The 57175-nt window shown below is 45.4% G+C and carries 57 protein-coding genes and 2 tRNA genes (1 of these 59 cut by a window edge); 26 read left to right on the top strand and 33 right to left on the bottom strand.

Annotated features, from left to right (window positions below):
* The 4 genes in view from ICN45_RS00290 to nadC are tightly spaced (at most 45 nt apart) and all read left to right on the top strand, a layout consistent with a single transcriptional unit that may run on beyond the window.
* Positions 1–202, top strand: partial view of a type II toxin-antitoxin system PemK/MazF family toxin gene (locus tag ICN45_RS00290; RefSeq protein ID WP_216171923.1) — the 3' portion only. The gene continues 167 nt to the left of window position 1, outside the view; only the last 202 of its 369 coding nucleotides appear in the window; the start codon falls outside the window, past its left edge; its stop codon occupies positions 200–202.
* Between the two features lie 17 nt (positions 203–219).
* A complete protein-coding gene (locus ICN45_RS00285; protein ID WP_216171921.1) occupies positions 220–1617 on the top strand; it encodes a phosphomannomutase/phosphoglucomutase in 1398 nt (465 codons plus the stop codon).
* Between the two features lie 45 nt (positions 1618–1662).
* Positions 1663–2790 carry a quinolinate synthase NadA gene (nadA, locus tag ICN45_RS00280; protein WP_216171919.1) on the top strand — a complete coding sequence of 376 codons (1128 nt, stop codon included), beginning with the start codon at positions 1663–1665 and terminating at the stop codon, positions 2788–2790.
* Between the two features lie 18 nt (positions 2791–2808).
* On the top strand, positions 2809–3666 hold the full coding sequence (nadC, locus tag ICN45_RS00275) for a carboxylating nicotinate-nucleotide diphosphorylase (protein WP_216171917.1): 858 nt from the start codon (positions 2809–2811) through the stop codon (positions 3664–3666).
* Here nadC and ICN45_RS00270 read toward each other — a convergent pair.
* From ICN45_RS00270 to acs, 12 genes are all read right to left on the bottom strand, one after another.
* A complete protein-coding gene (locus ICN45_RS00270; protein ID WP_216171915.1) occupies positions 3663–5057 on the bottom strand; it encodes a TAXI family TRAP transporter solute-binding subunit in 1395 nt (464 codons plus the stop codon). The genes nadC and ICN45_RS00270 overlap by 4 nt on opposite strands.
* Before the next feature lie 60 nt (positions 5058–5117).
* Complete coding sequence (gene nadB / locus ICN45_RS00265; protein WP_216171913.1) at positions 5118–6773, bottom strand: L-aspartate oxidase; 1656 nt, start codon at positions 6771–6773, stop codon at positions 5118–5120.
* A gap of 40 nt (positions 6774–6813) precedes the next feature.
* Positions 6814–7092, bottom strand: coding sequence for a type II toxin-antitoxin system RelE/ParE family toxin (locus ICN45_RS00260; protein WP_216171912.1), 279 nt, complete (start codon positions 7090–7092; stop codon positions 6814–6816).
* Entirely contained in the window at positions 7092–7319 is a 228-nt protein-coding gene (locus ICN45_RS00255; protein WP_216171910.1) for a ParD-like family protein, read from the bottom strand. The genes ICN45_RS00260 and ICN45_RS00255 overlap by 1 nt, the downstream gene beginning before the upstream one ends.
* Before the next feature lie 107 nt (positions 7320–7426).
* On the bottom strand, positions 7427–10321 hold the full coding sequence (gene fdhF, locus ICN45_RS00250) for a formate dehydrogenase subunit alpha (RefSeq protein WP_216171908.1): 2895 nt from the start codon (positions 10319–10321) through the stop codon (positions 7427–7429).
* Positions 10322–10360: 39 nt separating this feature from the next.
* Positions 10361–12163, bottom strand: a complete 1803-nt coding sequence (locus ICN45_RS00245; RefSeq protein WP_216171906.1) for an NAD(P)H-dependent oxidoreductase subunit E — start codon at positions 12161–12163, stop codon at positions 10361–10363.
* Between the two features lie 213 nt (positions 12164–12376).
* Positions 12377–12601, bottom strand: coding sequence for a hypothetical protein (locus ICN45_RS00240; protein WP_216171904.1), 225 nt, complete (start codon positions 12599–12601; stop codon positions 12377–12379).
* A 158-nt stretch (positions 12602–12759) separates the two neighbouring features.
* Entirely contained in the window at positions 12760–13110 is a 351-nt protein-coding gene (locus ICN45_RS00235) for an HVO_A0114 family putative DNA-binding protein (protein ID WP_216171902.1), read from the bottom strand.
* Positions 13107–13391 (bottom strand): toxin-antitoxin system TumE family protein, encoded by a 285-nt coding sequence (locus ICN45_RS10360; RefSeq protein WP_369411450.1) that lies wholly within the window; start codon positions 13389–13391, stop codon positions 13107–13109. The genes ICN45_RS00235 and ICN45_RS10360 overlap by 4 nt, the downstream gene beginning before the upstream one ends.
* Positions 13392–13523: 132 nt before the next feature.
* Positions 13524–13829: a YciI family protein gene (locus ICN45_RS00230; protein WP_216171900.1), complete on the bottom strand. Its 306-nt coding sequence runs from the start codon at positions 13827–13829 to the stop codon at positions 13524–13526.
* A gap of 95 nt (positions 13830–13924) precedes the next feature.
* Positions 13925–14015, bottom strand: a tRNA-Ser gene (locus tag ICN45_RS00225).
* 47 nt (positions 14016–14062) lie between these two features.
* Positions 14063–16036 (bottom strand): acetate--CoA ligase, encoded by a 1974-nt coding sequence (acs, locus tag ICN45_RS00220; protein ID WP_439650757.1) that lies wholly within the window; start codon positions 16034–16036, stop codon positions 14063–14065.
* A gap of 207 nt (positions 16037–16243) precedes the next feature.
* Between acs and ICN45_RS00215 the strand changes: the two genes are divergently transcribed.
* The 5 genes from ICN45_RS00215 to ICN45_RS00195 are packed head-to-tail and all read left to right on the top strand — an operon-like array spanning position 16244 to position 20396.
* On the top strand, positions 16244–17767 hold the full coding sequence (locus tag ICN45_RS00215; protein ID WP_216171898.1) for a fumarate hydratase: 1524 nt from the start codon (positions 16244–16246) through the stop codon (positions 17765–17767).
* 22 nt (positions 17768–17789) lie between these two features.
* Positions 17790–18596: a glutamate racemase gene (murI, locus tag ICN45_RS00210; RefSeq protein WP_216171896.1), complete on the top strand. Its 807-nt coding sequence runs from the start codon at positions 17790–17792 to the stop codon at positions 18594–18596.
* Positions 18593–19282, top strand: coding sequence for an energy transducer TonB (locus tag ICN45_RS00205; protein ID WP_216171894.1), 690 nt, complete (start codon positions 18593–18595; stop codon positions 19280–19282). Before murI ends, ICN45_RS00205 begins: the two co-directional genes overlap by 4 nt.
* A 5-nt stretch (positions 19283–19287) precedes the next feature.
* A complete protein-coding gene (locus tag ICN45_RS00200; RefSeq protein ID WP_216171892.1) occupies positions 19288–19980 on the top strand; it encodes a MotA/TolQ/ExbB proton channel family protein in 693 nt (230 codons plus the stop codon).
* Positions 19981–19982: 2 nt separating this feature from the next.
* Positions 19983–20396 (top strand): ExbD/TolR family protein, encoded by a 414-nt coding sequence (locus ICN45_RS00195; RefSeq protein WP_216171890.1) that lies wholly within the window; start codon positions 19983–19985, stop codon positions 20394–20396.
* A 3-nt stretch (positions 20397–20399) separates the two neighbouring features.
* Here ICN45_RS00195 and ICN45_RS00190 read toward each other — a convergent pair whose 3' ends face one another.
* Both ICN45_RS00190 and ICN45_RS00185 read right to left on the bottom strand, forming a co-directional pair.
* Positions 20400–20744 carry a hypothetical protein gene (locus ICN45_RS00190; protein WP_255531025.1) on the bottom strand — a complete coding sequence of 115 codons (345 nt, stop codon included), beginning with the start codon at positions 20742–20744 and terminating at the stop codon, positions 20400–20402.
* Between the two features lie 145 nt (positions 20745–20889).
* A tRNA-Leu gene (locus tag ICN45_RS00185) sits at positions 20890–20976 on the bottom strand.
* Positions 20977–21171: 195 nt separating this feature from the next.
* Between ICN45_RS00185 and ICN45_RS00180 the strand changes: the two genes are divergently transcribed.
* From ICN45_RS00180 to purU, 4 genes are all read left to right on the top strand, one after another.
* Complete coding sequence (locus tag ICN45_RS00180; RefSeq protein WP_216171888.1) at positions 21172–23631, top strand: penicillin acylase family protein; 2460 nt, start codon at positions 21172–21174, stop codon at positions 23629–23631.
* Positions 23632–23716: 85 nt separating this feature from the next.
* Positions 23717–24130, top strand: a complete 414-nt coding sequence (locus ICN45_RS00175; RefSeq protein WP_216171886.1) for a surface-adhesin E family protein — start codon at positions 23717–23719, stop codon at positions 24128–24130.
* 55 nt (positions 24131–24185) lie between these two features.
* Positions 24186–24506 carry a hypothetical protein gene (locus ICN45_RS00170; protein ID WP_216171884.1) on the top strand — a complete coding sequence of 107 codons (321 nt, stop codon included), beginning with the start codon at positions 24186–24188 and terminating at the stop codon, positions 24504–24506.
* A 71-nt stretch (positions 24507–24577) separates the two neighbouring features.
* Positions 24578–25432, top strand: a complete 855-nt coding sequence (gene purU / locus ICN45_RS00165) for a formyltetrahydrofolate deformylase (RefSeq protein WP_216171882.1) — start codon at positions 24578–24580, stop codon at positions 25430–25432.
* 10 nt (positions 25433–25442) lie between these two features.
* On the opposite strand, the gene soxA is transcribed toward purU, so the two are convergent.
* Genes soxA through ICN45_RS00135 form a run of 6 tightly spaced genes read right to left on the bottom strand, consistent with a single transcriptional unit; the run spans position 25443 to position 30195 of the window.
* Complete coding sequence (gene soxA / locus ICN45_RS00160) at positions 25443–26183, bottom strand: sulfur oxidation c-type cytochrome SoxA (RefSeq protein WP_255531024.1); 741 nt, start codon at positions 26181–26183, stop codon at positions 25443–25445.
* Positions 26184–26224: 41 nt separating this feature from the next.
* Positions 26225–26554, bottom strand: a complete 330-nt coding sequence (locus tag ICN45_RS00155) for a thiosulfate oxidation carrier complex protein SoxZ (RefSeq protein WP_216171880.1) — start codon at positions 26552–26554, stop codon at positions 26225–26227.
* Positions 26551–27039, bottom strand: a complete 489-nt coding sequence (locus ICN45_RS00150) for a SoxY-related AACIE arm protein (protein WP_255531023.1) — start codon at positions 27037–27039, stop codon at positions 26551–26553. Before ICN45_RS00150 ends, ICN45_RS00155 begins: the two co-directional genes overlap by 4 nt.
* Entirely contained in the window at positions 27036–27476 is a 441-nt protein-coding gene (gene soxX / locus ICN45_RS00145) for a sulfur oxidation c-type cytochrome SoxX (RefSeq protein ID WP_255531022.1), read from the bottom strand. Before soxX ends, ICN45_RS00150 begins: the two co-directional genes overlap by 4 nt.
* A 30-nt stretch (positions 27477–27506) precedes the next feature.
* Positions 27507–29735: a xanthine dehydrogenase family protein molybdopterin-binding subunit gene (locus ICN45_RS00140; RefSeq protein ID WP_216171878.1), complete on the bottom strand. Its 2229-nt coding sequence runs from the start codon at positions 29733–29735 to the stop codon at positions 27507–27509.
* A 10-nt stretch (positions 29736–29745) separates the two neighbouring features.
* Positions 29746–30195 (bottom strand): (2Fe-2S)-binding protein, encoded by a 450-nt coding sequence (locus ICN45_RS00135; protein WP_216171876.1) that lies wholly within the window; start codon positions 30193–30195, stop codon positions 29746–29748.
* Positions 30196–30340: 145 nt separating this feature from the next.
* Here ICN45_RS00135 and ICN45_RS00130 point away from each other — a divergent pair, with 145 nt between their 5' ends.
* Together ICN45_RS00130 and ICN45_RS00125 are read left to right on the top strand one after the other, a co-directional pair.
* A complete protein-coding gene (locus ICN45_RS00130; RefSeq protein ID WP_216171875.1) occupies positions 30341–30691 on the top strand; it encodes a CidA/LrgA family protein in 351 nt (116 codons plus the stop codon).
* Positions 30684–31412: an LrgB family protein gene (locus ICN45_RS00125; RefSeq protein WP_216171873.1), complete on the top strand. Its 729-nt coding sequence runs from the start codon at positions 30684–30686 to the stop codon at positions 31410–31412. Before ICN45_RS00130 ends, ICN45_RS00125 begins: the two co-directional genes overlap by 8 nt.
* Positions 31413–31427: 15 nt before the next feature.
* Here the strand turns inward: ICN45_RS00125 and ICN45_RS00120 are convergent, their stop codons facing one another.
* From ICN45_RS00120 to aptA, 3 genes are read right to left on the bottom strand one after another with little or no spacing between them, the layout of a single operon-like run.
* Positions 31428–32405: a Bug family tripartite tricarboxylate transporter substrate binding protein gene (locus tag ICN45_RS00120; protein ID WP_216171872.1), complete on the bottom strand. Its 978-nt coding sequence runs from the start codon at positions 32403–32405 to the stop codon at positions 31428–31430.
* A gap of 9 nt (positions 32406–32414) precedes the next feature.
* Complete coding sequence (locus tag ICN45_RS00115) at positions 32415–33290, bottom strand: isocitrate lyase/PEP mutase family protein (protein ID WP_216171870.1); 876 nt, start codon at positions 33288–33290, stop codon at positions 32415–32417.
* Positions 33291–33332: 42 nt separating this feature from the next.
* A complete protein-coding gene (aptA, locus tag ICN45_RS00110; protein ID WP_255531021.1) occupies positions 33333–34649 on the bottom strand; it encodes an omega-aminotransferase AptA in 1317 nt (438 codons plus the stop codon).
* 116 nt (positions 34650–34765) lie between these two features.
* Here aptA and ICN45_RS00105 point away from each other — a divergent pair, with 116 nt between their 5' ends.
* Entirely contained in the window at positions 34766–35746 is a 981-nt protein-coding gene (locus tag ICN45_RS00105; protein WP_216171867.1) for a Bug family tripartite tricarboxylate transporter substrate binding protein, read from the top strand.
* 9 nt (positions 35747–35755) lie between these two features.
* Positions 35756–37345, top strand: coding sequence for a gamma-glutamyltransferase family protein (locus tag ICN45_RS00100; RefSeq protein ID WP_216171866.1), 1590 nt, complete (start codon positions 35756–35758; stop codon positions 37343–37345).
* Between the two features lie 56 nt (positions 37346–37401).
* Here ICN45_RS00100 and ICN45_RS10485 read toward each other — a convergent pair whose 3' ends face one another.
* From ICN45_RS10485 to ICN45_RS00075, 5 genes are all read right to left on the bottom strand, one after another.
* Positions 37402–37590 (bottom strand): type II toxin-antitoxin system HicA family toxin, encoded by a 189-nt coding sequence (locus ICN45_RS10485; protein WP_369411474.1) that lies wholly within the window; start codon positions 37588–37590, stop codon positions 37402–37404.
* Positions 37587–37871, bottom strand: a complete 285-nt coding sequence (locus tag ICN45_RS00090; RefSeq protein ID WP_216171862.1) for a DUF1902 domain-containing protein — start codon at positions 37869–37871, stop codon at positions 37587–37589. Before ICN45_RS00090 ends, ICN45_RS10485 begins: the two co-directional genes overlap by 4 nt.
* A gap of 135 nt (positions 37872–38006) precedes the next feature.
* The gene (locus ICN45_RS10465) at positions 38007–39338 is read right to left on the bottom strand and encodes an ATP-dependent DNA helicase (RefSeq protein ID WP_216171860.1); all 1332 of its coding nucleotides are present in this window, start codon (positions 39336–39338) and stop codon (positions 38007–38009) included.
* An 85-nt stretch (positions 39339–39423) separates the two neighbouring features.
* A complete protein-coding gene (locus ICN45_RS00080) occupies positions 39424–41169 on the bottom strand; it encodes an HD domain-containing phosphohydrolase (protein WP_216171858.1) in 1746 nt (581 codons plus the stop codon).
* Positions 41170–41178: 9 nt separating this feature from the next.
* Entirely contained in the window at positions 41179–42765 is a 1587-nt protein-coding gene (locus ICN45_RS00075) for a GGDEF domain-containing protein (protein WP_216171857.1), read from the bottom strand.
* Positions 42766–43003: 238 nt separating this feature from the next.
* On the opposite strand from ICN45_RS00075, the gene ICN45_RS00070 reads away from it, so the two are divergent.
* Entirely contained in the window at positions 43004–43720 is a 717-nt protein-coding gene (locus ICN45_RS00070) for a response regulator transcription factor (RefSeq protein WP_216171855.1), read from the top strand.
* Positions 43721–43742: 22 nt separating this feature from the next.
* Here the strand turns inward: ICN45_RS00070 and ICN45_RS00065 are convergent, their stop codons facing one another.
* Positions 43743–44000, bottom strand: coding sequence for a hypothetical protein (locus ICN45_RS00065; protein WP_216171853.1), 258 nt, complete (start codon positions 43998–44000; stop codon positions 43743–43745).
* Positions 44001–44167: 167 nt separating this feature from the next.
* On the opposite strand from ICN45_RS00065, the gene ICN45_RS00060 reads away from it, so the two are divergent.
* Both ICN45_RS00060 and ICN45_RS00055 read left to right on the top strand, forming a co-directional pair.
* Positions 44168–45199, top strand: a complete 1032-nt coding sequence (locus tag ICN45_RS00060; RefSeq protein WP_216171851.1) for a hypothetical protein — start codon at positions 44168–44170, stop codon at positions 45197–45199.
* 20 nt (positions 45200–45219) lie between these two features.
* Positions 45220–46263 carry a COG3904 family protein gene (locus tag ICN45_RS00055; protein WP_216171849.1) on the top strand — a complete coding sequence of 348 codons (1044 nt, stop codon included), beginning with the start codon at positions 45220–45222 and terminating at the stop codon, positions 46261–46263.
* Between the two features lie 20 nt (positions 46264–46283).
* Here the strand turns inward: ICN45_RS00055 and ICN45_RS00050 are convergent, their stop codons facing one another.
* Genes ICN45_RS00050 through ICN45_RS00040 form a run of 3 tightly spaced genes read right to left on the bottom strand, consistent with a single transcriptional unit; the run spans position 46284 to position 49708 of the window.
* The gene (locus ICN45_RS00050; RefSeq protein WP_216171847.1) at positions 46284–46922 is read right to left on the bottom strand and encodes a hypothetical protein; all 639 of its coding nucleotides are present in this window, start codon (positions 46920–46922) and stop codon (positions 46284–46286) included.
* 33 nt (positions 46923–46955) lie between these two features.
* Complete coding sequence (locus ICN45_RS00045; RefSeq protein ID WP_216171845.1) at positions 46956–48392, bottom strand: tetratricopeptide repeat protein; 1437 nt, start codon at positions 48390–48392, stop codon at positions 46956–46958.
* A 35-nt stretch (positions 48393–48427) separates the two neighbouring features.
* Positions 48428–49708 carry a hypothetical protein gene (locus ICN45_RS00040; protein WP_216171844.1) on the bottom strand — a complete coding sequence of 427 codons (1281 nt, stop codon included), beginning with the start codon at positions 49706–49708 and terminating at the stop codon, positions 48428–48430.
* Between the two features lie 178 nt (positions 49709–49886).
* Between ICN45_RS00040 and ICN45_RS00035 the strand changes: the two genes are divergently transcribed.
* Genes ICN45_RS00035 through ICN45_RS00025 form a run of 3 tightly spaced genes read left to right on the top strand, consistent with a single transcriptional unit; the run spans position 49887 to position 52761 of the window.
* Positions 49887–51095 (top strand): hypothetical protein, encoded by a 1209-nt coding sequence (locus ICN45_RS00035; RefSeq protein ID WP_216171842.1) that lies wholly within the window; start codon positions 49887–49889, stop codon positions 51093–51095.
* Position 51096: 1 nt separating this feature from the next.
* Positions 51097–51342, top strand: a complete 246-nt coding sequence (locus ICN45_RS00030; protein WP_216171840.1) for an acyl carrier protein — start codon at positions 51097–51099, stop codon at positions 51340–51342.
* A 15-nt stretch (positions 51343–51357) separates the two neighbouring features.
* The gene (locus tag ICN45_RS00025) at positions 51358–52761 is read left to right on the top strand and encodes an AMP-binding protein (protein WP_216171839.1); all 1404 of its coding nucleotides are present in this window, start codon (positions 51358–51360) and stop codon (positions 52759–52761) included.
* Here the strand turns inward: ICN45_RS00025 and ICN45_RS00020 are convergent.
* Complete coding sequence (locus ICN45_RS00020; protein ID WP_216171837.1) at positions 52739–52969, bottom strand: DUF2283 domain-containing protein; 231 nt, start codon at positions 52967–52969, stop codon at positions 52739–52741. The two genes, ICN45_RS00025 and ICN45_RS00020, sit on opposite strands and share 23 nt — an antisense overlap.
* 114 nt (positions 52970–53083) lie before the next feature.
* Here ICN45_RS00020 and ICN45_RS00015 point away from each other — a divergent pair, with 114 nt between their 5' ends.
* The 3 genes from ICN45_RS00015 (at position 53084) to ICN45_RS00005 (ending at position 56951) form a co-directional block, all read left to right on the top strand.
* Positions 53084–54598: a DUF1800 family protein gene (locus tag ICN45_RS00015; RefSeq protein WP_216171835.1), complete on the top strand. Its 1515-nt coding sequence runs from the start codon at positions 53084–53086 to the stop codon at positions 54596–54598.
* Entirely contained in the window at positions 54595–55929 is a 1335-nt protein-coding gene (locus ICN45_RS00010; RefSeq protein ID WP_216171832.1) for a DUF1501 domain-containing protein, read from the top strand. Before ICN45_RS00015 ends, ICN45_RS00010 begins: the two co-directional genes overlap by 4 nt.
* Before the next feature lie 95 nt (positions 55930–56024).
* Positions 56025–56951: a 2OG-Fe(II) oxygenase gene (locus ICN45_RS00005; protein WP_216171831.1), complete on the top strand. Its 927-nt coding sequence runs from the start codon at positions 56025–56027 to the stop codon at positions 56949–56951.
* Positions 56952–57175: the final 224 nt, after the last annotated feature.

Genomic DNA, 57175 nt, shown 5'->3' with positions numbered 1-57175 from the left:
TGCAAAGTCGAATGAAACCAATCCATTTGCAATCAAAGTTTCCATAGGTCGAAGTGAGCCCGTATTTATCCTGACACACCAACCAAAGTCTTTTGATTGGCGCTTGCGCTCTGCAAGACCTCATCCATGGAAGAGTCTGCCGCCTGCTGTTTTTCAGGAGGCTTGTGAAGGCCTAAATTCAATCATCGAAATTGCTCATTAATACCACCAGGAATTAACGTGAAACTATCCCCTTCAATTTTCAAAGCCTATGACATCCGCGGCATTATTGATGAAACATTAGACCCATCGATTGCCAAGTTGATTGGTCAGGCTTTTGGTACTGAGATGCGTGAGCTTGGTGAAATCGAAATTGTTATTGGACGTGATGGCCGCTTATCTGGTCCTGTATTGATTGAAGCACTCACTGAAGGTCTTCTCTCTACTGGTATCAATGTCATTGATTTAGGAATGGTGGCAACGCCAATGGTGTACTTTGCTGCTAACCAAATACTAGATGGCAAAAAACCGAAGTCCGGAATAATGATTACGGGTAGCCATAATCCACCGAACTACAACGGCTTCAAGATGGTATTAGGTGGTGCAGCAATTTATGGTGAGCAGATTCAGGCTTTGCGTAAACGTATTGAAGCCAAGCAATTTGTTACTGGCGAATCTAATCAAATCGGTACTCGCTCTACCTTTGATATCTTCCCGATGTATCTCCAGTACATCGTCGGCGATATAAAACTCGCTCGCCCCATGAAGATTGCCGTGGATTGCGGTAATGGTGTTGGGGGTGCCTTTGCTGGCAAGCTCTTTAGGGCACTCGGCTGTGAAGTACAAGAACTCTTTTGTGAAGTAGATGGCCATTTTCCGAATCACCATCCTGATCCAGCCCATATTGAGAACTTACAAGATCTCATCAAGAACTTACAAACCACTGACAATGAGCTCGGACTCGCTTTTGATGGCGATGCTGATCGTTTAGGTGTGGTCACTAAAGATGGTCAAGTGATTTTTCCAGACCGACAAATGATGCTATTTGCCAAAGATGTCCTGTCTCGCAACCCGGGCGGTCAAATCATCTATGACGTCAAATGCACCCGTAACCTAGCCACTTGGATTAAACAGCATGGCGGCGAACCTTTGATGTGGAAAACGGGTCATTCGCTAGTGAAAGCCAAGCTCAAAGAAACCGGTGCACCGCTTGCAGGTGAAATGTCTGGTCATATCTTCTTTAAAGACCGTTGGTTTGGTTTTGATGATGGTCTGTACACAGGTGCACGTCTTTTGGAGATTCTTTCTAAAGAGCAGGATCCGAATCAAACCCTCAATGATTTACCAAATGCAATTTGCACCCCAGAATTACAACTTGCTTGCGCTGAAGGCGAACCATTTGCTCTATTGGAAACAATTAAAGCAAATGCCAAGTTCCCTACCTCACAATCCATCAACACAATTGATGGTGTGCGCGTCGAGTACGCAGATGGTTTTGGCCTTGCCCGGCCCTCCAACACCACTCCGGTGGTAGTAATGCGCTTTGAAGCCGATAGCGAAGAAGCTATCCAGCGGATTCAGGCAGAGTTTAAGGCTGTCTTACTGGCTGCTAAGCCAGATGCAAAGTTATCGTTTTAATCAGCAGACCTTAGCAGACCTTCTAAGACTCGACTAAAATTTCTGATGAATTCAACTGTCAGTAGCCCAATCGTCTTTGATTACCCTCAGCAAGATTCAGCTGGCGTAACCTGTACTGCCCAGGCCTGGGCAAAAGTTCCGCCCCACCTTGCTGGCTCTCAAAAGGCTACGGTAACTGCGCGTATTAAGCAACTATTAGTTGAAAAAGATGCTGCTCTTGTCGCTCACTACTATGTCGATGGCGATATTCAAGATTTGGCATTGGAGACTGGTGGTTATGTTGCCGACTCCTTAGAGATGGCGCGCTTTGGCAAAAATCACCCTGCCAAGAATCTGATTGTTGCTGGCGTGCGCTTCATGGGTGAGTCAGCCAAAATTCTGAGTCCAGAAAAACGGGTTTTTATGCCAGATCTAGAGGCAACCTGCTCTTTAGATTTGGGTTGCGATGCGACTGATTTTGCTGCTTTCCGTGCCATGCATCTAGACCGTGTGGTCGTGGTCTACGCCAATACCAGTGCTGCAGTAAAAGCCCAAGCGGATTGGATGGTAACGAGCTCATGTGCTCTTGCGATCGTGCATCAACTGAAATTGGCGGGCAAAAAAATTCTGTGGGCCCCCGATCGCCATTTGGGGAGATATATTCAAGAGCAAACCGGTGCTGATATGTTGTTATGGAATGGTGCCTGCATCGTGCATGACGAATTCAAAGCAGTTGAATTAGAAATACTCAAGGCAGCTCATCCGCATGCCATGGTGTTGGTACACCCTGAATCCCCTCAAGCCGTAGTCGATCTCGCTGATGTGGTCGGCTCTACGTCTGCCATGATTAAGGCGGTCGTTGAAGGCTCTGCTACTGAATATATTGTTGCTACTGACAATGGCATCTTGCATCGCATGCGACAACTAGCCCCTAATAAGAAACTGATTGAGGCACCTACTGCCGGCAATAGCGCCACCTGTAAGAGCTGTGCCCACTGTCCTTGGATGGCCATGAATGGTTTACAGGGGATCTTGGATTGTCTTGAAAATGCCTCTGGTGAAATCTTCATTGATGAACCGATTCGGGTTGAGGCGCTCGGTTGTATTGAACGTATGCTTGACTTCACTAAAAATCATCCAGACCTCTTAGCTAAAGCACAACACGGCTTTGTTAAAAATATTGGCGCAGCCTAATTTGTTACTCTTATTGATATGTTTGAATACAACGAATCCCTAGAGCAAGCACGTCAACGCAATATTCATGATGCCCTGATGGAGGATATTGGCACTGGTGATTGGACGGCAAAACTCGTACCGAGTAAGCTAGTTCAGGCCCAACTCACTGTCCGTCAGCAAGCAGTACTTTGTGGCGTTGATTGGTTCGAAGGTACGCTGAAGAAATTAGATCCCAATGCGAAAGTAACCTGGTACTACATTGAAGGTGATCGCATGAAGGCTGATAGCAAAGTGTGCGATATCCAGGCTGACTCACAAGCCTTACTCTCTGCAGAACGCACTTGCATTAATTTTTTGCAAACGCTTTCCTGGACTGCCAGTATTACCCGTCAACACGTAGACGCGATTGCTGGATCCAGCCCCAATCCCAATGGCTGTGCTGTATTGGATACACGCAAAACTATTCCTGGATTGCGTCAAGCGCAGAAGTATGCTGTTCGAGTTGGTCAAGGCCAAAACCAACGCCTGGCTTTATGGCACGGCATTTTGATCAAAGAAAATCATATCGCTGCAGCGGGAGGTGTGACTGCCGCCCTGAAAGCTGCGCAAGCTTTGAACTCTGGAGTGGATATACAAATCGAAGTAGAAACCTTTGCTGAATTGGAAGAAGCTTTGGCAGCTGGAGCAAAAAGTATTTTGATTGATAACTTCAATACCGATCAAATGAAACAAGCGGTAGATTTTACAGCGGGTCGTGCATTATTAGAAGCTTCTGGTGGTATTAACTTAGATCAGATGCGCGCCATTGCAGCGACAGGCGTTGATCGCATCTCGCTTGGCAAGCTAACTAAGGATGTTAGTGCGGTCGATTTTTCAATGAGAATATTAGGTTAACTCGAACTCATTTCACCTTCTCTACCTTTATATATCATCTGTCTCTGTAGAGCATTGCGAATAAATTCAATATTATTTCTTAAGCTATAACAGTCAGCAGTAGCCAGCATTGCGGCTTTCGAACTTAATACTTGACGCTCCATCCCATTAAGCACCTCGATGTATTCATCACGACGGCGTGGATCAAACGTAGCGATCGTATTTTTCTCAAATTCAGCCAACTGCTTATAGACACTGTTAATCTGCTTCCGAGCAAGATTCAGTCGATAGTTAGGAATAGACCTAATAATGGGAAATGCGAGTGCTACAAATGGCAATATTAAGAAGAACATCCGCTCTAAAAATTCCGCCGCCCAAAAAGGGAGATACTTCATTAGGGGTGGTGTACCGTTTTGATAAAAATATCTGGCCTCGGCACTTAATGGCGCCTCTGAATTGATGTAAGCCGGAAACTCTCCTGCCTTGGCAAAATAGGATTTCACCCCATTGATTTCCTTGGCAGCTTCTAAAAACAATAGTTGAATGGCAGGATGCAGTCGATTGTCTATCAATAAATTGGTTGTCGTTGATATCAGCTGTATAGCGTGATCTGGTATATTTTTCTCTAAATCAAATCCACCCATGGGAACTGTTACCTCTTCAAAATAGGGGAACAGACGAGTATACGCATCAGCCCTACGGAAGCTGGCTAAGTGAAGATCTGGATTATGAATCAGCCTTTGCACATTTTTGGAATTAAATCCATCCACTAATATTACTGCATCAATTTCACCCTTCTCGAGTGCGTTTACACCTTCATCATTAGAGAGTGCTAAAAGATTTGGTGAGTTAGCGGGTAAATTATTCACCTCCATCATCTTCAAGGCATGAATATGGGTTCCGCTACCGATTGGTCCTATTGCAATTTTGAGTTTGATGATATCCCGGTCCAGAATTTTTTGTTTTTCGTCAAACAACTTTTTTCGATAGAAAATCCAAACCGGCTCATAATCAATACTGCCTAAGGATTCAACGCCAGAGAGATGATCTGATGCAATCATGCCGCCTTGCACTAAAGCGGCTTGTATAGGATCTTTACGATCAATTAAATGCTCTAAGTTCTCTATTGATCCTTGGGTTTGAATTAACTCTATTTTGATGCCCTTCTTTGCGAAGTAAGCTTGATACTCTTCACCGAGGGCTTTATAGGATCCCCCAGTACCTGTAGCCATTAAGACTTTTGTGGGAGGGGCTGGCTTTGCAAGCCAGACCAATAGGGAGAAGGCCAAAATTAATAATAATACGAGTGGCCAAATCTCTTTTAATAGACCAAACCAGCTCTTTAATTCATCAGCAACCGTTTCGTAAATAGCTGATGCATGTTCATAGATATCTTCTTTAAGACCGGACATGGATTTTCCCCATCTTGATGGGCTTAGCTTATCACCAAACTACCCAAAATAGCGCTGCAATTAGGTTTCCTTGGTGTTTTCACTACCTTCGGCTTGGGGGGTCAAAATGGTTGGGTAAGAGACTGCCCAAGTGCCTGGATAATCTCGACTGTAGTGGAGGCCACGACTCTCTCTGCGCATTAAGGCAGAGCGCACAATCAGTTCAGCGCACTCGAGTAAGTTGCGCAATTCAATTAAATCTCGCGTAACTTTGAAGTTAGCGTAATACTCCTGTACTTCATATCTGAGAAGCTTAATTCTGTGTAGTGCACGCTCTAAGCGGCGGTTGGTTCTCACAATCCCCACATAGTTCCACATTAAAGAACGTAATTCATCCCAATTATGTGCAATCACGACCTGTTCATCAGCATCTTCAACTTGGCTTTCATCCCAGAGGGGTAAAGTTGGCATTACTGGCGTCTTGAGTTCAGAGATATCTTCAGCAGCAGCTTTGCCAATCACCACGCACTCTAATAATGAATTACTTGCTAAGCGATTGGCACCATGCAAGCCAGTATAGGTTGCCTCACCGACTGCATAGAGACCCAGTAAGTCAGTGCGACCCTTCAAATCAGTGACTACTCCTCCACAAGTGTAGTGTGCTGCCGGCACTACTGGGATAGGTTCTTTAGTGATGTCCAAACCGAGACTGAGGCAACGCGCATAAATCATGGGGAAGTGCTCTTTGATAAAAGCTTCACCTAAATGGGTTGCATCAAGGTGAACATAATCCAAACCATGCTTTTTCATTTCAAAGTCAATTGCCCGAGCAACGATATCGCGGGGAGCTAGCTCTTTACGATCATCATGATCTGGCATAAAGCGTGTGCCGTCTGGAAGTTTTAAGATTCCACCCTCTCCACGCATGGCTTCGGTAATTAAGAAAGTGCGATCGCTGGGGTGATACAAGCAAGTGGGATGAAACTGGATGAACTCCATATTACCAACGCGGCATCCTGCACGCCATGCCATAGCAATGCCATCACCAGTAGCTGTATCCGGGTTGCTGGTATAGCGATAAACCTTTCCGACTCCACCCGTTGCCAGTACTACCGATTTTGCTTGAATTGTTTCTACGCGGTTATTTTTAATATCGAGAGCATAGACTCCATAACAACGATTCGGTTTACTTCGTTTCGTTTTAGCGTCAAGCTGACGATTTGTAATGAGATCGAGTGCAATCCAGTGCTCTAGGATCTGAATATTTTTATGTGCTTTGGCTTTATCTAGCAACACTTCATGAATTGCTTTACCTGTTGCATCAGCGGCGTGAGCAATGCGACGATGGCTATGGCCGCCCTCACGCGTTAAATGCAAACCCATTGGACCAGTCTCATCTGCAGTAAATGGTACGCCCTGCTCTACCAACCATTTAACCGCATCGGCACTTTCTTCCGCAATATAGCGAGCGGTAGATTCCACTACTAGACCGGCACCCGCATCAATCGTGTCAGCCACATGAGAATCGATGCTGTCATGCTCTTTATCAACCACACCGACGATGCCGCCTTGAGCCCAAGCAGTAGCTGCCTCTCCTAATCCCCGCTTTGCCATCAATATCACCGGCTGAGACTCGGCCATATGGAGAGCAACGGTTAAGCCAGCAAGACCTGCCCCAATAATCAGAACAGGTAAGTCAGCTTGAGTTTGAGCGGGGGAGGATTTTGAACTAGCCATGAATTGTTTATTCTAAAGGTTAGTAGAACTCTCCACTAACTTATCTTTTGATGTCTCTGTAGAAGTTTTCGTGAGAACCTATAGATTCTAAATAAATTAATTTGAGCCCATCTCTAATCGAATATCCAAGTAAATAGACTTGACCGCCACTTCTAAACTTGAATACCCATAATTCAGACAAATCACCCTTCTTTTTCTCCCCAATTTTGGGTTTGGTGGCTACCTGGACTACAGCTTTATCTGTATCTTTGGCAGCAATGTCATTTAATTTTTTATATTGTCTAAGGAATCGGCGCGTTTGCTTAACGTCATACGCCATTAAAGTTTCCTAGAGCGTGGAACAAATGGGGTTGAATGCTCGCGAGGTTCGGCCAGTGATGCTAGCGACTCCATGATGAAAGAAACCGGTAAATCAGGATTATCAATAGCAGCCCGCCCTACCTTTGCCCAAAACTCGATTTGTCCCGATATAGTCCGATGCTCCACTTTGGCCTCCAACTTAGCCAATTCATAAAGATCATCATCAATTCGTACTGGCATGCCCATAGAATTCTCCCGTTGCTACCATTTTACTACAAATGTAGTAATTACTCAGGAAGGGTTTCTCCAAAGAAAAAACCGCCCTAAGGCGGCCTTTTCCTTGGCAGAAAAAATTAAGATACAGCGGCAATTACCTTTCTGCCTGGATCATTAGTACCATATCCCATCACCTTAGCCACCTCTCCACCCTTGGCAAGCTTGACTGCGCAATACTTAAATTCCGGAATTTTGCCAAACGGATCTAAGGCAGGATTAGTGATGAGGTTGGCTGCTGCTTCATAGTAAGCAAACGGAATAAAGATCACACCTCGGGGAGTGCCATCATCCCTACGGACATGAATACCCACCTCACCGCGACGAGATTGCACCGTAATCACATCGCCAGCAGTGACGCCAAGCTCAGTCATGTCTTCACCATTCATGGAAACTGTCGCCATGGGTTCAATCGCATCCAGTACGGTTGCGCGACGCGTCATACTGCCAGTATGCCAATGCTCTAATTGACGACCAGTAATCAGAACAAATGGGTACTCAGCATCCGGTCTTTCATTCGCAGGAATGATATCGGCTGGTACCAACTTCACTTTTCCATCAATCGTTGGAAAGTGATCATCGAACACAATTGGACGGCCGGGATCTTCTGCAGATAGGCATGGATACGTTACGCTAGATTCTTTTTCTAGGCGCTCCCAAGTGATACCGTTAATTGCACCGTGCATCGCTTGACGCATTTCATCGTAGACTTCCGCTACTCCATCATCCGGACCCTGGTAGTTCCAATTGAGACCCATTCGCTTAGCAATCTCCTGGATGATCCACAAGTCCGGTTTTGCATCTCCTGGAGGGTCAATCGCTTTCTTACCCATTTGCACCATACGATCCGTATTGCTAGCAGTACCAACTTTTTCTGGCCAAGCGCTTGCTGGTAAAACCACATCTGCTAAGAGCGCAGTTTCAGTCATAAAGATATCTTGAACAACTAAATGCTCCAATGAAGCTAGCGCATGACGGGCATGATTTAAATCGGGATCACTCATCGCTGGGTTCTCACCCTCAATGTACATACCACGAATCTTATCGGGATCACTATCAGGCGCAGTGATCTTGTGCATGATTTCTACTACGGTATAGCCAGGCTTTTTATCTAGCTTACTATCCCAAAAGTTTTCAAACCATTCATGTGCAGCATCTTGATCTACGCGCTGATAATTTGGGAACATCATGGGAATCAAGCCAGCATCACTGGCACCCTGCACATTGTTTTGACCACGCAGCGGATGCAGGCCTGAACCAGGTTTACCAATTTGACCTGTGATGCTTACTAAGGCAATTAAGCAGCGCGCATTATCAGTACCATGAACGTGTTGGCTAATACCCATGCCCCATAAAACCATGGCTGATTTAGTAGTCGCAAACTCTCTAGCCACTTCACGCAAAGTCTCAGGAGGAATACCGCAGATTGGTGCCATGGCTTCAGGGCTATAGCCTTTGATATTTTCTTTTAATGCCTCAAAGTTATTAGCCCGGCTCTTGATGAAATCTTGATCTACTAAACCCTCTTCAATGATCGTATAGATCAAGGCATTAAGCATAGCCACATCAGTATCTGGTTTGAACTGCAGCGTGCGCCAAGCATGTTTGCTAATCTCCGTCATGCGAGGATCACACAACACAATTTTGGCGCCACGCTTAGCAGCGTTCTTGAACCAAGTAGCAGCCACCGGATGATTGGCAGTGGGATTTGATCCAATTAAGAAAATCATACTGGAGTGTTCTACGTCATTTACCTGATTACTAACCGCACCAGAGCCCACACCCTCAAGCAATGCTGCAACCGAAGATGCATGACAAAGGCGGGTGCAATGGTCAACGTTGTTATTACCAAAACCTACACGTACTAATTTCTGAAATAAATACGCTTCTTCATTACTTCCTTTGGCAGAACCAAAGCCAGCCAAAACTTTTAAACCATGCTGGTCTTTGAGTTTCTTCAAGCCACCGCCAGCAACTTCCAAAGCCTCTTCCCAAGTTGCTTCACGGAAGATATTTGACCAGTCTTGGGGATTCTGGATTGCGGTCTCATCTTTCGGGATGCCAGACTTACGAATCAATGGCTTGGTCAAGCGCTGCGGGTTATGGATGTAATCCATACCAAAACGACCTTTAACGCAGAGGCGATTATGGTTAGCAGGCCCATCACGACCCTCAACACTCACAATCTTTTCATCTTTGACGTTGTAGGTAATTTGGCAACCTACTCCGCAGAATGGGCAAACAGAATCCACTTTACGATCAACCGTTTGCGAACCAATTAAACCTTTAGGCATCAAGGCACCAGTTGGGCAGGCTTGCACACACTCACCGCAAGCAACGCAGGTGCTATCACCCATTGGATCATTCAAATCAAACACAATTTCACTATGAGAGCCGCGCATGGCATAGCCAATCACATCATTCACTTGCTCTTCACGACAAGCGCGCACACACCGGTTGCACTGAATACAGGCATCTAGATTTACTGCCATCGCAGGATGGGAGACATCGTTTGCCACTTTTTCGCGACGGAGTGCTTTGAGTTCTGGACGAACACTGACATTCATTCGAGTAGCCCAGATACTCAGTTCACCATGCTGCTGTTTGAGTTCTTCTTCTTTGCTATCACCCACCCACTTAAAGCCTTCATCGGGCATATCGGAAAGGAGCATCTCCAGCACTAATTTCTGGCTCTTTACAGCGCGCTCGCTATTGGCTTTGACCTCCATACCAGGGGTGGCACTTCTGCAGCAGCTCGGGGCCAAGGTCCGTTCGCCATTAATTTCTACAACGCAAGCTCGGCAATTACCATCTGCTCGGTAACCATCTTTAAAACATAAATGGGGAATATCAATACCGTGGCGCTTAGCAGCCTTCAGAATAGTTTCGCCTTCATAGGAAACAATCGTCTTGCCGTCTAACTTGAATTCGACTGTTTGTAATTCGAGTTCTTGAGGATTGGTTGGTGCGTTCATGTTTGTCTCGTTCTTCCCTAATCTCTTTAAGCGACTTCCTTATGCAACTTCATTCGGGAAATATTTATGAATACAACGAATTGGATTGGGTGCCGCCTGACCTAGACCACAAATAGAGGCATCCACCATGACGGTTGCCAAGTCTTCTAAGGTATCTTGATCCCAAGATTGGGCTTGCATTAATTTTGCAGCTTTACCAGTGCCAACACGACAGGGAGTACATTGACCACAGCTTTCATGCTCAAAGAAATGCATCACATTAAGCGCCATATCACGGGCTTTATCTTTATCACTAAATACCATCACCGCTGCAGATCCAATAAAGCAACCGTAGGGTTGCAGGGTATCGAAATCCAATGGAATGTCATTCATGGTGGCTGGCAAGATACCGCCCGAAGCGCCGCCAGGTAAATAGCCGTAGAACTGGTAACCCTCTTGCATACCACCACAATATTCATCAATCAATTCTTGAATCGTAATGCCTGCTGGGGCCAATTTCACACCCGGCTCCTTGACGCGCCCACTCACGCTAAAGCTCCGCAAACCTTTACGCTCGTGTCTGCCAAAAGAACTAAACCACTCTGGACCACGCTGAACAATATCGCGTACCCAATAAAGGGTCTCAAAGTTATGCTCAAGCGTTGGCCTTCCAAACAAGCCCACTTGTGCAATGTAAGGCGGACGCATACGCGGCTCACCACGCTTACCTTCAATACTTTCAATCATGGCAGATTCTTCACCGCAGATATAGGCACCGGCGCCACGACGTAGTTCAATAGTAGGTAATTTGAAAGGGGGATTAGCCTTCAGCTTGGCCAACTCAAGCTCTAAGAGCTCACGACAACCGTGATATTCATCGCGCAGGTAGATATAACATGCATCAATCCCTACTACGTGGGCAGCAATTAATAAACCTTCCAGAAAGCGATGTGGATCGCGCTCTAAATAAGTACGATCTTTAAATGTGCCAGGCTCACCTTCATCAATATTGACCGCCATGAGTTTTGGCGCCACCTGATCTTTGACGATACGCCACTTGCGACCCGCTGGAAAACCGGCACCACCTAGTCCACGTAAGCCAGAACTTTCCATCACTTTGATGATGCTTTCAGCGTCATGCTTGCCATCGATAATTTCTTTTGCAAGAGCGTATCCGCCTTGAGTACGATATGCAGCGTAACCAACATAGTCAGGAGAAACTGCTTGGTGCAAGCCTTGAGGTGAAATACTCTGCTCTACTAATGCGGCAGGATCAAACAGCCCATCATCTTTAGCCAGAGGCTGAATCGTCAAATCATTTTTCACTGCTGCTGCTACCTTATCAGTGGTAGCAAAAAGAACTGGGTACTGGTGAACCACGGCTACTGGAGCTTGTTCACAGCGACCGACGCATGGCGCTGCAATCACTTTGACTTTCGGATTACCCAGAATAGCTGGCAGCTTTGCCAATAGATTTTGTGCGCCGGCCAACTCACAAGCGATGCCATCACACACACGAATAGTTATATCTGCAACGGGGTCATTGCCACGTACTACTTCGAAATGGTGATAGAAAGTAGCTACCTCATACACTTCAGCCATCGGTAAATTCATTTCTTTTGCCAAGGCTACTAAATGGCGGTCATGCAAAGCACGATACTCATCATTTAGTTTGTGAAGATTTTCAATTAATAAGTCACGACGGTGTGGCGCATCACCAATTAGCTGTCGTACTTCTACCAAAGAAGCATCGTCAGCTTGACGACCTTTCAGCTTGCTCTTACGGCGAATAGTCTCCCTTAAATCATCTGCAGTAGCAACGGCAACTGCGGTGATTTCTCCTGAGGGCTTGGGGTGATTCATAGTAGATGGTCTCGAATTTCTAATCGCAATATCAATGCGTGTTTTTATGTGCTGAAAATGAAGTTCAATGCTTTAGATTGGGAACACTAATATAAGCGCTAATGCACTACTGTGCTGTATACAAGAAACCCCAAAATCAAGGCTAATTTTGGGTTATTTTTACCTTGAAGTCCTTGACGGCGCTCAAGGGAATAGGGACTAGGGTTTACCCTATTAAATCATTGAAGGTCTAGGTCTATCGCCGGGTGGATTGGAATAATCTAGCTTACGCTCATACAACCTAGCTCTATAGCAGTCTTCATACCCTTTACTCCCAATCTGCCAACCGATTGAGGTGCAATCTTCTTGGGCAGCGGACTCAATGGAGCCACAGCCAGCCAGGGAAAGGACCGAAAAGGTCGCTAGAGATAAAGTGAGTCGTAATTTTGGTGAATTCATACCCGAAGTCTACTGGATTATTGATTTCAGGTTAAGGGAAGTCTCGATTTGTACAATTTGGTAAATATCAGCAAAGTCAATGCTTCCCATTTCCTTTAATACGCTTTTCTGTGGGTATGGGGGCTTTACCCAAGATGCAGATGGATTTAAAGGCTTAATTAATGAAGTGTTATTTCATAACGATCACCACAGGCTACAGGCCTTAAAGCCCTCGCTTCCTGTAGCATTTTGACCAAACCATAATTTGACATTGTTTTTAATGTGCGGGATAAGTTCCCCTGCTTTCTTCCAGTAAGTTCTGCTAACTCAGAAATCGATACTGGCTTCGACGCTCTAATGACATGCAACAAGGCCCTGTTTTCATCACTCAAGACCTGTGCCAAGGAGCGCATTGAAGTAAACCAAATCTTTGGATCACTTGCCTTCGGCTTCAGATCGCCCTTAGCAATAGCCAAAACGCGCGCCCGAATATCTTTTTGTGACGCAATCCCTATTTTGATAACCTTCATATTTCTTTGTCCGTTTTTAAGGCCTTATCGACATCCGCAAAAAAATCATCTAATGGTTGGTACGCATCTTTAAACTCATATCGTACCCCTGGATCATTAGCACTTCGATGCTTGTGAGCGTACGTCAATTTTCTACCGGAGTAACCCGATTTCATCTGCACTGCATGAGCATTGTCGTAACCCAGAATTCTTAAACCCCTTGGGATATGTAAAGTTAATGAATAGCGCACCCCGTGAGGTATGGCATCACTAGCTGGCACTTCCCAAGCCTCAATCTTCACCCATTAACCATCATCCTGATCTATGACCTCTTGATGAAGATCCAAAAGAGTCACAATCCCACGTTTTCGCATTCCTCATAATATATCATCAGATGATATACCAAAAGTAACAACCCTGCTTAACTGACGGTTTTATTCCACTGGTGGAAATCCAGCCTTTTGCGCCCACTTATTATTAAAAACATGAATGATGGGTTTCTCATAGACACCGGCTTTAGTGAATGGCTCATCCTGTAGCCAAGCATCTAAATCTGCCCTACTGGGAAAATCCATTGCCAATAAGCTGCCAACCGTTGTTTGGCCATCTTCAGAAGTCAGCGGTCCAGCAAAAGCCATACGATCAGATAATTTCGCAAGATAAGCACGATGCTCAGGTCGAACCTGAATCCGCAAATCTGCTGTACCAGGACGATCCATTAATAAAATTGCAAAAATCATATTCTCTCCATCTGTTTATTGTTGTAGGTATTCATCGCTAACATCTTACGAGAAAGTCTCAATAAAAAACCACCCGAAGGTGGTTTTAGACTACTTGGCGGAAGAGGCGGGATTCGAACCCGCGGTAGGCTATTAACCTACGCACGCTTTCCAGGCGTGTGACTTAAACCGCTCATCCACCCTTCCGGAACCGCTGATTATACGTTTTCCGCAAGGGATTTCCTTAGAAGTGCTTAAAGAGCCTCTTTAAGTTGGTCCAAAATTGCTGGATTCTCAAGGGTAGAGGTGTCTTGAGTAATTTCCTCACCTTTAGCAATTACACGCAAGAGACGGCGCATGATCTTGCCTGAACGCGTCTTCGGCAAGTTATCACCAAAGCGCACATCTTTTGGCTTAGCAATGGGGCCAATCTCTTTACCTACCCAGTTACGCAACTCTGTGGCAATCATTTTGGCCTGATCTCCAGTTGGGCGTCCGCCTTTCAGAACCACAAACACACAAATCGCTTCACCAGTCAATTCATCGGGACGGCCAACCACTGCTGCTTCAGCAACCAATGGATTAGCAACTAAACAAGACTCGATTTCCATCGTTCCCATCCGGTGACCAGAAACATTCAAGACGTCATCGATACGTCCCGTAATCGTGAAGTAACCAGTCTCCTTATTCCGGATTGCGCCATCACCCGCTAGATACAAAGTGCCGCCCAGCTCTTCTGGGAAGTAAGACTTCACAAAACGGTCTGGATCACCCCAAATATTCCGAATCATAGAAGGCCATGGACGCTTGACAACTAAAATACCGCCATGCCCATTCGGTACATCGTGACCAACTTCATCCACAATCGCTGCCATGATGCCTGGCAATGGCAATGTACATGAACCAGGAATCATTGGGGTGGCACCTGGTAATGGTGAAATCATGTGACCACCAGTTTCTGTCTGCCAGAAGGTATCCACGATTGGGCAACGTGAGCCACCAACGTTCTCGTAGTACCACATCCAAGCTTCGGGATTAATCGGTTCGCCGACTGAGCCCAAGAGGCGCAAAGAGGATAAATCATAACTCTGAGGATGAATAGCTTGGTCGTTACTGGATGCTTTGATCAAGGAACGAATCGCTGTTGGGGCGGTGTAGAAAATAGTTGCCTTGTGTTTTTGGATCATCTGCCAGAAGCGGCCCGCATTGGGATAAGTTGGAACGCCCTCAAACACAATCTGCGTAGCACCCACCGCGAGAGGGCCATACGTAATATACGAGTGTCCTGTTACCCAGCCAATATCAGCAGTACACCAAAATACATCGCTGGGCTTAATATCAAAGGTCCACTTCATGGTCAAAATCGTCCACAACAAGTAACCGCCTGTAGAGTGCTGAACACCCTTAGGCTTTCCGGTTGAGCCCGATGTATAGAGAACAAATAGTGGATGCTCTGCGCTGACCCATTCTGGCTCACAAGTCGCAGGCTCATTGGCAACGACGTCATGCATCCAAGAATCGCGACCTGCCACCATTGGAATAGTTCGGCCGGTACGCTTATACACAATCACGTTTTTTACTTTTTCACATTCACCCAAAGCAAGCGCTTCATCAACAATCACTTTAAGTGGCAACTCCTTACCACCACGAAATTGTTCATCTGCGGTAATGACCGCAACTGCACCAACGTCAACAATCCGTTCTTGCAATGATTTAGCAGAGAAACCGCCAAACACAACAGAGTGAGTAGCCCCGATACGGGCACAAGCTTGCATTGCAATAATGCCTTCAACGGACATTGACATATAAATAATGACACGGTCACCAGACTTGATACCCATCTTGCGCAGTGCATTTGCCATTTTGCAAACGCGCTCCAGCAACTCTTTGTAAGTCACTGTAGTGACTAGGCTGTCGTCAGCCTCAAAAATAATCGCTGTCTTATCACCTAAGCCATTTTCAACCTGGCGGTCTAAGCAGATATAGGAAGCATTTGTTGTGCCATCTTCAAACCATTTATAAAAAGGCGCTTTAGATTCATCTAACACTGTAGTGAAGGGTTTTTTCCAATACAGATTTTCTTTCGCAAGGCGACCCCAAAAACCGTCATAGTCATTATTAGCCTCAGCGCATAACTTGTTATAGGCATCCATTCCTGGAATGGCGGCCCCCTTGATAAAGTCTGCAGGTGGGTTAAAAATGCGGTTTTCTTGCTTTAATGGTTCCATGCTACACAGCCCTCTTTTTAATAATCAATCGACTCATAAACTAATAACTGCTTAATAACAAATACAAAAGCGCGAAAATATCGCAAAATGGGGGGTTTACACCCCTAGAACCATAGAAGATAAGTGAAAACACTCGGGATGTGCTCTATGGCAAACCCTTAAAATAGGCGAAACCTTACTATTAATGTGGAAATAAGCCAAAAAACGATGACCAATATCAAACAAAACGACCTCATTCAAAGCGTTGCCGATGCTTTCCAGTTCATTTCTTACTATCACCCAAAGGACTTCATTGCTGCTCTTGGCAGAGCTTATGAGCTCGAGCAAGGTCATGGCGCGAAAGATGCGATTGCCCAAATCCTGACCAATAGCCGGATGTGTGCCGAGGGCCATCGCCCGATGTGCCAAGACACCGGTATTGCAGTGGTATTCCTAAAAGTGGGCATGAATGTGCAATGGCCTGATGCGACGATGAGTGTCAGCGACATGGTGAATGAAGGAGTACGCCGTGCTTACCTCAATCCAGACAATACGCTCCGTGCTTCAGTCTTGGCTGACCCTGCAGGCAAACGCAGCAATACTGGTGATAACACCCCTGCTGTAATTCATTATGAAATCGTTCCCGGAGATGATGTCGAAGTCATCTGCGCTGCCAAAGGAGGTGGTTCGGAAAACAAAGCCAAGATGGTGATGCTCAATCCTTCAGACTCGGTTGTCGATTGGGTTGTCAAAACTGTCCCCACCATGGGTGCTGGCTGGTGCCCTCCCGGTATCTTAGGCATCGGTATTGGTGGCACTCCAGAAAAAGCCATGCTCATGGCTAAAGAATCTTTAATGGGTCCTGTAGATATTCAAGAACTCATCGTTCGTGGTGCAAAAACGCGTGCTGAAGAGCTGCGTCTTGAAATTTATGACAAGGTTAATAAATTAGGGATTGGCGCGCAAGGTCTTGGTGGTTTGACTACTGTCCTTGATGTCAAGATCCTGGAATACCCAACTCACGCAGCCTCTCTGCCAGTAGCCATGATCCCAAACTGTGCAGCAACCCGTCACATCCATTTCCATTTGCACGGCGATGGCCCGGCCAAGTTAGAGAAACCCTCCCTATCCGATTGGCCAGATGTCACCTGGACTCCTGATGTTCAAAAATCCAAGCGCGTGAATTTAGATACTCTCACTGCTGCTGAAGTAGCCAGTTGGAAACCTGGTGAGACTTTGTTATTGAACGGCAAGATTTTGACTGGTCGCGATGCGGCACATAAACGGATCCAAGATATGCTGGCCAAAGGCGAAGAATTACCAGTGAGCTTTAAGGATCGCGTGATTTACTACGTTGGTCCAGTCGACCCTGTCCGTGATGAGGCAGTTGGGCCAGCGGGTCCTACTACTTCTACGCGGATGGATAAGTTCACCGAGATGATGCTCGCGAAGACTGGGTTGATATCAATGATCGGTAAAGCTGAGCGTGGGCCTGAAGCCATTGAGGCAATTAAGAAACATAAATCAGCCTATCTCATGGCCGTTGGTGGTGCCGCTTACTTAGTATCGAAAGCAATTCAGTCTGCGAAAGTAGTGGGCTTTGCTGACTTGGGCATGGAAGCCATTTATGAGTTCGATGTTAAAGACATGCCGGTAACAGTGGCCGTGAATTCCGAAGGCATCTCGATGCATCAGACTGGCCCTAAAGAATGGCAGGCAAAAATTGCTGGTATTCCAGTCAAGATTATTTAATTAGCCTTAGATCGCTTTCACATTGGCACTCATTGGGGTTTTTGATTCTGGCGTTGGCGGCTTATCCATTTTGGATGAGGCTCTGCGTCAGCTTCCCCAGCATGACTACATCTATCTTGCCGATTCTGCCAATGCGCCTTATGGTGAAAAGTCCAGCGACTGGATTGCAGGCCGAAGTATGGTCTTGTGTAAGTACTTAGCTAGCAATGGCTGTGATGCGATTGTGATTGCTTGCAATACCGCCACTGCGCAAGCAATTAAACAAATCCGTGCTGAACTGGAAATTCCAATTATTGGCGTTGAGCCCGGAATTAAGCCAGCAGCAATGCAAACCAAAAATGGCATTGTTGGGGTATTGGCGACTGAAGCCACCCTAAAGAGTGATAAGTTCAATGCCCTACTTGCAACCCTGCCTGAAAATTGTCACGTCATTAAACAATCTGGCGCAGGTCTGGTGCCCTTAATTGAAGCTGGCAAAGCAGATAGCGCAGAGGCTTTAGACTTACTAGGTCAGCATCTAGCGCCGATCCTGGATGCCGGTGCCGATACCTTGGTGCTGGGTTGTACCCACTACCCCTTTTTAAGAAAAGCCATTCGCAAGCTATTAGGTGACTCTATTACCTTAGTTGACACCAGCGAAGCCGTAGTCAAGCAACTGCAGCGTCAAATAGAAAACCGAGATCAAGACTTGCAATCTCAAGGTCGCGGTACAGTAATATTCATCAGCAGCAAAAACGAATCCTTACTTCTGGGAATGGCAAAAGATTTGATGTTCAGTGACCTGCAATCCCATTTCATTAGCTCAAAACGCTTAGGCGAAATTGCATGAGCACCTTACTGCAAAAAATAGATTTGCACATGCCGTTCACTAAATCAGAACGAATCATTATTTGCATTGTTCTGGTATTGCATATATTGCCTGCTTTAGACTTTTTGCACTGGACTTCACCATCCACTAAAACAGATGATGAGCGGGTTGCCGTCAACTTAGTTAGTCCTGAGCCCGCTCAGAAGAGTCAGCAAGCTCCAGCCGCAACTCCACCAAAGCCGAAGGAAGAGCCTAAGAAACCGGTTGAGGAAAAGCCTTTACCAAAGCCTGTTTCTCCCCAGACTCCAGCCCAACAACCTACACCACCCCAAAAGCAATCTGAGGCTAAGAGTGAATCTCAGCCACAAAATGCTGCTGTAGCCCCTTCTTCTGCAGGGGGCACTAGTGGTACGCCGATTCAGACTGATATTGGTAAACTCGTTGTGGTCTATCAACCCGATGCTGATGCCTACTATCCCTCATTCTCAAAGAGATCGGGTGAGCAAGGTGCAGTGGTAGTGCGTTTAATTATTGATGAAACCGGGAGTGTCGAAGATATCGCTTTATTACAATCAAGTACCTTCCCAAGACTTGATCGTGCAGCAAGTGAAATTGGAAGGCGCTATCGCTTCCAACCTTTTTTAGTAAATGGAACACCCCAAAGAATTTCTACCAACCTTTTAATCAAATTTAACCTCAAGAACTAATCATTATGAATACACCATTTGGCATAGCAAATCTTTGGATCGAAGGCGATTTCATTACCCGCTTTGTAGCACTTGCACTTCTGACCTGCTCAATCATTACTTGGGTGATTTTGCTAACCCGCTTCTGGGACTTACGCAATCTGCGCAAACTTAAACCAGAACTCGATGTGTTCTGGCGCGCCACTTCTTACGAACAAGGCTTGCATGCTTTTACCCATCAAGCAAATAATCCTTACTATCACATTGCTAAATCGGCAGCGGGCGCATCAACCCATCACCAAAGCCAATCGGCCAATCATCGCGAACTGTTACAAACACTCAATTACTCTGAGTGGATGGCTCGCAGTCTGAAGAATAGTGTCGATGCTATTGCCGCAGGTTTACAAAAAGGACTGACTTTCTTGGGCTCTACTGGTGCCGTCGCACCGTTTATTGGCTTGTTTGGTACCGTATGGGGTATTTACCATGCCTTGATCTCGATTAGTAGCTCTGGTAGTGCTCATATTGACCAAGTCGCTGGCCCAATTGGTGAAGCACTCATCATGACGGCTTTAGGACTAGCAGTTGCGATCCCTGCAGTACTCGGATTTAACGCCATCAACCGTGCAAATAAATTACTGGTAGCCGACCTGAATCGCTTTGGTAACGACTTGCTAGCGTACTTTGTTACTGGTGCACGCGTGGACTCCGGAGAATAAGTATGTCTTTTCATATTAAAGAAGACCAGAGTGATGACGCCATCATGGCAGAAATCAATATGACGCCGATGGTTGACGTCATGTTGGTGTTGTTGATTATTTTCATCATCACCCTTCCAGTGATCCAGCAAGCAGTCAAAGTTGAACTTCCAAAGGCGAATAGCGTGCGCAATGAAGTCAAACCCGAATCAGTACAGGTATCGATTGATGCTAAAGGCCAAATCTTTTGGAATAGCACCGCAATTGATTTAAAGACCTTTGATGGCTATGCAGAAAAAGCTGCTGGAAAAGATCCACAACCGGAAATTAATTTACGCGCGGATAAGTCTGTCAAATATGAATATGTAGCGCAAGTATTAGCAGCATCGCGCCGCGCGGGCCTAACTAAACTTGGATTTGTAACAGAGCCAGACTAAATCCTATTGAGGTTTAAAAGGGATTTTGGCGGGTAAGCAGATTTCTTCACTGACGTGAGTGCCATTTCCTAGAGATGCGCCGAGAATACCGCCTTGGATTTTTTCTACTTTTTTGAGTTTGCCAGTAACTGGATCAAGCGTAATTTGCGTTGAAACAGTGCCGGCGGAATAAGAAGTACCCATGAGTTCCTCAGGCGGGAAACTGGCTTCTAGCACAATGAAAATATTTGGGCGGGCAAGAGTGACACTCTTCACAACTTGCGTTCCAAAGGCATCGGACTGATCCAAATCCCGATCATCCAAAAATACTTTTGCCTTTTGAGTCTTTGAGGCAAGCGTAATTTTCATTCCATACTCTTCAACAAAATCCTTTTCTGTTCTTTTGCAATCAAAGAAAATGGATTGCCCCATCACAGAAGTAGTTGAGCAAAGCAATAAGGGGATTATTAGATAGAGTCTTCTCAAAATCTTCATGAGGAAAAGCTTACATTATTGGTGCGAGTGGAGGGACTTGAACCCTCAATCCCTTACGGGCGCAAGATTTTAAGTCTTGTGCGTATACCGATTCCGCCACACTCGCTCTTGCTTTTGCAGAGTTAAATAAATTTAAATCTACTTTGTCTACCGATTTCGCCACTGGGGCTCGCACTAGCAATAAAGCTGCGCTAAATAAATCAAGACAGACGAAATTTTAGCACGCGAGCCCAGAAAGACTCGGGAAGCGCTAACTGCCCAGAGCTAGGGCTCAATTCAGCAAAACCACTAAACTACCCTCATGAAATCCCCTCGTAATCAGACTGTTCTTGGTCAGTTTTTGCGCCTCCTCTTTTGGGTAGGTGGCTTAGCCTGCGTGATCTGTCTGCTTGCCACTATTGCCTATCTCTATTCAGCTAAAACCAGTCCTTCCGGTAAACGGGTCATCAAAGGTCTGGGGGATTCAGTAGTGATTACTTTTGATGAAGCAGAGATCCCCCATATCAAAGCAAACTCCCCTACTGATGCTGTATTTGCCTTGGGGTATTTACATGCCTCTGAACGTTCATGGCAACTCGAAATGAATCGCCGTTTAGCCAGCGGCCGACTATCTGAAATACTAGGTAACGATACCGTTAGTATTGATCGCTTTATTCGTACGCTTGGTATCAAGCGTGCTGCTGAACGCCAATTTGATCGATACCCTGTAGCAGCCAAACGAATGCTTCAAGCCTATGCTGATGGGGTGAATGCTGGCAATGCGCATTTAGCTTGGGCGCTTCCCGTCGAATACTTTTTAACGGGATCAAAACCAGGTCACTGGTCTCCAACGGATAGTGTTGCTTGGATGTTAATGATGGCCTACGATTTGGGCGGTAACTGGCAAAAAGAATTACAACGCTTAGAGCTCTCACAATTTCTGAGTACCAAACAAGTCTGGGAGATTACCCCTCCATACGATGCAGGTGAACCCGTTAGTAATATGGACTTTGCCAAAATCTACCAAGATCTCAAAGTCTTTAATCCCAATGCAGGCCCAGCACAAGACAAGTCCAAGAAACTTCCCTCTACCGAACTGAGCTCGATTGCACTACCGGGCGGTAAAGACGGGATTGGCTCGAATAACTGGGCCTTAAGTGGCAAGCTCACAGCCAGTGGTAAGCCTTTATTGGCAAATGATCCTCATTTAGGTTTATCCGCTCCTGCCATCTGGTACTTTGCCCACCTCAATGCCCCAGGCTTGGATGTGATTGGTGCCACGCTGCCTGGGATCCCTGCGGTTGTTTTAGGGAGAACCGATACATTAGCGTGGAGTTTCACCAACACGGGTCCTGATGTTCAAGATTTATATATCGAACAAATTGATCCTGCAAATCCGGGTATGTATCGTGGCCCCGATGGTTATCTGCCGTTCAAGGTTCATCAAGAAATCATTGATATCAAGGGCTCACCTTCACTCCATTTTCTGGTCAAGGAAACCAGACATGGTCCAGTCATCTCTGACTCCTATGCCCGCGCTAAGCGCACTATCGACACCAGTCGCTTTGCTTTAGCGCTACGCTGGACTGCCCTAGATCTGGAGAACCAATCTGTTGTCAGCTTGCTGGATATGAATCGTGCCAAAGATCTCAATTCCTTGAAAGAGGCGCTCTATAAAAACTATGCACCCATGCAAAACGTGGTGATGGCAGATATCGAAGGCAATATCGCCTATCAGGCAGCTGGCGTTGCTCCGAAACGCGTATTACATCAGGGCTTATATGGTGTGGCCCCTGCGCTGGGATGGGATAAGCAATTTGATTGGAACGGCTATGTACCCTTTGATCAATTACCCTCTAGCAATAACCCAGAGCAAGGGTGGATCGCCACCGCCAATCAAAAGATCATTGCAGTCAACGACCCAAATCCCTTAACAGGAGATTGGGAAATGCCAACAAGATATGACCGCATTGTGGAACTCATCAAATCTAGGAATAGCCATGATACGAATGACATGAAAACCATGCAGGCAGATACGCTTTCCTTAGGTGCGACTCCGTTGTTATCTTTATTTAAAGCTAGTCAGTCTAGCCATAAGCTCGCTCCTCAAGCTTTAGAGATCAGCAAGGCATTCGATGGTGATATGAAAGTAGACAGCGCTGGTGCCCTGATTTTTAACGCCTGGGCTGATCAGCTTACACGGAATTTATTCTCGCGCTTAGGCTATTTATTTACTGAAAACTATGGCTCACGTAGTTTTAGAAACTCACTCATTCTTGCACTACAAAATCCCGAGAGCCCTTGGTGTGACAATCTAAAAACGCCTGCTGTGGAATCCTGTAGTGATGCTTCAAATAATGCTTTTGATCAGGCGCTAGACTATCTCAGCAGCCAATACGGCAATGATCCTAAAACATGGGCATGGGGTAAAGCCCATATCGCCATCTCTGAACATCGCCCATTAAGCAAGGTGCCCTTGCTTGGGGAAACTTTCAATATTAAGACGCCTTTTCCGGGGGACGGATTTTCCATCAATGTCGGTAGACCTGAATTGCTCAAATCCAGCAACCCCTACGCAACCATCCAAGCACCTAGTTTGCGCACGATTTATGATTTTTCTGATCTGGAGAAGTCTCTATTCATCTATCAGACAGGACAATCTGGCTGGGTTCAAAGTAAGTTCTATCGGAATATGAACCCGCTATGGGCCAAGAATGAAAATCTACCCTTGCAAATGAAGCCCGAACATACCAAGCGCCAACTCGAATTGGCTATTAAGTAGAACTTCGCGTGGCCGATCCCCAAGACGTATAAAGTATCATCTTGGTATAAATAAGCACTGATTAAACTAATTAGGATCAATACACATGAAAAAATATAACTCCTTTTTTACCTCATCCATTGTGATCGCATTATTATTTTTAACTAATACTGCTTATGCAGAGTGGAAAGAATTAGGCTCAGATGATCTCATAGTGGTTTATGTAGATTTAGATACGATACGAGATAGCGGAGAAAAAGCGCAAATTATGTCGATGCTAGATTTTAAAAAACCTGGTTTAAATCCAACAAACAAACAGGTAGTCAACTCTATTGTTGGTCTAAACGAATATAACTGCCCTGGGATCAGTTACCGTCCAATTGAATATAAAGAATTCTCAGGCAATAAAGGTAGTGGCAATATAGTCTCCGATAACAAGACACCTAATAGCCAATTTGAGCCCGTCGTCAATAAAGATTGGATGGCTGGGGTATTTAATGTTGTATGCCAAAAGAAATAAGCCTCGAATACAATCGCATCTAATAACTGGGTTAATTCTTTTTCTTGTTTTTAGTGTGATTTGCCTGCAAGGCTGTGTTGCACCACTTGCTGCACTAGGAAGCTCTAGTACTGCTGCAGCGAGCGCAGCCGGAACAACAGTGGTCACAGTTGCGGTTGCAAACCCAGTTACCGCTACTAGTCTCGCTTCTACTGCCACTACGGGCAAATCCCCACTAGAGCATGCCACATCTGCTGCTACTAAAAAAGATTGCAGCTTTATTAATGCACTGGTAGCCAAACCGATTTGCGTAGATATCCCCATCCCTACTATTACTGACAATAGCTCACCCCTCTTAGGTCCAGCTGACTTTGTGATACAGCCTGTCAAGCAATAAGGTAGCTAGCCTGACATTTTGTGTAACAGTCTAAAATTAGGGTTCACTAGCAATTATTGAATGAATCCGCCATGACTATCGAAAACTATTACCTCACACTCACCTGCCCCAATAAACCAGGAATCGTTGCAGCGGTCTCTACGTATATTTTTCAGGCTGGTGGTGATATTGAGGAAGCTCAACAGTTTGATGACAAAGATTCGAAACGCTTTTTTATGCGCGTGAGCTTTAGTTGCCCCACCGATGACAATACACTCAGATCTGGATTTCTGGAAATTGCGAAGCGCTTTGAACTTACCTGGGAATTGCGTGCGGTTAAAGATCTAAAAAGAGTACTGATTATGGCTTCCAAGTTAGATCATTGCTTGGTGGACTTAATGTATCGCTGGCGCATTGGTGAGTTGCCCATGATCATCAGTGGCATCGTGTCCAATCACCCTCGCGAGGTTTATGCAAGTATTGATTTTGCAGATATTCCTTTCTATCACCTCCCAGTCACTCCTGAAACGAAGTCTACTCAAGAGGCAAAACTGCTGGAGATCGTTGCTAAATCTAAAGTAGACATGGTGATACTGGCGCGTTACATGCAAATTTTGTCTGATGATTTATCTACCAAGTTATCAGGTCGCTGTATTAATGTGCATCACTCATTTTTGCCCAGCTTTAAAGGTGCCAAGCCCTATCATCAAGCCCATGCGCGCGGGATTAAATTGATTGGTGCTACCGCCCACTTTGTCACTAGTGACTTAGATGAAGGTCCCATCATTGAACAGGACGTTACGCGTGTTACCCACGGTGATACCCCTGAAGACTTGGTGCGCAAAGGCCGGGACTTGGAGCGTACTGTTCTATCGAGGGCGCTGCGCTACTACTTGCATGACCGTGTGTTGATTAATGGTGCTACTTCCGTAGTCTTTTCAGACTAAGAGAGTCTAGTTAAGGCCTGACCCCAGGGGCCTCTATGGGCAGGCCATTCGCGCGCCACATCAGAAAGAGTTCTAGTTGCGCCATCTCTGGCGAGCCATACGCAAACTGCTCGGCCCTAACGCCACTCATGCAATTACGTAGACGGCGCTGTAAAGATCCCAAGGTCTGCCATTCCAGACGATAGATCGGATAAGCATTGGGATGTCCTTGAGGTATCAAGCTACCCCCGAGCTTGAGTCCCGCCCGCTCTTCATGACACTGAGCACAAGATAAATTGAGCTGACCCATTCTTTCATTAAACCAACGGCTTCCTTTTTGGAGATCGGTTTTATTGATCGCAGTTTCTTTTATGGCAATAGGCATTCCTTTGGATTGATTGGCTACAAATACCGTTAGGGAGAGGAGCTCTTTATTCTCATAGGAAAGTGCTGGGGCACCTTGTGCTGCAACTCGACATTGATTAATTTGACCTTCAAGAGTTTGTAGCTTCCCTTTAATCACCTTAGGAAACTGCGTTGCAACACCCCGCATAGATTTTTTAGCATCGCCGTGACAGCTAGAACAAGCAACTTGCTTCTCGCCTGACTTGGCATTCCACAGACTCTCGCCCTCGCTAACCCAAAACATAGCAGGATTGAGGCTAGGGTCATCTTGCATCGCCTTATTTTCAGAAGACATTAATTCATAACTAGACTGTTTTTGTTGCACAGCAAGAGCTGGTGCGGCAAGAGCGTTTAAGGATGCGCTCAATAGAAAGCAGCTTGCCAGAAAGAATGAATAAATCCGCAGTTTCACGAAACAGTAATGCGCGCCTGATTAATCGCCTCGTAACCATCATCACCCACCCACTTAAATTCCAGAGTGCCTGTTTCAGTGGCGATAGTAGTGAAGATGACTAAAGGATTAGCGCCAATGCCGGAGAAGAAATCGGCTTTGAATATCTCCACATTGTTATAGGAGCAAGTAAAGACCTGAATAATTTCTCTAGGAATTAATTTTCCTGATTCTGTATAACGAAATCCTGACTCCATATCATGCTGCGCAATTGCGCGGATTTCAATAATGGCGCCTTTCTTTGCCGAAGTAGGCATGGTGATAGAGGTGCGTGAGGTTTTACTCATACCATCTCCGTGCAGGCAGAAAGTGTTACGAGTGTTTCGGCAGAGCCGCGCCAAAAACTCCCATCACTCATTTGTGCAATCGCCCAGACCCTTTGACTATCAGCTAAACGGACCCGTGTAGTGAGATTGGCGGTTCCTGAACGAGGGGTGAAATAAGCGGCAAAAATATTGGGGTATGGATTACCTTCTGCCACCACATGAATCGCTTTGACATAGTTATTCGCGGTCATCGGACTATCCACACTCACATTCAGAACCACCAAATTACCATTCTCCACCAGCGGGGGAATCACTAAGGTAACGCGCCCATCATTGATGGTTGCACCGCCCGTAATTGTTTTGAGCGCCTCTTCTGCATCTTCCTTCTTCGCAAATACTAAAGAGGGAGCAAACCATGAGCCTAAGGCAATGAAACCCAGCTTTTGGATTCTTTTGAGCCAGTCACGGCGCGGCATTTTTGGAGAGTAATTGATATTCATCTTCATTTGGAATTTTGGGTATTAAGACTGACTAGGAAAGCAACAACATCCTCAATCTCTTGGCCATTTAAAATAGTTTGTCCTGCAAATTTTGTAGCAACCCGATTGAGGTGTCCAGTTTTGTAATACGCCGGCATGATGGTATTTGAATTAAAGCGACTTGCTTCAACCATGCGCGCTCTTAATTGTGGCGCGCTGAGTGGTGCACTACTAACGGTCAGTTCCGGGGCTAAATTACCCTGAAAGCGTTCTTCTGGAAAAGGTCCGCTGTGGCACAACAAGCACAAACCAGTTTGACGGCTGGCAACGATTGCACGACCCCTCGTCGCATCTCCTGGCAGAGAAGACAGGGATTCGAAAATCGAATCCCCCACCACTGTTTGTGCCTGCACCGAACTGAGCTTGAGGAAGACTAGCAACAGCGCTACTAGTACATACCTCATTCTCATCCTGGCCATTTCACTTTGAACTTCTTAAACCAGCTTGATGCCGCTATTTTTCAAAGGCACATTACGCAAACGTTTTCCAGTAGCACGATAGAACGCGTTTAAAACAGCTGGCGCTGCTACCGCGATCGTTGGCTCACCTACACCGCCCCAGTCTTTACCGCCACCTTGAATGATGATGGTTTCAACAGGCGGCATTTGATAGAGGCGAATAGAGCCGAAAGTATCAAAGTTCTTTTGGACCACTGCACCCTTCTCGATCGTAATCTCTTCCTCGAAAAGCGCTGATAGCCCATACACAAATGAACCAGATACTTGACGCGCAACTTGCGCTGGATTAACAACATACCCAGGATCAGTAGCGGCAACAAAGCGATGAATTTTCACTTCATTACCATTTGTTACTGAGAGCTCACACGCTGCTGCCACATAACTGCCGAAGGAACGCATTTGTGCCACGCCACGGAATACACCTAGCGCTGCAGGTTTAGTCCAACCAATGCCATCCGCTACCGCATTTAGAACGGCGACTGCACGGGGATGCTTGCCCATATGTTTACGTCGAAACTCAACCGCGTCCATATTGGTGGCTTCTGCCATCTCATCCATGAAGGTTTCAATGAAGATTGCATTTTGATTGACGTTCACACCTCGCCAAAAACCAGGAGGTACATGGGTATTACGCATGGCGTGATCAACAGTGATATTAGGGAAGTCGTATGTGAAACCGTGCTCGCCACTATCCTCAAGCCCCTGAAAGGTAACTGGATCTTTACCTTTATTCGCCGCCACAATGGCTGGCCGTACCGCTGCTAAGATTGATTGGCCAGACAAGCGCATATTGATGCCAGTCACATTATTTTTGCCGTCAATCGCTGCAGTCAACTTACACATCATCACTGGATGGTAACGGCCCTGCGTCATATCTTCTTCGCGAGTCCAAATCAATTTAATGGGGGTGCCTGGCATCTGCTTAGCAATATTGACTGCCTGTGTTGTGAAGTCTTGGAATGCACCCCGACGACCAAAGCCACCACCCAGGTTTACTTTGTAGACATTGCATTTCTCAGAAGGCAAACCTGAAGCTGCGATAACTGCCGCTAAAGAAGCTTCACCGTCTTGAGTTGGAACCCAGGCATCACAAGCATCTGGAGTCCACTTTGCAGTCGCTGTTTGTGGTTCCAGCGTGGCGTGATTTAAGAATGGATAGAAGAAAGTGGATTGCAGTGTCTTAGCAGATCCAGCAATTGCCGTCTTAATATCGCCATTGGTGTTATGCACAAATGAATCCGGATGCTCAAGACCATCTTCCAGCATCTTTTTAATAGAGGCGCTAGATACGTTCACGTTAGCACCGCTATCCCAATTGATATTGACTTGCTCCATGGCCATTTTGGCTTGCCAAAAAGTGTCTGCGACTACTGCTACCGCTGTGTCGCCGACTTGCACGACTTTCTTAACACCCTTCATGCTCTGCGCTTTAGCAGCGTCATAGCTCTTTACTTTGCCGCCAAAGACTGGAGACTCTTTAATGGTCGCTACTAACATACCGGGGAACTTTAAATCAATGGCATAGACTTGTTTTCCAGTAACTTTGTCAGCAACGCCATCAATACGATTAAGGGATTTACCAATGATCTGCCAGTCTTTTGGATCCTTTAAAGGTACCTCTTTTGGTACCTCTAATTTAGATGCAGCAATAGATACCTTACCAAATGTGGTCTTGCGTCCTGAGGGCGTATGGGTAATGACACTATTTTTAGCGACGCATTCAGATGCAGGGACATTCCATTGATTGGCGGCTGCCTGCACCAACATGATGCGAGCAGCTGCGCCGCCCTTGCGCACATATTGCTCGGAGGTTCTGATGCCACGACTTCCGCCAGTGGAGTAGCTACCCCAGACGTTCTTCCGCTTTAGGCTTTCTGCAGGCGATGGATAGTCATAGGAGACCTTCTTCCAATCACACTCCAGCTCTTCGGCAACCATTTGCGCCAAGCCAGTGATGGTGCCCTGACCCATTTCTGAGCGAACGACCCGCACAATCACATCATCATTGGGTTTTACAACAACCCATACTCCAATTTCAGGTAAATCTAATGGCGTCATTGCGGTGGTACCAGTACCCATCGCTGCATTCGCAGAGGAGATTAGCGAGAGATCAAAGCCAATTGCCAGACCCGTAGCGATTGCACTGGAGCCAACGATAAAGTGGCGACGCGAAGTACTTGTATTGTTATTTGTATTTGTAGTCATCTGTTTCCCCTTATGCCTTGCTGACAGCATGAATGGCTGCACGTACTTCTTGGAAAGTGCCGCAACGACAAATGTTGGTGACAGCAGCATCAATTTGAGCGTCAGTTGGTTTCGGTGTGTTGCGCAATAAGGCAGTCGTTGCCATTACCATGCCAGATTGGCAATAACCGCACTGAGGCACCTGATTATCAACCCAGGCTTTTTGTACCTTAGAGAGTTGACCGTTCTTCTCTAAACTTTCAATCGTTTCAATTTTTTTACCCACAGCAGCGGATACTGGCAAAGCACAACTGCGCAGAGCTTGACCATCAAACAGGACTGTGCAGGCTCCGCAGACGCCAATGCCGCAACCATATTTAGTACCAGTAAGACCAATTTGCTCACGGATTACCCATAACAAGGGGGTGTCTGGGTCTACATCGACCTTATATTTTTTACCGTTGACATTTAACTCAGCCATGAGTGATCTCCTATCGTTTTTATAATTTAGGAACTCTTTCTTTAAGAATGAGTTTCTGCTTTTTTATACCCTACTTTGAATGTGTCTATCTTAAACAAGAATCTAATTATTGCTATGCAACATAAATTTAAGCTTGTAAGATCGGATGATGATCTCTGGGCTTGTGCAAATCCTCCTGTTCCAAAGTATTGGAGAATTAGTTTCGAAGTTTCTCTTACCCACTTTGCCTGGGCCAGTAATCGGTCTAGTGCTACTAGTCTTGTGGCTGGTATTTCGTAAGGGGGTCAATGCTGAGCTCGCCTTGGTTGCGGATGGCTTTAGCCAATACCTAGGCCTACTCTTTGTTCCAGCAGCTGTAGGGATTGTGTTGTTCCTTCCCCAATTACGGGCTAATGCACTCGCAATTGTTAGCGCGCTTGTCGGCAGTGTCATTCTCACGATTGGTTCAAGTGCTTTGATAGTGCGTTTTTTGAGTCGAAAGGAAGCCCATGACTGAAAAGCACTCGATTGTGGAAATCTGGGTGTATCTATCTGGAAGTCCGCTCTTTGCCCTATTTATTACTTTGGCAGCGTATCAAGTTGGCTTGGCGATTTATAAGCACGCCAAGCAAAATCCTTTAGCCAACCCAGTAGCCATTGCCATTATTTTAGTCGCTACGATCATTCAATTTATTGAGATGCCCTACGCCACCTACTTTGAGGGCGCACAGTTTATTCACTTCTTATTAGGATCGGCAACCGTCTCTCTAGCAATTCCGATTTATCGAGGATTGGCTAGCCTCAAGGGACGATCTATCCCCCTCATTTTTTCATTGGCTACTGGGGGTTTAGTTTCTATTGCCAGTGCTGTTGGGATCGCAAGTCTTCTAGGGGCTGACTCAAGCATCACGGGGGCAATGTATCCCAAATCGGTAACCGCCCCAATTGCAATGGGGATTGCTGAACGAATTGGCGTATCACCGACACTCACTGCCATCTTTGCAGTCAGCACCGGAATTCTGGGGGCCATCCTTGCGCCCTTTGTGCTCAATGCGCTGGGCATGAAAGCCTGGTGGCAAAGAGGATTTGCAATCGGTATCGGCGCCCATGGCATTGGTACCTCAAGAGCTTTCAGCATCCACCCAGAAGCGGGAACCTATGCAAGCCTGGCGATGGGAATGAACGGCGTGATCAGCGCGGTTGCGATCCCCATCATTTACCATTTATGCAATAAGTAAACCCCTGAATTAGTATTACTCAGATTTGATTTGTGCAGCCTTAACAATCGGTGCAAATCGAATTAAGTCACCCTTGATTTGCTCACCAAATTTTTCAGGAGTGCCTGGCGAGGGAGTGATTCCCATGGCTAAAAGCCTAGCCTTACCCTCCGGAGAATTCAAAATCTCATTTAATGCTTGATTTAATTTAGCAATGATAGGCTTGGGTGTTTTTGCTGGTGCTAATAAACCAACCCAATCATCAATCACAAAGTCCTTTACACCACTTTCAATAAAGGTAGGGACATCGGGCATGCTTGGACTTCTTTTTGCACTCGAAACCGCAATCGCCTTAATTCGGCCAGTATTAACATATTGATTAGCACCAGCAACTGCCGTGTAGACCAGCGGAATATTGCCTCCCAGCAAATCAAGCAAGGCTTGGCCGCCCCCTTTATAAGGAATATGAACCAAATTAGCGCCCGTTTTTTGCTTAAATAACTCACCCGCAATATGTGGCGTCCCTCCAGTACCAGATGTTCCATAAGATATGCCGTTGGGATCTTTTTTGGAGAAGGCAATCACATCCGCCAAGGTCTTACCTTGAAAATCATTGTTCGCTACAACAATTAAAATAGCATCGCCAATTTTTCCGATTGGCGCAAAGTCTTTCACACTATCAAAGGGAACCTTATCAAAGAGCGATGGATTAATGGATAAGGTACCTGCATAACCCAATAACAAGGTATACCCATCAGGCTCTGCCGTAGCAACCATCTGAGAACCGATATTTCCGGAGGCTCCCGGTTTGTTATCAGAAATTACTTGTTGACCCAGCTTTAAGGACAACTGCTCAGCGATAAAGCGGCCAGAAGTATCTGTAACACCACCCGGAGTAAAGGGAATAATGAGACGGATTGGTCGATTAGGATAATTTGCTTGCGCGAAGCTCAGCAAGGGGGATAGAGCCAGTATAAAAATAGCTGCCAATGTCAGGTAGCGCTGCAATTTCATAGTGACCTCTTATTTAGTTTCGACAAACCGTTTTTCAAACTCCCAAACATCTTCAAAACCCATCAACTTCGACAGCTCCGTAAAGTCATATAAGTCTGCGGGATTATTAACAGATGAACCAGTATCCTTGAAGTGCTCATATACTTTAGTCATCGCTTGCACAGATGCGAGTAAAGCGGTTACTGGAAAGATGGCGATCTTATAGCCCAATTGCTCTAGTTCTGCTTTAGAAAGTACAGGAGTTCTCCCCTTCTCTACCATATTGGCAATTAATGGATGATCCGGAAAAGTTTGTCCAATACGCTTCATCTCTGCTTCAGTTTCGGGGGACTCAATAAATAAAATATCAGCACCAGCTCGAGCATAGGCTTCACCACGTCGCAGGGCATCATCTAACCCTAAGGTTGTCCTGGCATCGGTTCTTGCAATAATTTTAAAAAGTGGATCAATACGGGATGCAACTGCAACCTCAATCTTTTTCACCATATCCTCCATGGGAATAACTCTACGACCCGGGGTATGCCCACATTTTTTAGGAAATTCCTGATCCTCTAGTTGAATCGCCACTGCACCTGCAGCTTCATATCCTCGAACGGTATGACGCACATTTAATAAACCACCATAGCCAGTATCCCCATCAGCAATTAAAGGGGTCTTCGCCATATTAGCCATAGCGTTTACTCTGCCAACCATCTCGGAATACGTTGCCAAGCCTGCATCCGCTAGACCCAATAAGGAAGCAACTGTGCCATAACCTGTCATGTAGAGTGCATCAAAATTCATGCGATCAGCAAGACGTAATGAAACCATTTCATAAACTCCAGGCGCAACAATTAACCCTGGCTTACTGAGTCGCTCATGGAATAGCATTCTTCGGGTCGTCATATATCTCCTAATTTCTATTTAATTTTTTATTCTATCAATTAGCTAAGCATTGATTTTCATCGCAGCATCCACTGCTTCCCCAAGCACACTGCAGAGGAATTCCACTTCTTCTGGTTTGGAAATAAATGGTGGGCCTACAGCAATACATTCACCCGCAATGCGCACTAACGCACCCCTCTCAATGCATCCCTCCAAGACCTTCATCGCGCGCAGACCAGGTTTACCAGGGATAGGGTCTAAGTCCACTGCTCCTGATAATCCAAAATTACGAATATCCAATATTCCAGATTTACCCTTAAGCGCGTGGAGTGCATTTTCTAAAATGGGTTCGAGTGCTTTAGCGCGATTGATTAAGTCATCTGACTCAAAAATATCCAGTACTGCGTGAGCAGCTGCAGTCGGCATCGGATGCCCTGAATAGGTATAGCCATGGAAGAACTCAATCGCTTGCTCTTGTCCCCCATTGGCAATGATGCTGTCATAAATATCACTCCGCACAATCACGCCACCCAAAGGAATTACTCCGTTAGTAATGGCTTTAGCAAACGTAATCATGTCAGGCAACACACCAAAGCGATCAGCGCCAAAGTTTGCCCCTAAACGGCCAAAGCCGGTGATGACCTCATCAAAAATGAGGAGAATGCCGTGCTTAGTGCAAATCTCCCGAATCTTTTGCAGATAACCTTCTGGCGGAACGATCACGCCAGTAGAGCCTTGGACTGGTTCAAGAATGACAGCAGCAATCGTATTGGCGTCATGCAATGCAACGATCTTTTCTAATTCCTCGGCAAGATGCGCGCCCCAAGTAGGCTGTCCTTTAGAGAAAGCCATTTGCGATAAATTAAGGGTGTGCGGCAAATGATCCACTCCAGGAATCATTAGGCTGGTAAACATTTTGCGATTTGCTACCATGCCACCAACCGAAATACCCCCCATCCCTACGCCGTGATACGCACGCTCACGACCAATCATTCTGGTGCGGGATGCATTGCCCATCACACGGTGATAGCCAATCGCAATCTTTAACGCTGTGTCTACTGCCTCTGATCCTGAGTTGGTAAAAAAGACTTTATCCAAGCCTTTGGGTGCCATCTTTGCCACGCGGTGGGCCAAACGAAAAGTTGCCTCACTTGCCATTTGAAATGCAGGGCAATAATCCATGGTTTCATACTGCTTTGAGATGGCTGCACCAATCCGTGGATCAGCATGCCCCAATGGAGAGCACCAAAGCCCAGAAAGACCATCAAAGAGCTTATGACCTTGATCATCAAAGTAGTAAGCTCCTTTAGCTGACTGCATCATCTTCGGATGTTGATGGAAATAGCGATTAGGAGTGAATGGCAACCAATAGGCTGACATATCAACTCCTTTTGAGCTGTTACTAGAAGTGGTCATCTGATTCTCTATTGATCTATTTATGAACTGCTGACTGAATATCCAATACTATAGTACTCATCAACCACATGGACCTTTAAATGACCTACCTGAAATCCTTACTTCTGAGTATTAGCCTACTTTTAAGCCTGCTTGGTTCCAATCTGGTAATTGCAGACACCGATTGGCCTAAGAAACCCATCGTCGCCATACTCGCTTTTCCTGCTGGCGGCTCAACCGATATCTTTGCCAGAGCGGTGTTGGCACCCCTTGGTGAATTGTTAGGTCAGGCTATCGTGATTGAAAATAAACCGGGTGCCGGTGGCATGATTGGTTTACAAGCTGCAGCCAAAGCTGCCCCCGATGGTTACACCATTCATTTCAGTGCACTGACCAATCAATTAATATCCTCAGCCTTGTTTAACAATCCACCTGCCGATCTGCAGAAGGATTTTGCGCCAGTAGCATTAGTTGGCACTGTTCCCCATCTGATTGTGGTGAACCCCAGCGTACCGGCAAAAAATCTACCCGAGTTGATTGCCTTCATTAAATCCAAAAAGGGAAACTTTAATTACGCTTCACAAGGAAATGGCAGCCTCTCACATTTAGAATCCACCTTATTTATGCAGCGCATTGGCGCAACAGGCACTCACATTCCTTACAAAGGCAGCAGCTTCGCCCTGCCGGATTTAATTGCCGGCAATACCTTGATGATGTTTGATAGCGTGACTGCTTCTTTACCGCATATTCAGAGTGGTAAGTTACGCCCTATTGCGATTGCAGCGGCTGAACGTTCACCCCTCATGCCAAATGTACCTACCTTAGGCCAAGATGGCATGAAACAATTTGATGTTGAAAACTTCTATGCACTCTTTGTGCCAAAAGGAGTATCACCTGCCATCATTGCTAAATTGGAGCGAGAAATCCGCAAGATTCTGACTAATCCCGATTTCAAAGCACGCATGGCAGCACAAGGTATTCATCCGCAGTTTGCAAACTCCGAGAAATTAGCCGAAATTACTGCGAGTGAAGCGAATAAATGGGAGAAGGTAGTAAAGTCAGCCAACATTAAAGTGGATTGATAAATGCCCATGTTGATTTCCCCTCCGTTTGGTGGTGGTCGCGCGCCCGTTCTAGCCAGAAATACTGTCGCTAGTTCCCAACCCCTCGCTACCCAAGCGGGTATTGAAGCCTTGCAGAGTGGCGGCAATGCCGTTGATGCGGCACTCGCAACCGCCATTACCCTCACCGTGGTGGAGCCCACCATGAATGGCTTGGGTGGTGACGGCTTTGCCATTCTGTGGGATGGCAAGAAACTCCATGGCTTAAACGCTTCAGGCCGTGCTCCTGCCGCTTGGACACCAGACTATTTCGCTGGTAAATCAGCGATGGACTTAATCGGCTGGAACACCGTAACAGTACCCGGCATGGTGGCAGGCTGGGTTGAGTTATCACGCAAGTTCGGCAAACTTCCCTTTGCACAATTATTTAAGCGCGCAATTGACTATGCTGAAAATGGCTTCCCTGTTTCTCCAGTGATCGCACGCCAATGGCGTGAAGCGATTCCTATTCTGAAGAATCAACCGGGCTTTGCAGAATCATTTCTAGTGGATGGCAAGTCTCCGCAAGCGGGCCAGATCTGGAAATTTCCTGCGCAAGCAAAAACCCTAAAAGAAATAGCTGCCACTGCAGGCGTCTCTTTTTACAAAGGCCCCCTCGCCCAAAGCATGGTGGACTTTGCACAAGCAACTGGTGGCTGCTTCACCATGCAAGACTTTGCAGATAACACACCGGATTGGGTTGAACCTCTTGCTTTTGATTATGGCAATTACACCCTCCATGAAATCCCTCCCAATGGTTCAGGCATTGCTGCACAAATGGCTTTAGGCATTTTGCAAGCTGCCAATGTCTTGCAATATCCAGCCAATTCTGCGCAACGTATTCATCTACAGATAGAGGCTATGCGCATGGCCTTTGCTGATGCCTATGCTTATGTATCGGATGCACGATCGATGGCAGTGCCAGCGTCTAAGTTATTGGATCGTGAATACTTAGCGAGTCGTGCCGCACTGATTGATCATGCTAAGGCTGCGAGCTATGGTCCTGGCGATCCTCACTCTGGTGGCACAGTCTATCTTTGCGCCGCCGATGCATCGGGCATGATGATTTCGTATATTCAATCCAACTTTAAAGGCTTTGGTTCTGGAGTGGTAGCTCCAGGAGGAATTGCCTTCCAAAACCGTGGCATGGGTTTTAGCCTGGAGAGTGGTCACCCCAATCAAGTTGCCCCAGGTAAACGCCCTTTCCACACCATTCTTCCGGCCTTCCTGACTAAAGACGGAAAACCGACGATGGCCTTCGGTGTTATGGGTGGGAATATGCAACCTCAAGGGCATGTTCAGTTTGTGATGCGCTTTGTTGATGAATATCTCAATCCGCAAGCATGCTCAGATGCACCCCGTTGGCGTATTGATGATTTAGGCAAGCTCACCGTTGAAGCGGCAATGCCAGCCAGTGTTGTTGAAGGCCTCAGAAATATGGGGCATGAAGTGACTGTGATGCCAGCAAATAGTTTAGATTTTGGTAGCGCACAAGCAATTGCCAAGATCAGTGATGAGACTAACTCTGCTTATATCGCTGGCAGCGATCATCGAAGAGATGGATTAGCGGCTGGGTATTAAACATCGAAATTCTGATCGATCAACCCATTGGCATTGTGGTATTTAATAATAGCCACTTAAATTTTCTCAGAAATATTAGCTTGTTTTAATATTGCATTTGCCGTGAATTTAGACTTGCAATTAGATGGGACTGTGACACAAAGAGAACCCTTGCACCAAAACTCATGAGAGCCCTTACCTTGCCTCTCAAATACAAATCCATGATTTTTTAATATAGCAGTAAGCTGCTTATAAAAACCCTTCAAACTAATGCCATTTGTAAACAATCCCTCACTCTTAGTTCGGAATAGATTTTATTGCGGTGTTTACCCTGCAACTGAAATGACATCAAGCCTGAGGCACTAGCCACTACCTCTTTTTCTAGTGCGTCCAAAGTATCTGCTTCTGCTACCAAACCTTTTAAATCAGGACTTGTGGCAACAAAAACCTTAGCCTCTTCATCGAAGAAAGCGTTTACCCGAATCATCATTGGACAACCCAATTGAGCCGCCTGTCTCCACAGTGGTAAACCCACCCTATAGAACATATAGCCTCCTTGTATTGCATTTCATCGGTAAAGTACTGTTATGACTGTATACGGATTATAAATCCAAAATTCAGATATAAAACCCCTTGTCAAATATGGCCTGAATGAGTTATTTGATCACTTGTAAGCCTTAAATCAGCTTGGGGGTAGGCAGTTCAGATAGAAGCGCTTGATTTCTTGATCACAGCTCACATCTCTGGGTTCAATAGGTCTTTGAAGAGAAATACCTTCAATTGTTTTACATCTACTCAGGGCAACATAGACTTGCCCTGATGCAAAGGCGCCAGAAGAAAGATCGACTTTCACCTTATCGAGTGTCTTGCCCTGACTCTTATGGATAGTGACAGCCCAAGCCAGCATTAAAGGGATTTGTACATAAGTACCAATAATGCTGGGGGAAATTTTTCCTGACATCATGTCGTGATCGTAACGATAAGATTCCCACTGATGACCAGTGACTTCAACAGTATTGGAGTACTGTCCATTTTTAACCAGCACTTTTACTTTATCAGCGAGTAATTCTCGTACGACACCAATCGTGCCGTTCACCCAGCGCTTGGGAAAGTTGGGATCTGTTGCAGTAAACATCACCTTGGCGCCCACCTTTAAAGCCAAGTTATTGGCTGAAGGTAAATTGCGTTCATCGATGTTGAACTTACCAGTTGTTTTACCAGAATAGACTTTGACTTCATTCGTAATTGCTCGCAATCCCGCGCCATTGATTTGATCTGCTCGCGCATTCGTGGTGGTGAGCGTAATCGTTTCTTCGTCCACTTCTTGATTGGCGCGATAACACTGGGCATTGAGCGTATCAATGGCCTCATCAACATCTTGGTTAATCCGAATCCGGTTTAAAAGACCAGCAAAATGCTCATCTTTTTGGCGGAAGATCTTAGAAAGCTCAATCATCGTGACATCTTTGCGATGCAATGCCATCGCGCAAAAGAAGTACGGACCTTCATACCCTCTCTCTGATAGCACTTGCATATCGCTACTCGAAACTACTGGCGGCAGCTGAAACAAATCCCCTACAAACAGCACCTGAATACCCCCAAAGGCTTTACCTTTTTGGGGGCCGTTCTCCCGCAGAAATAAATCCATTGCATCTACAACATCAGCACGCACCATGGAAATTTCATCAATGATAAGGAGGCGAATATCTTTATAGAGGCGCTTGTCGCGTAAGGGCTTGATATCTTCCTCAGGAAAAATCAAACGGGGTGGCAATCTGAAGAAGGAATGAATCGTGACCCCCTTCACCTGTAAAGCAGCGACTCCGGTTGGCGCAACGACCACGACATTGCCTGGGATAATATCGCGAAGATAGCCAATGAGCGTTGTTTTGCCGGTGCCGGCTTTGCCACTGACAAAGATATAGGGGTCAAGACGCTCGATAGCGTCAATCACTGCCTGGTAATCAGGGGTAATCTCAATTTCAGAGGATTCAGGGACAGGCGTCAGACTCATGGGCTAGCAAACTATACCTTGAGTTTCAAAACTGAGACGCATTCAATGAACACCGGTTGAATACTGAGACAGTGCATTCAATAGCTTAGGAAGACTTTTTACTGAGATCCTCAATAATGCCCCAGACCAATTTACGCCCATCCACATCAGATAAGATAAAACCACGAATGGAGATGGGGAATCGGGAGCCATCCTTGCGAATATATTCCTTGTAATTGGGTCCGAACGAGCCTACTCGGTTGAGATCCTCCATTTGCTCTTGCTCTTGTTTTTCATACTCTTTAGGAGTGATGTCCCAGAAAGACAAGTTCAGAAACTCTTCTTTGCTGTACTGGGTGTAATGGAGTAATGCTTCATTCACCTCAACAAAGTCACCTGTTGCATGATCTACCATCGCCATGCCAATCGGTGAATGCTTGAATAAAAACTCAAAGCGCTCTTCTGAGTGGCGTAACTTTTGTTCAACTGTATGTGGTGCAGTACGAAAAGATTGGTATTCAACCCCTTCGTCTTTATGGCGCTGTGCGATTTCTTTAAAATGATCTTGCTCTAATACAAATGCCTGAACAATGAGCGGATCAAAATGAGAGCCTTTCTTAGCAACAATCTCGTTTACTGCGTCATCGTGAGTCCATTCCTCTTTATAAACTCGCTTGCTTATTAAGGCGTCATACATGTCCACAATCGACATGATCCGAGCAGGTAAAGAAATGTTAGCCCCTGCTAGACCCCGCGGATATCCGCCACCATCCCACTGCTCATGGTGTTCACCAGCGATTTTGATGGCGACATCAATCACATCATCTTCATGCTCACCGTCATTCGGTAATTGAGACTTTGCAGACTCCAAAACAGTCTCGCCGATTAAAGCGTGGGACTTCATGATGCTCCACTCTTCCTTGCTTAAGGGACCATCCTTATACAAAATGGAATCGGGAATGCCTACCTTACCAATATCGTGCAGTGGTGCAGCACCATGAATGCGGTCGATTGCCCTGTCGCTGAGCTGATCTACATAATCACCCTGCTGGCGCAGACGCCAAGCAATGCGGCGGGCATAGGCTTGCGTACGAACAATGTGAGCACCAGTCTCATTATCTCGAGCTTGCGCTAAAGCATTTAAGCTTGACAGCATAATCAGCTCATTATCAGCCGATTTTCTTTCTTCTTTTCTCCAAACCTTTTCAAGCAGAATATTGCCAATTGCTAAGTAAATGAGCAGGTTGGAACAAACTCCCAATACTCGCAGCATTGCCGTGAAGGGCCCTTCTTGATAAATCGTGCTCGCTGCTGTCGTGGCTGCAATACCCAATGTCAGCCCAACAACACGTAGCACTATGATGCATAAATGCGTAAAGAAGGCAATTTTCAAAATGATAAATTGCTTAGATCTCTCATTCTTGGGGATGAGGTACAACTCAACTAAGGCAGCTAAACTGGTGAGTCCCAGAATAGAGGTCATGAAATACACCCTCGCCTCAAAGGACCCATAGATCCTAAAAATTTCATAAAAAATGAGGAAGACACCATAGGCAATCCAAAAGCCACGGAGTCGTATAGGGAAATTAGAGGAATCCCATGAGCGAATAAATAAGACAATTGCAAGCGCTGAAAAAACTAAACTGGTATTGGCAACAGCTAGGAAAAATATCGGTTGATATCCCGCCAGAAAAAAACCAGCACAAGAAGTCACCATCAACAATAAAGCGATAGGCCAGAAGGAGTAGGCCTTCTGCTCGAATTTAACCTCTTCGTGCGTTAATGTGCCTAGATAAATCACCAGCACAATCAGGCCAAAAGAGAGATAAAAGGCTTTGTTAAATAAATCCATTATTGACTCTTAGACAGGAATTTCAGAGTAGAGGTGAATGGAGTTTCTACCATTTTGTTTGGATCGATACATCGCTGCATCAGCGCGTTTAAACAAGCCCTCTTCATTATCGGAGTCTGAGGGGAATATAGCGATACCAATACTCACGGTAGTGGGAATCAGCTCGCCCTCTACAGCAACCCCCAGAGCAACGGCAGCTTGAAATTTTTTGGCAATTTCGATTGCGTCCTCTGAGCTACGCAAATCCTCTAGCAATACTACGAATTCATCACCACCCAAGCGCCCTAAAGAATCAGACTCCCGAATACAGGCCATCATCCGATTGCATGATGCCTTGAGCACCTCGTCACCCGCTGTATGACCATATTGATCATTAATATTCTTGAAGCGATCAATATCAATAAACAGTAATGCAAACAGTGACTTCTCCCGACGCGCCTTCAGCATGGCCCTCTGCATCCGATCGACAAAGAGTGCTCTATTCGGTAAGCCCGTTAAGGTGTCATGATGCGCTAGATGTTGCACTTGAGAAAGAGAATGCTTCAGACGACAGTTGAGTCGCCAGATGTAATACACAATCGTGACCACCAAAAACAAGGCAATTAAAACGGATACAAAGGCGCTGTATAAGACCGTCAGATCTTTTTTGGGATTCGGGTCATACATGAAACCATCTAAGCTAAAGCCTTTCTCCAAGGCGCCAGCTTCTTTATAGATAGTTGCGGTGTGCTCCCAACGGGCTTGATTCATATAGCCTATAGGAACTAATTCTGCAGAAATCAGTGGCTGTATCTTGCTACGCTCGAATTCTATTTTTTTTACCGTTTCTTGCGGCGCATATTGATGCACAATTTTTACTGCCTCTTCAGGGTGCTTCAATAAATACTCCCAACCCTGCAGACTGGCAGCCCGAAAGCGCTCTACGCGCTCAGGATGATTTTTTATCTCATCGCTAGTCGTAAATAAATTATCACCATACATATCAATGCCAATAGAACGCGGGCTATAAATTTCGATAGGAAACTTTTCCTGCAACAAGCGATAGGGCTCATTACTGATATAGCCAGAGATGGCTAAAGCCTTTCCTGATAATAATTGCTCCACCGTATCCATACCGGGCGTGGATGCGCTCACAGTGCTTAAGCTAATATTTTCTCGCTTGAGATACACCAAGAGCTCATCAGACAGTCGCCGCAGAATAATTGGCTTTTCATTCAAATCCTGGATGGATTGATTCTCTTTGAAGCGTTTGGCAATTAATACATAAGGTGAATGTTGAAAGATGGCTGCCAACACCACTACCGGTGCACCCTCTTGACGTGAGACCAGCAAACCACTGGTACCCACCCCAAAATTTGCCTTACCAGAGGTCACCTCTAAAACAACATCTTTACCTGGCTGTAATGCTTTGATGTCGACATCTAAACCTGCCGCCTCGTAGTAGCCCTGTTCTTGAGCAGCATAGTAACCTGCGAATTGATATGCATGAGTCCACTTGAGCTGCAAAGTCACCTTTTCTAAGGCGAATGCGGGTTGCGCAAATAATATGAGGGCTGAAATTAACCCTGATAAAGAAATTGAACTAATAAAACGCAAGTAATGATCCTATTTTGAGAATGATTCTGGTTTACCGTATTTACTGTATTCACCGTTTTTACAATACGAAACTAGTATCAATGTAATAGAAACTGGTTTGAATAACTGAAAAATCAGCTAGTTAAAAGAAATAAAGTAATATAAATAGTATATAAATACTAAAAAGCACTAAATTGATGCAAAATATGGCATCAATGTACTAGTTGCAACAAAATGTGGGTAAACTCCGCAAATGCTTATGAGTATAGATACTAAAACCCCTATCAAAGTTCAAATCGTTGACCCACACCAGATTGCGTTGTGGGGCATGAAGCAATTGATTTCTAGCAACGCTAAGTATTCGGTATGTGCCACTTCAACGAATGTTAAGGAAGCGATTGCCTCTGCACTTGCATCCGAGCCCGATGTCATTGTGTTAGAACCAGACCTAGATGGCGAAGATGGTATTGAACTCATTACTACCTTATTACAAAAAACAAACGCAAAGATCATTATTTTTACGGGTAACAACAAACCGAATTTACACGATCAAGCAGTTGTTAAGGGCGCGCGTGGTGTCATTACCAAGAATGAGTCTAATGACATTCTTCTCAAAGCAATTGAAAAAATTCATCTTGGTGAGCTCTGGATTAACCGTAATGCCACCTCTAGAATCTTAATGCAAATTGCTGAAGCGAATGCTCCAAAAGTACTAAGTAATGAACAGAAAAAGCTGGGCACTCTCTCCACCAAAGAAGAAAAAGTCACCCGCGCCATTCAGATGCACTCTGAAAAAACCTTGAAAGAGATTGCCTCGACGCTCAATATCAGTGAGCACACCTTGCGCAATCATTTGGCCTCAATTTACAGCAAACTTGACCTCAGAAATCGTCTAGAGTTGTACGTATTTTGCGGCAAATACCAAAAGACGAATGATCCTAGCGTACATCCACGCCGTCGTTCGACTGATGGCTAAGAGCCTATCGGCCATTGCATAATTAATGTTTTTGCTGAGATCCGTCTGTAGCGGTAATGGTCTTTTGATCTTTCAGGACCTCCTGGGCTAGCCTTAATAAAACCTCAGCTACCTCTGGACGCTTTAAAAACTCATCCGCCAAAGTGAAGCCAATCAGAATAGTGTCTGATCCTTTGCCAACTTTTGCTTGTAATACCTCGGATGATTCTGGAAGCCGGTTTAGAAAGAGTTTATAGGCAGCAATGATGTCTTCTCTATTGGCAATAATTTCTTGGTTCATCTTGCGCCCTTCTCAATTGATATCTGGTTTGATCGATGATTTAAGACCTCTAATGAATTACTATAACTCAATCTAGTCTCTTTATAGCCTAGCCATAAAATATTCACCATATTGCTATAAGATATGATTTTATTAGAAACTTGATCGTTTCTCAACGAGAGTAATTTATGATGATTTACATCACCTTTTTAGCCGCGTTCTTGCTATCTAGCATTGCCGCTTACTACTCCGTTGTGGGCCTAACTACCATTTTCATTGGCGCTTTTTGGCCCATTGTCATTATGGGTGTTGCCCTTGAGTTAGCAAAATTGGTCACCACCTCTTGGCTTTACCATAACTGGAAAACAGCCTCGTTTTTACTCAAGAGTTATTTAACTGGTGCTGTTCTTGTGCTCATGCTCATTACCTCAATGGGCATCTTTGGTTTTTTAGCCAAATCCCATATCGATTCAACTCAAGAAAATACCACTAATACAACAGAATTAAATACCTTGGTTGAGCAAGAAAATATTGCTAAAGCACGTCTTCAATACTTGCTAGCGAGAGCAAAAGATCCTTCAACTGCCAGCCCTTATTTGGATAGACAAATCCAAGATACTCAGTCAGAGCTAAAAAAGTTAAGTCAAAGAAAAGCACCTCTACTTGCCAAAGAAAATAAATTGGTAGCTGAGATTGGCCCGCTCTACTATATTGCTAATATTTTTTATGATAACCCTGATGGCGCTTTAGACAAAGCTGTGCGACTGGTCATTATGGTCATTATGTTTGTATTTGATCCTTTGGCCATTCTCTTGGTGATTGCTGCTAATATCATGCTCAAAGAAAAACGGCAAAGAGAAAATCCAGAGCCTATTGGGCCGGCCATTCAGCCAACTGCACCACCTCCACCAACCCCCTCGCCCAGTCCGCAATTACCTGCTGTCGCCGAAACGCCTGCACCAGATACCCGTAATCAATTTGCGATAGAAAATCAAATGCTTAAAAAGCAAATGACGAGTAACGATATTAAAGCTGCTTTCAGAATCTTTTATGGTCGTGATCCTGCGGCTGAAGATCAGATTGAGCGCTTCGAAGGCAAAAGTTCTATAGAAGTCTTAGAATTTTTCTACACTTCTTCTGAATTTCTATCTCGCTCTGGTGCAACAGTATTGATATTGCAGGCGGCCAAGAAAATTCAAGAACTTAAAAAACCAGTCTAATTACTTAAGCCATTGCACTAATGAGTGGCGCCCGAATATATACCTTCAGCACTTGGGTTTTACTTGCCCTTCTGCATTCTCCAGAATCAGGGGCAATGACTTTTGAAAAGCATGAGCGTTGCATTAATCCTGCAAAACCGCGTTGTCAAGCCGTTATCCTTGCCGTCGGGCAAATCGATAAGCAAACGCCTGAGCAATTTAAAGCTATTGCAAAAGACTTTCCACCAGGATCATGGGTAGCGCTCACTAGTCCAGGTGGTAGCCTCATTAGCGCAATGCGTCTGGGACAACAGATTCGTGAGGCGGGATTTAACACCACCATTGGTTCTACCGACTACAGTCCACCAAATTGCTTCTCAGCCTGCGCTTATGCCTTTGCAGGAGGCATTTCACGGCATTTACCTGAAGGTAGTAAATACGGTATTCATCAATTTAAAGGGATGGATAAAGCATTAAACGAGGAGGAGTCTCAAAAGATTAGCGCCACCATCGGAACCTACTTAGATGTGATGGGGGTTGATCGGCACTTATTAGACTACGCCCAAGTGACCGCCAACGAAAGAATGAGTATCCTTTCGCTTGCGCAAGCAAAACTACTTAAGGTAGATAACACCGGTCAGTCACCCTATCCGCGCTGGCGCTTAGAGGCAACTGCTAATGGGCAATTGGTTGCCGTCAACAACCCTGCTAGTAAACCCCCTATTACACTAGCCCTTTTACCACTCCCAAGTGCGGATAAAAATCTCAACAAAAAAAAGATTGTGTTTGTAATCTTTTATAGAAGTGATGATGAAGCACTGTTCCAGCAGAGAATAGAGCACCAATTAATAATCACTCAAAAAACATATCCTCTAAAACAAGCAGAGGATTGGCAAAAGAAAACCAATGGCTATCAAGCGGGTTTTATGATTTCAGACGAAGCACTTAATTCCCTCTCGCAAGCGTCCGAAGAAAGCACCATCAACTTGAATTCAACTGTTGGCGCTATGCGCTTTGGTGTAGGAGGCTTTAAGAATATCTACCAAGCGCTTACTGAAAATGAGCCTAAGAGTTCGGGGAAATAAAGCATCGGATTTACTACAAGCTAGGTAATTAAATCCAATAGAGGCTTAGACGTAATACGCCCATCAAATCGTCCTTGTTTACGTTTGGCAAATAGGGCTTTATCGGCAGGGTCTGCTGGTGCTCCATCCTTACGCCAATCCACCTCAACTAAAACGCTATTTCCGTCGTAGGCATATAAGCCCGTTTGCAATGCCAATAGGGTTAGCTCAGCATCGGCATAGTGGCGTTGATATTCTGGGTAGAAAAAGTTACCAGCGTAGTTATTTTTGGCCCACTCTCTTCTAGCCAAACCAAAACCTGCCAGAGCGCCCGCCCATTTACCATCATTAAATCCCAGAAAAGATTTTTTGTCGCCCAAAGCTTCAAGTGCAAGCTTGAGCCACTGACGACCAGCATAGGCGTCTTGTGCCACATAGCCAAAGTATGGGCTTTGACTGACCTTGAAAGCAGCATTAACGATGGCTGCAAAACCCACTTTGCTCGAATCATGGATTGCCAAGACCATACCTGGGGCATCTGCGCGGCTAGCCATTAATTGCGCCGCCTGTTGGGCCTGTGAGGTATTCGTGAAGGGCATTACCATCAGCGCGCCCTCAACCTTCATGGCTTGCTGTAGATAGTCTTTTAAATCGGTTGATGAAATGTATTCGATCTGCATGAGTAATTTTTATATTAAGCTAAATTGTAGATACTAATCAACAAAAGCGGTATGCCTTTCACAAAACAGATTCCCCACATGGAGCACCTGAATTTGCGTCCCCATGGACAGCGCCTCACGGGCAGTTAAGCCGCTACTGTAAGGATAAGTATCAATCATCGTAGCGTGGCGATTGACCTCTTGTAAAGCTTCTTCATGGGTTTTAGGAATCACAAACTCAACCCTTCCCTCTAAGGCAGCCGCAATCCGCTCTTGCACTTGGGGATATCGATACTGCCGATGAATAAAGACCTTTTTTCCTGGCATCTGTGCGAGCTCTTGCAAGAATGGCCTCGAAACTTTAGCGGGATTAGAAAAAATACAGGGGGTCTTGAGTTTTTTACTGGCTGGTTTTGGTAGGTATGGTGGTGGCGTATAGCTTGCGTAGCCGCCCTTGATGTGCAAAATAGGCTCACTATATAAATGTTGCAAGCTCATGGGGGTGTGGTGCTGATCGCCCACCCAACCATCAAAACTCTCAAGGCCAGTAGTGACGCTTTGTCCCCCTACCCACTTGAACATTTGATGTGCGGGCTTAACTGAAAGGGCTTGCAATCCTACCGGATCCATCCAGCCACCTAAGTCATATAGAACGTCTAAATTAGCCCCATGAATCGCAATCGCCAAATCGGTAGCGCTCATATGTTGCACATCCATCCAATCGCTGCTGAGCCTTCTAAACTCTGCGCTGGCCCAATCATCCACATGACCTCGATTGAGCATCACTAAATCGCAATGCTTCGCCATGGTCTGCCATTTGGCAATGGTCAAAAAATACACCGGTGAAGCGCAAAATAATGGCGATAACAAACCGACTCTCGGGCGCATCGTCCCTCCAGAAGGGGGTGCTTGCCGTTTTAATAATGGAGGCAAGGTCAGATTCGGTAAGCGCAAATACTCTTTTGAGAAAGCACCAATATCATGGCTTAAATCGATCGCTGACTGCTCGTGATCCCAATCTGGGCGATCGTATAGTTTGGCCATCATAGTCGTCAATTTAACGTCCATGGCGTGTTCAGAATCTTGTAATGGTTTTACCCACTCAATCGCTTCGGCGGGTTCGCCAAAGTAATTTAGCGCGAGATCCGCCAAGCCTAATCGAGCTGATGCATTACTAGGGTCGATTGCTAATACCGCTTTAAAGCCCTGCTGCGCCTGAGCAATTTGATCGAGCTCTTTGTAGGCCTTTGCCATCACAATGGCGCTTTGCCAAAAGCGTGGGTTTAAATCAAACGCTTTCTTACAGGCTTCTAAAGCATGGCGAGAATTGCCACTACCTAGATAACATAGCCCTAAGTTATGTAGATACTCGGCAGATTGGGGAGACTCCTGAGCTAACTTTCCATAGAGTTCAATCGCTCTAGACCAGTGACTTTGATCACGCGCTGCTTGGGCTAACGCTAGTAGTTTTTTATCTTGAATGGCAGTCAAGCTTGTCTTTAATTAAAAACGAAGATTGCGAGCCATCACGAGAAATTGACTTCAGTGGGCGTTAAGGCACGAAGGTACTTTTTGGACCATTCTTTGCCACTCACTTGAGTGAGATACAAATTACGGTAATTAGCCCAACACACTGCCATCCATGCTGACTTCGTGCGATGCGCTACATCCTTCATCTCGCGGAGCAACTTCAGATGCACATTCAGTTCACGCTCACGCTCTGGTAAAGCAATCTTATAAGCCTTCAAAGACTTGCCGGCAGTCTTCATAAAGATCGGAAATAAACGCTCCACAATGAATGGCACATAAGTAGCGCCATGATGAATACCACGCTCATCGGCTTGCTTCGAGTGCAATAGATCTCTTACCTTTGAGGGCAACTTTTTATTAGCTGTACTCAACACATTATTGATCCACGGTAAGTAGAGAGACCAAAACTTGGGAGTGCCTACAAAATAATTGGCTGCTGAAAACTGATCGGAGGTGTGGATATTCGTTAGCTCAGCCACTGGCAAACCGGTTGCCTGAAAGACTGCCTTAGATAAGGCCATGAATTGGGGATGCGTGGTTTCGCCCTGCAGCCACAGGTTATGAAAAAGCGCTTCGTTATGCGGAAAAGGGTTGCAAAAGTACACATCATGGCCTGGATGGTCTTGAATGTTTTTCACCAAATCCGCCCCACTCATACCAGTCTTTTCAGTAAAGCGCCAAGATAAAGCACCCCACAGTTGCGCATCTTTAATATGTTCACTTTTTGCCAGGCGATCAAAGACGGCAAATTCTAATAATTCAGAATCACTTTTGCCATTATCCAAACCAATAAAGTTTGAATCCAATAACTCCCGTTGCCAGTTTTCGTAATAGATCTGAAAGATTTTCAAAGAAGATCTGGCAGAGCCTACCGTTTGCTTTGCCAGCTTTTGCTCGAGCTTTGGATTGGTCTTCGGAAGATTTTCTATTGCTGCTTCAGGCAGCCCTTTGCCATTGAGGCTAGCGCCGTTAGCAGCGCTTGGTTTAGCGGATGCTTTACCAGACTTAGTTGCAGGCTTCACTGCAGACTTCACAGCAACCTTGCCGGCAGGCTTGGTGGCTTTTGCAGCTTTAGAGAGCTGCTTATCTTTGGACGCTGCAGGAACCGGACTAGGGCTCGCTTTTGCCTTTGCAAAGACTTCGGGCATTGCCTTCGATATCTTCTTGAGAGGAGAATTGGTGGCTGACTTTACTAGGGCATCTTTTGCCTGGCTGGGTGCTCCAGCGCGACTGGCTGGTTTTGGTGCAGGAGATGTTTTAGGTTTTTTAACAGCCATAGTAGATAAGTACCAATTTTATAAAATAGATGGGAAGATAAAGCTTATATAAATTCTAAGTGCTTAATCACACAAAAATAATAATGAATTCTAGCGTGTTTTTCCCTGTATTTGGCGCAATAAAAGCCTTAAACTAAATTATCAATCCACCTCCATCAGCATCCACATTAAAAGCCTAATGGGTTTATTTCTACCCTCCCTCAAATTTGAAGATGTTCTCAGAGAATCAAAAGCGCTGATTGCAGAGGGCAAAAGCACTGAGGCGCTCAAAATGATCCAAAAAGCGGAGAAAAGAAATCTCTTTCACGCCGATCTATTCTTAATGAAAGCCAAGGCCCATAAATTATTAGGAAACCTCCAGGCCTATCATGATGCGCTAGCCGGTTTTCTGAAAGAAAATGAGAGAGATGTACAGCACCACCTCAAAATAGTTGAGGAGGAGATCGCCCAAAAAGACTTTGGCAGTGCACAAAACTATCTTGATCGTACTAAAAAACGATTTCCCTTAAGCGGTTTTACGCATGCCATCCAAGCTAGCTTGCATTGTGCTCAAGCCGATTATGAAAATGCTGCCAAGGCCCTGCTGCAAAAGCAAACCTATGGCAAGTTAGATGATCGGGATATTGGTCTCGTACATCAAATTCGCAAAGCGTCCCAAGATGTTCACGATCCCCATTGTAAGAACATCACCGCATTGCTCGCAACCGAGCAAGTCGACACGATATTACGGCGTTCGGTGTATGAATATTATGAATCCCTGGGATCTGATTGTGAATTCGGCTTTCTCCAGCGGGCTAATGGGCGAGAACCCCTGAGCTTATTTCGCTGGGGAACGATGCCACTAGGCGCCATGATTGAACTCTTTCGCCATCGCTTTAAAGACTTTGCTAGTAAAGAAACTGCCTCCTTGAAATTGGTACTCAATCCAGAGAATGGCAAGGCTGAATATCGCTTCATTGATAAGCTCTATCAATTTGATGCCCATACTTTTTTTACGAAGAAAAATATGGATATCTCGGAGAGTGCAGATACCCTTCTCCCCAAAGTGCTCAGCCATTTTTCTTTGCTTGCCAGAAAATTACAGGAAGATTTAGAGGATGGTGAAAAAATCTTTCTCTATAAATCTGACAAAATCATTACAACCAATCAGTGTCTCGAATTACATGAAGCCATCAACACGATTGGTAAAAATCGCTTGCTGATTGTGATGCGCCAAGAAAAAGATCGGCCTGTATTTGAGGTCATTAACCCCACATTGCTGATTGGCAGAGTAGATTATCTATGGACTGATATTGATAACCCCTACAAACCCTACTCTTCTGTGAAATGCTGGGACGACCTGATTCAGAAGGCGTATCAATTTTTCTCTGCAGAACAGGCTAGTTAAGATGATTCCATCCGTTCGGCAGCAAATTTTTGAATTGTTTCGCGTGGTCTTTCAGCAAAAAGATCTGCAACTTGCTCCTGAAATGATGACGGGTGATATTCCCGGGTGGGATTCCTTTAAGAATGTGGAAATTCTGCTTGCTTGCGAAGAAAAATTTGCTATTCGCTTTCGTTCAAAAGAAATCGATCAGATCCGCTCTATTGGTGACCTCATTGCGATGTGTGAACAAAAGACTGCTACGCAGTAAACCTCACTTGAGCGTATGAACACCACTCTTTCTGAGGCCTTAGGCAATGCAGCTCATCGGTATAGCGAGCAGATTGCGCTCTGCCACCGCGATAGAGATATTTCTTACGCTGCACTGAGCTCAAAACCGCTTCAAGAAACTAATGCCCAAAGTTCAAACACACCCATTAAACTGATCCCTGGCACGCAATCTGTAGAAGAATACCGCCTCATCTGGCAGTGCTTATCTGAGGGCAGGCCATTTTTACCCCTGAACCCCAAGTTCCCACCAGCACGCATCAGTCAAATCCAGCAGACCATTGATCATGCAGAAATACCACCCGATCTGGCCTATCTCATTTTCACAAGTGGCACTACGGGCGAGCCCAAGGGTGTTCCGATCACCCAGCAACAAGTATTCGATTACTCAAAAACACTCCAAGCGATCTTACAGATCACCAGCCATGACAAAGTATTGCAATTAGGCGATTTGTCTTTTGATATCTCCATCATGGCGATGCTGATGGCTTGGCCGCAAGGGGCTCAGCTTTGCACCCCCCCTCCAGAACATACCCTCATGGCCACACGCTATACAGAAGACCTAGCAATCACGGTATGGCTCTCCGTGCCTTCGGTAGTCAGTCTGGCAGCTAAAGCAGATCTGCTCACTCCCAACTCCCTGCCCCATATTCGTTTGGCTATTTTTGGAGGTGAAGCCTTACCCTATGACACCTTACGGCAATTTAGCCTAGCCGCCCCCAATGCTCGCTTATTTAATTTCTGGGGGCCGACTGAAGGCACGATTTCGTTGAGCCATTTTGAGATTGACCGAGGGGTATTGCAATCTGAAGAAGCCCCACCAGACTTAGACATTATTCCCATTGGCTTTGCTCATCCTGGTGTTGAGCTGGCTTTATGGAATGCAGAGCTGAATGATTTTTCACAATCGCCTGGTGAGCTTTGTGCCTGTTCTGACCAAATCACCCGTGGCTATTTAAATCGGCCAGATCTAAACGAAACCCAGTTCTGGATGCATCAAGGAAAACGCTGGTATCGCACTGGCGATTTAGCCAAATGGCATGACCAATATGGTTTTTGTTATTTAGGTAGAGTTGATCGTCAAATTAAACTCAAGGGCTATCGCATTGAGCTACAAGAATGTGAAACTGCGCTCCGTTTTGCGAGTGGGTGTACACAGGTAGCTGTGATTGGCTTTCCCAAATCAACATCAGGCGCCATTGAGGGCTTGCTAGGGTTTGTAGAAAGTGATCCTATTGAGATCATTAACACGGCCCTCTTCTTAGAAAGAATGCGAACTGCGTTACCAAACTATATGGTTCCCGATAGACTCATTACGGTAGAACACATACCTTTAAATCTCCATGGAAAAGTAGACTACCTTGCACTAGAGGCAAAAGCTAATCTGCCTTATGGGCTTTAACCTTATAGGCTTTAGCCTTATGGGCCTTAATCATGGCAGCCGGAACCATTCCATGGGCTTTGGCTTCAAGAATAACGATCTCCACCGCTGAACCGTCGGCCGCATAACTAATATGAGTATTCCAGTCCGGTGAAATCTCTTTTGCTATGGGTTTATCAGAGAAATGGAGAATTAAGGTGTCATCTTTATCAAAATAGGTGGTATTCATCGGTGTATTTTCCATTTCAGTATCAATAATATCAAGCAAAATGAAGCCGACTAGAGCGAAAAAGTTTAGTCAATATAAATCACTAAAATCAGATATCCCTTAATATCTATCCACATGAGCCTCCCTAATACCAGCCTACTCTCTTATAGCGACACGCTTTTGCGTCTGCGCTATAACGCCGGTAAATATGGGGCTGGTAATGGTGTTGAAATTGAGTATCCCGCTGTTGATGAACTACGTCCCCTGTCTCTTTTAAATGCCGATCTTCCGACACTCTTTCCGTATACGGGCAATGGCAATCAAATTCCGCCGCCAGAGCGTTCTCGCCCACGCTTAGAGGTCCAAGCAGCGACTTTACTAAAAGCAGTCGAGACCCAAACCCCGTGGGCAGAAGAATGGGTCGCTTTTTGGCGTGATCACTTTTCTATTTACGGCTTTGATAATAGTGTGGGCGCCTATCTTCCCCACTGGGATCGCACGGTTATCCGAGAGCGCTGCTGGGGTAACTTTCAGGATTTATTAGAAGCGAGTTCGCAACATCCTTGCATGCTCACCTATTTAAACAATCGCTCTTCGCGCGCAGGCAGCCCTAATGAGAACTTCGCCCGCGAGTTGTTTGAGCTCCACACCTTAGGTCGCCAGGCCTATCTTAATAATCTGTATTCGCAATGGCGCAGTGTGCCTGGGGCAAATCAAGGCAAGCCCTCTGGCTATATTGATCAAGACGTCTATGAGGCTGCTAGGGCCTTTACAGGCTGGTCTATAGAGGATGGTACCCATTTAGGTGGTGGGCAACATTTACCTAAAACAGGTCAGTTTATTTATGTCGCAGCTTGGCACGATAACTACCAAAAACGCGTGCTTGCTTCAGAATTCGAGGCCTATGCCGCTGCGATGGCCGATGGTAAAAAAGTATTAAGTCAGTGCGCTAATCATCCCGCTACTGCTAAACACATTAGCTACAAACTCGTGCAACGCTTTGTGAGTGATAAACCCCCTACTGATTTGGTCAATAGCACTGCTCAAGTGTTTATAGAAAAACGCACTTCTCCAAATCAATTGCAGTTGGTCTATCAACACCTTGTGCAAGCCAGTAGCAAAATCCCAAATACACAAAAGCAAAAGGCCAAGCGTCCGATGCGATTGGTTGCCTCTTTTGCAAAAGCAGTGAACTTGCCTTTCTTCTTGGGCGATGGCGGTGTAGCAACCTGGCCTCTAGAGTCCGCAGGGGTCCCAATCTATGGCTGGCAAAGCCCTGATGGACCACCGGATGGTTTAACTTGGATCTTGTCGGCCAGTTACATTCGTCAACGCACTCAACTCACGATGGGAGTGGCAGAAAACTGGTGGGCTACTAATGAATGGAATCCCTTTGCGGGCTTACCTCCTAAGCCTACCTATGAGCAGATGATGTCTAAATGGGAAGTGGCTTTGTTTAATCAAGCACGACCAGAGCTCTCTAACGCATTACTGATCTCACAGAACACCAAACCCACTGAGATTGCGCAAGACCCAAGACGCGCGAGACGTTTGGTAGGTTTACTTGCTTGCGCACCTTCATTCCAAACAGAAGTGATGTTGCCATCACCAGAAGAATTGAAACGCTCGATGCAAAGGAGTACTGCATGAGTAAAAAGATCAATGCATCGCAAGAAACAAACAAAATAAAAGCGCGCCGTGACTTCTTAAAAACGAGTGCAGTGATGAGCTCTAGCTTGATGACTACTCTTGGGAGCAACTTAGGCCTGAGTGGTTTGCTCACCGGCATTAGTAATGCCAGTTTTGCAGCAGAGCAAAACCCCAATCTTCAACCCTCCCCAATGATCGTAGTGTTCTTACGCGGTGGGGCTGACGGCTTAGCCTTGCTATCGCCATTAGATGATCCAAACTTTTTGGCATCACGTCCACCAGAGATGCGTTTTGCAATCGATAAATCTGCTAATACAGCTTTAAATCTACCTGCATTAAATCTGGATGGTACGAATTTCTATTGGCATCCAGCCGCAACTTCTTTAGCAAATCTTTTCAATAAAAAGAGACTCATTGCCTGGCAAGCAGTGGGCATTCAAGATGAAACGCGCTCGCACTTTGAAGCTCAAGAAATGATAGAGCGTGGTCTGCAATCGTTACAAAGTATTCCAGATCCCTTTGGATGGATGGCTAGGCAGGTTTACCTAAATAAAAATCAGACTGGTAGAGCAACTCAAGCAACCAATCAAGCAACCAATCAAACAAACAATGCAGCAGCTCCCTACAAACAACTCCCTTTGTTTGCAGGCAGCAATACGATGCCGCGGGCCATGCAAGGCGCTAGCCAAGTATTGGCCGTGAGAGATCTTCAAGGAGGCGTTTCTTTTCCGGGTGGGCCAGCGGCTTTAAAAGCCGTACAAACGCTTGGAGAAGTCGATAACAACCACCCTGCTGCCCAAGCGATGCTGGGCACCTTTAATACCCTGGAGCAAGTTAATTTAGCGCTTCCTAAGACGGATAACAAAGTGCTACCTTACCTCTCAGCAGGTGCAACACCTTATCCTGATAGCGACCCTGGAGCGGGCCTGCGTTCAGTTGCTAGGTTGATGCAAATTAATTTGGGTTTGCAATACGCCTGGGTGGATCACAATGGCTGGGATACCCATGACAATCAACCCGGCAGAGTCAATTACCTTACCAATCAACTAGGTACTGCACTACAGGCTTTTGATGAAGACATGCAAGCCCAAAACAGAAGCTACACCCTAATAGTTATGACAGAGTTTGGTAGAAGACTCATTACCAATAAAAGTAATGGCAGTGATCACGGCCATGGTGGCTTAGCACTCGTGATGGGCAGTAAAGTCCCCGGAGGAAAAACGATGGGTAAATGGCCGGGACTGGCAACCAATCAACTCGATCGGGGTGTTGATCTGGCAGTCACTACGGATTATCTGAAGATCTTGCAACAGGCACAGGCTTGGATATAGTTCTGCCCATTTAAGTTTTATATTACTATGATTAATTCTATACCCATTAAAACTCACAACTAATTACGTATCACATTAATCTCAGAGGAAATAGCATGGTTCTGGAAGATTTCATAAATAAAAATATTATTGACTCTGTGGATGATCTGCGGAGTAGATTTTTAAATGCAAAGCCTTTTAAACATTTACAAATTGACAATTTTTTCGACCCTGAACTCGTTAGCAAGTTAATAAAAGATTTTCCTGCACCGAAAAAGGAAGAGATGCTAAATGAATTTGGAGGCGTCAGCCTGAAGCATACCGTTAAAGATGTAAGAAATATTAGCCCTACCTATCAATCACTTGACGACATGGTATCTTCAAGTGACTTTATAAAATTTATGGAAAATATTACTGGAATCCACGAGTTGATATACGACCCATCCTATTTTGGGGGAGGTACCCACAATAATCTTTCGGGTCAGGCAATGGATCCCCATGTTGATTTCAATTACCTAGATATTCCAAATATTGGCAAGGTTCATAGAAGAATAAATGCCATTGTCTACTTAAATAAAACATGGGATGAGTCCTGGGGTGGCAATCTAGATCTTCATTCAGACCCCTGGGACCCTAGGAAAGATCAGCTGATTACAGTTGTTCCCAAAAAAAATCGCCTGATACTATTTGAAACGAATGAATATTCATGGCATGGATTTCATGCTGTGAATCATCTTGTTCCATTCGGTATGTCACGGAAAAGTTTTGCAATATATATGTATACCAAAGATAGGCCCCAGGACGAGATTAAACCCTCTCACGGAACTTTTTATGTACCCAGAATACCTATTGAGATGTTAAAGCCAGGGGTAGTTTTAACAAATGAAATGATCTCCGCCCTAGAGGCCGCAAGAATAAATACACTCGGCCTAATTAAAGAGAGCTACAACACTCAACTGAATCTTAGTCAATCAATTGCGGATAGGGAGTATGAAACAAAGGAGTTAAAAAATGAACTTAGCTTACTAAAGCTTACGAATTAAGCTATCACTAAAAGATTTTGCAATTGAAGCGACCATATTAATTGCTGGCCTATCCTATTGCACCAAATAAATAATGAAACAAAGTTTCTAAACTAAAAAACCACCAGACTAAACTCTTCTGGTGGTTCTTGATACTACTGCTGCTGACCTTGCTGCCTGTACTACCTTCGTTACCATTACTGTAGTCAAGCAACAACGGTCATTAGCAAATCCATTGCTTAAGC

The sequence above is a fragment of the Polynucleobacter alcilacus genome (assembly GCF_018881545.1).
GTDB classification, from domain to species: Bacteria; Pseudomonadota; Gammaproteobacteria; order Burkholderiales; family Burkholderiaceae; genus Polynucleobacter; species Polynucleobacter alcilacus.
Note: the sequence above shows the minus strand (reverse complement) of the source record. Positions and strands in the feature narration are given on the sequence as shown.

What these genes read in the sequence shown, in the direction of transcription:
- nadA (WP_216171919.1), top strand. Translation starts at nt 1,663, where the DNA reads ATGAATTCAACTGTCAGTAGCCCAATCGTCTTTGATTACCCTCAGCAA.
- nadC (WP_216171917.1), top strand. Translation starts at nt 2,809, where the DNA reads ATGTTTGAATACAACGAATCCCTAGAGCAAGCACGTCAACGCAATATT.
- ICN45_RS00270 (WP_216171915.1), bottom strand. Translation starts at nt 5,057, where the DNA reads ATGTCCGGTCTTAAAGAAGATATCTATGAACATGCATCAGCTATTTAC.
- nadB (WP_216171913.1), bottom strand. Translation starts at nt 6,773, where the DNA reads ATGGCTAGTTCAAAATCCTCCCCCGCTCAAACTCAAGCTGACTTACCT.
- ICN45_RS00260 (WP_216171912.1), bottom strand. Translation starts at nt 7,092, where the DNA reads ATGGCGTATGACGTTAAGCAAACGCGCCGATTCCTTAGACAATATAAA.
- ICN45_RS00255 (WP_216171910.1), bottom strand. Translation starts at nt 7,319, where the DNA reads ATGGGCATGCCAGTACGAATTGATGATGATCTTTATGAATTGGCTAAG.
- fdhF (WP_216171908.1), bottom strand. Translation starts at nt 10,321, where the DNA reads ATGAACGCACCAACCAATCCTCAAGAACTCGAATTACAAACAGTCGAA.
- ICN45_RS00245 (WP_216171906.1), bottom strand. Translation starts at nt 12,163, where the DNA reads ATGAATCACCCCAAGCCCTCAGGAGAAATCACCGCAGTTGCCGTTGCT.
- ICN45_RS00240 (WP_216171904.1), bottom strand. Translation starts at nt 12,601, where the DNA reads ATGAATTCACCAAAATTACGACTCACTTTATCTCTAGCGACCTTTTCG.
- ICN45_RS00235 (WP_216171902.1), bottom strand. Translation starts at nt 13,110, where the DNA reads ATGAAGGTTATCAAAATAGGGATTGCGTCACAAAAAGATATTCGGGCG.
- ICN45_RS00230 (WP_216171900.1), bottom strand. Translation starts at nt 13,829, where the DNA reads ATGATTTTTGCAATTTTATTAATGGATCGTCCTGGTACAGCAGATTTG.
- acs (WP_439650757.1), bottom strand. Translation starts at nt 16,036, where the DNA reads ATGGAACCATTAAAGCAAGAAAACCGCATTTTTAACCCACCTGCAGAC.
- ICN45_RS00215 (WP_216171898.1), top strand. Translation starts at nt 16,244, where the DNA reads ATGACCAATATCAAACAAAACGACCTCATTCAAAGCGTTGCCGATGCT.
- ICN45_RS00205 (WP_216171894.1), top strand. Translation starts at nt 18,593, where the DNA reads ATGAGCACCTTACTGCAAAAAATAGATTTGCACATGCCGTTCACTAAA.
- ICN45_RS00200 (WP_216171892.1), top strand. Translation starts at nt 19,288, where the DNA reads ATGAATACACCATTTGGCATAGCAAATCTTTGGATCGAAGGCGATTTC.
- ICN45_RS00195 (WP_216171890.1), top strand. Translation starts at nt 19,983, where the DNA reads ATGTCTTTTCATATTAAAGAAGACCAGAGTGATGACGCCATCATGGCA.
- ICN45_RS00190 (WP_255531025.1), bottom strand. Translation starts at nt 20,744, where the DNA reads ATGAAAATTACGCTTGCCTCAAAGACTCAAAAGGCAAAAGTATTTTTG.
- ICN45_RS00180 (WP_216171888.1), top strand. Translation starts at nt 21,172, where the DNA reads ATGAAATCCCCTCGTAATCAGACTGTTCTTGGTCAGTTTTTGCGCCTC.
- ICN45_RS00175 (WP_216171886.1), top strand. Translation starts at nt 23,717, where the DNA reads ATGAAAAAATATAACTCCTTTTTTACCTCATCCATTGTGATCGCATTA.
- purU (WP_216171882.1), top strand. Translation starts at nt 24,578, where the DNA reads ATGACTATCGAAAACTATTACCTCACACTCACCTGCCCCAATAAACCA.
- ICN45_RS00155 (WP_216171880.1), bottom strand. Translation starts at nt 26,554, where the DNA reads ATGAGTAAAACCTCACGCACCTCTATCACCATGCCTACTTCGGCAAAG.
- ICN45_RS00150 (WP_255531023.1), bottom strand. Translation starts at nt 27,039, where the DNA reads ATGAAGATGAATATCAATTACTCTCCAAAAATGCCGCGCCGTGACTGG.
- soxX (WP_255531022.1), bottom strand. Translation starts at nt 27,476, where the DNA reads ATGAGGTATGTACTAGTAGCGCTGTTGCTAGTCTTCCTCAAGCTCAGT.
- ICN45_RS00140 (WP_216171878.1), bottom strand. Translation starts at nt 29,735, where the DNA reads ATGACTACAAATACAAATAACAATACAAGTACTTCGCGTCGCCACTTT.
- ICN45_RS00135 (WP_216171876.1), bottom strand. Translation starts at nt 30,195, where the DNA reads ATGGCTGAGTTAAATGTCAACGGTAAAAAATATAAGGTCGATGTAGAC.
- ICN45_RS00130 (WP_216171875.1), top strand. Translation starts at nt 30,341, where the DNA reads ATGATGATCTCTGGGCTTGTGCAAATCCTCCTGTTCCAAAGTATTGGA.
- ICN45_RS00125 (WP_216171873.1), top strand. Translation starts at nt 30,684, where the DNA reads ATGACTGAAAAGCACTCGATTGTGGAAATCTGGGTGTATCTATCTGGA.
- ICN45_RS00120 (WP_216171872.1), bottom strand. Translation starts at nt 32,405, where the DNA reads ATGAAATTGCAGCGCTACCTGACATTGGCAGCTATTTTTATACTGGCT.
- ICN45_RS00115 (WP_216171870.1), bottom strand. Translation starts at nt 33,290, where the DNA reads ATGACGACCCGAAGAATGCTATTCCATGAGCGACTCAGTAAGCCAGGG.
- aptA (WP_255531021.1), bottom strand. Translation starts at nt 34,649, where the DNA reads ATGTCAGCCTATTGGTTGCCATTCACTCCTAATCGCTATTTCCATCAA.
- ICN45_RS00105 (WP_216171867.1), top strand. Translation starts at nt 34,766, where the DNA reads ATGACCTACCTGAAATCCTTACTTCTGAGTATTAGCCTACTTTTAAGC.
- ICN45_RS00100 (WP_216171866.1), top strand. Translation starts at nt 35,756, where the DNA reads ATGTTGATTTCCCCTCCGTTTGGTGGTGGTCGCGCGCCCGTTCTAGCC.
- ICN45_RS00090 (WP_216171862.1), bottom strand. Translation starts at nt 37,871, where the DNA reads ATGTTCTATAGGGTGGGTTTACCACTGTGGAGACAGGCGGCTCAATTG.
- ICN45_RS10465 (WP_216171860.1), bottom strand. Translation starts at nt 39,338, where the DNA reads ATGAGTCTGACGCCTGTCCCTGAATCCTCTGAAATTGAGATTACCCCT.
- ICN45_RS00080 (WP_216171858.1), bottom strand. Translation starts at nt 41,169, where the DNA reads ATGGATTTATTTAACAAAGCCTTTTATCTCTCTTTTGGCCTGATTGTG.
- ICN45_RS00070 (WP_216171855.1), top strand. Translation starts at nt 43,004, where the DNA reads ATGAGTATAGATACTAAAACCCCTATCAAAGTTCAAATCGTTGACCCA.
- ICN45_RS00065 (WP_216171853.1), bottom strand. Translation starts at nt 44,000, where the DNA reads ATGAACCAAGAAATTATTGCCAATAGAGAAGACATCATTGCTGCCTAT.
- ICN45_RS00060 (WP_216171851.1), top strand. Translation starts at nt 44,168, where the DNA reads ATGATGATTTACATCACCTTTTTAGCCGCGTTCTTGCTATCTAGCATT.
- ICN45_RS00055 (WP_216171849.1), top strand. Translation starts at nt 45,220, where the DNA reads ATGAGTGGCGCCCGAATATATACCTTCAGCACTTGGGTTTTACTTGCC.
- ICN45_RS00050 (WP_216171847.1), bottom strand. Translation starts at nt 46,922, where the DNA reads ATGCAGATCGAATACATTTCATCAACCGATTTAAAAGACTATCTACAG.
- ICN45_RS00040 (WP_216171844.1), bottom strand. Translation starts at nt 49,708, where the DNA reads ATGGCTGTTAAAAAACCTAAAACATCTCCTGCACCAAAACCAGCCAGT.
- ICN45_RS00035 (WP_216171842.1), top strand. Translation starts at nt 49,887, where the DNA reads ATGGGTTTATTTCTACCCTCCCTCAAATTTGAAGATGTTCTCAGAGAA.
- ICN45_RS00030 (WP_216171840.1), top strand. Translation starts at nt 51,097, where the DNA reads ATGATTCCATCCGTTCGGCAGCAAATTTTTGAATTGTTTCGCGTGGTC.
- ICN45_RS00025 (WP_216171839.1), top strand. Translation starts at nt 51,358, where the DNA reads ATGAACACCACTCTTTCTGAGGCCTTAGGCAATGCAGCTCATCGGTAT.
- ICN45_RS00020 (WP_216171837.1), bottom strand. Translation starts at nt 52,969, where the DNA reads ATGAATACCACCTATTTTGATAAAGATGACACCTTAATTCTCCATTTC.
- ICN45_RS00015 (WP_216171835.1), top strand. Translation starts at nt 53,084, where the DNA reads ATGAGCCTCCCTAATACCAGCCTACTCTCTTATAGCGACACGCTTTTG.
- ICN45_RS00010 (WP_216171832.1), top strand. Translation starts at nt 54,595, where the DNA reads ATGAGTAAAAAGATCAATGCATCGCAAGAAACAAACAAAATAAAAGCG.
- ICN45_RS00005 (WP_216171831.1), top strand. Translation starts at nt 56,025, where the DNA reads ATGGTTCTGGAAGATTTCATAAATAAAAATATTATTGACTCTGTGGAT.